Annotated in this window: 45 protein-coding genes and 1 tRNA gene (1 of these 46 only partly in view); 20 read left to right on the forward strand and 26 right to left on the reverse strand. The window is 64.0% G+C overall.

Annotated elements, in window-relative coordinates; genetic code table 11:
* Window position 1 precedes the first annotated feature (1 nt).
* On the reverse strand, window positions 2–775 hold the full coding sequence (locus BT173_RS01055) for an EAL domain-containing protein (RefSeq protein ID WP_072426760.1): 774 nt from the start codon (window positions 773–775) through the stop codon (window positions 2–4).
* A 17-nt stretch (window positions 776–792) separates the two neighbouring features.
* Window positions 793–2,232, reverse strand: coding sequence for a magnesium transporter (gene mgtE, locus BT173_RS01060; protein WP_072426761.1), 1,440 nt, complete (start codon window positions 2,230–2,232; stop codon window positions 793–795).
* Window positions 2,233–2,745: 513 nt separating this feature from the next.
* Here mgtE and gshA point away from each other — a divergent pair.
* The 7 genes from gshA to ptsP all read left to right on the forward strand — a co-directional run bounded on the left by gshA (window position 2,746) and on the right by ptsP (window position 9,064).
* Window positions 2,746–4,044 (forward strand): glutamate--cysteine ligase, encoded by a 1,299-nt coding sequence (gshA, locus tag BT173_RS01065; RefSeq protein WP_072426762.1) that lies wholly within the window; start codon window positions 2,746–2,748, stop codon window positions 4,042–4,044.
* A gap of 63 nt (window positions 4,045–4,107) precedes the next feature.
* The gene (locus BT173_RS01070) at window positions 4,108–4,572 is read left to right on the forward strand and encodes a DUF4399 domain-containing protein (protein WP_072426763.1); all 465 of its coding nucleotides are present in this window, start codon (window positions 4,108–4,110) and stop codon (window positions 4,570–4,572) included.
* A 136-nt stretch (window positions 4,573–4,708) separates the two neighbouring features.
* Entirely contained in the window at window positions 4,709–5,533 is an 825-nt protein-coding gene (locus BT173_RS01075) for an HDOD domain-containing protein (protein WP_072426764.1), read from the forward strand.
* A gap of 57 nt (window positions 5,534–5,590) precedes the next feature.
* Window positions 5,591–6,532 carry a glutathione synthase gene (gshB, locus tag BT173_RS01080; RefSeq protein WP_072426765.1) on the forward strand — a complete coding sequence of 314 codons (942 nt, stop codon included), beginning with the start codon at window positions 5,591–5,593 and terminating at the stop codon, window positions 6,530–6,532.
* A gap of 100 nt (window positions 6,533–6,632) precedes the next feature.
* The gene (locus BT173_RS01085) at window positions 6,633–7,040 is read left to right on the forward strand and encodes a PTS sugar transporter subunit IIA (protein WP_072426766.1); all 408 of its coding nucleotides are present in this window, start codon (window positions 6,633–6,635) and stop codon (window positions 7,038–7,040) included.
* A gap of 8 nt (window positions 7,041–7,048) precedes the next feature.
* Entirely contained in the window at window positions 7,049–7,318 is a 270-nt protein-coding gene (locus tag BT173_RS01090) for an HPr family phosphocarrier protein (protein WP_072426767.1), read from the forward strand.
* Between the two features lie 12 nt (window positions 7,319–7,330).
* Entirely contained in the window at window positions 7,331–9,064 is a 1,734-nt protein-coding gene (gene ptsP / locus BT173_RS01095; RefSeq protein WP_072426768.1) for a phosphoenolpyruvate--protein phosphotransferase, read from the forward strand.
* Between the two features lie 47 nt (window positions 9,065–9,111).
* Here the strand turns inward: ptsP and BT173_RS01100 are convergent, their stop codons facing one another.
* Genes BT173_RS01100 through parE form a run of 3 tightly spaced genes read right to left on the reverse strand, consistent with a single transcriptional unit; the run spans window position 9,112 to window position 12,793 of the window.
* On the reverse strand, window positions 9,112–9,921 hold the full coding sequence (locus tag BT173_RS01100) for a glycosyltransferase family 2 protein (RefSeq protein ID WP_072426769.1): 810 nt from the start codon (window positions 9,919–9,921) through the stop codon (window positions 9,112–9,114).
* 14 nt (window positions 9,922–9,935) lie between these two features.
* On the reverse strand, window positions 9,936–10,820 hold the full coding sequence (locus tag BT173_RS01105) for a glycosyltransferase family protein (RefSeq protein WP_217651374.1): 885 nt from the start codon (window positions 10,818–10,820) through the stop codon (window positions 9,936–9,938).
* On the reverse strand, window positions 10,820–12,793 hold the full coding sequence (gene parE / locus BT173_RS01110; RefSeq protein WP_072426770.1) for a DNA topoisomerase IV subunit B: 1,974 nt from the start codon (window positions 12,791–12,793) through the stop codon (window positions 10,820–10,822). Before parE ends, BT173_RS01105 begins: the two co-directional genes overlap by 1 nt.
* Window positions 12,794–13,467: 674 nt before the next feature.
* Between parE and BT173_RS01115 the strand changes: the two genes are divergently transcribed.
* Window positions 13,468–14,490, forward strand: coding sequence for a substrate-binding domain-containing protein (locus BT173_RS01115; RefSeq protein ID WP_072426771.1), 1,023 nt, complete (start codon window positions 13,468–13,470; stop codon window positions 14,488–14,490).
* 62 nt (window positions 14,491–14,552) lie between these two features.
* Here the strand turns inward: BT173_RS01115 and BT173_RS01120 are convergent, their stop codons facing one another.
* The 5 genes from BT173_RS01120 to BT173_RS01140 form a co-directional block, all read right to left on the reverse strand.
* Complete coding sequence (locus BT173_RS01120) at window positions 14,553–15,671, reverse strand: hypothetical protein (protein WP_139255986.1); 1,119 nt, start codon at window positions 15,669–15,671, stop codon at window positions 14,553–14,555.
* Window positions 15,672–15,843: 172 nt separating this feature from the next.
* On the reverse strand, window positions 15,844–16,722 hold the full coding sequence (locus BT173_RS01125; RefSeq protein ID WP_072426773.1) for a hypothetical protein: 879 nt from the start codon (window positions 16,720–16,722) through the stop codon (window positions 15,844–15,846).
* A 425-nt stretch (window positions 16,723–17,147) separates the two neighbouring features.
* Window positions 17,148–17,223 (reverse strand) — tRNA-Met (locus BT173_RS01130).
* A 59-nt stretch (window positions 17,224–17,282) separates the two neighbouring features.
* On the reverse strand, window positions 17,283–18,083 hold the full coding sequence (locus BT173_RS01135) for a MipA/OmpV family protein (RefSeq protein ID WP_072426774.1): 801 nt from the start codon (window positions 18,081–18,083) through the stop codon (window positions 17,283–17,285).
* A 32-nt stretch (window positions 18,084–18,115) separates the two neighbouring features.
* Window positions 18,116–19,342, reverse strand: coding sequence for a winged helix-turn-helix domain-containing protein (locus tag BT173_RS01140; protein ID WP_072426775.1), 1,227 nt, complete (start codon window positions 19,340–19,342; stop codon window positions 18,116–18,118).
* A gap of 103 nt (window positions 19,343–19,445) precedes the next feature.
* On the opposite strand from BT173_RS01140, the gene BT173_RS01145 reads away from it, so the two are divergent.
* The gene (locus BT173_RS01145) at window positions 19,446–20,003 is read left to right on the forward strand and encodes a YaeQ family protein (RefSeq protein ID WP_072426776.1); all 558 of its coding nucleotides are present in this window, start codon (window positions 19,446–19,448) and stop codon (window positions 20,001–20,003) included.
* Window positions 20,004–20,062: 59 nt separating this feature from the next.
* On the opposite strand, the gene BT173_RS01150 is transcribed toward BT173_RS01145, so the two are convergent.
* Both BT173_RS01150 and BT173_RS01155 read right to left on the reverse strand, forming a co-directional pair.
* Window positions 20,063–20,425, reverse strand: coding sequence for a hypothetical protein (locus tag BT173_RS01150; RefSeq protein ID WP_139255987.1), 363 nt, complete (start codon window positions 20,423–20,425; stop codon window positions 20,063–20,065).
* A 129-nt stretch (window positions 20,426–20,554) separates the two neighbouring features.
* Window positions 20,555–22,360 (reverse strand): aminopeptidase P family protein, encoded by a 1,806-nt coding sequence (locus BT173_RS01155; protein ID WP_072426778.1) that lies wholly within the window; start codon window positions 22,358–22,360, stop codon window positions 20,555–20,557.
* Between the two features lie 224 nt (window positions 22,361–22,584).
* Here BT173_RS01155 and BT173_RS01160 point away from each other — a divergent pair, with 224 nt between their 5' ends.
* The 3 genes from BT173_RS01160 (at window position 22,585) to BT173_RS01170 (ending at window position 27,101) form a co-directional block, all read left to right on the forward strand.
* Complete coding sequence (locus BT173_RS01160; protein ID WP_072426779.1) at window positions 22,585–24,801, forward strand: YgiQ family radical SAM protein; 2,217 nt, start codon at window positions 22,585–22,587, stop codon at window positions 24,799–24,801.
* Between the two features lie 15 nt (window positions 24,802–24,816).
* The gene (locus BT173_RS01165; protein WP_072426780.1) at window positions 24,817–25,011 is read left to right on the forward strand and encodes a SlyX family protein; all 195 of its coding nucleotides are present in this window, start codon (window positions 24,817–24,819) and stop codon (window positions 25,009–25,011) included.
* A 209-nt stretch (window positions 25,012–25,220) separates the two neighbouring features.
* Window positions 25,221–27,101, forward strand: a complete 1,881-nt coding sequence (locus BT173_RS01170) for a methyl-accepting chemotaxis protein (RefSeq protein ID WP_072426781.1) — start codon at window positions 25,221–25,223, stop codon at window positions 27,099–27,101.
* Between the two features lie 77 nt (window positions 27,102–27,178).
* Here the strand turns inward: BT173_RS01170 and BT173_RS01175 are convergent, their stop codons facing one another.
* A complete protein-coding gene (locus BT173_RS01175; RefSeq protein ID WP_072426782.1) occupies window positions 27,179–28,147 on the reverse strand; it encodes a M14 family metallopeptidase in 969 nt (322 codons plus the stop codon).
* Window positions 28,148–28,240: 93 nt separating this feature from the next.
* On the reverse strand, window positions 28,241–29,875 hold the full coding sequence (locus BT173_RS01180; RefSeq protein ID WP_139255988.1) for a glycoside hydrolase family 10-like protein: 1,635 nt from the start codon (window positions 29,873–29,875) through the stop codon (window positions 28,241–28,243).
* A gap of 166 nt (window positions 29,876–30,041) precedes the next feature.
* On the opposite strand from BT173_RS01180, the gene BT173_RS01185 reads away from it, so the two are divergent.
* From BT173_RS01185 to BT173_RS01200, 4 genes are all read left to right on the forward strand, one after another.
* Window positions 30,042–32,837, forward strand: a complete 2,796-nt coding sequence (locus BT173_RS01185) for an FAD-binding and (Fe-S)-binding domain-containing protein (RefSeq protein ID WP_072426784.1) — start codon at window positions 30,042–30,044, stop codon at window positions 32,835–32,837.
* A 251-nt stretch (window positions 32,838–33,088) separates the two neighbouring features.
* The gene (locus BT173_RS01190; RefSeq protein ID WP_072426785.1) at window positions 33,089–34,123 is read left to right on the forward strand and encodes a Glu/Leu/Phe/Val family dehydrogenase; all 1,035 of its coding nucleotides are present in this window, start codon (window positions 33,089–33,091) and stop codon (window positions 34,121–34,123) included.
* Between the two features lie 148 nt (window positions 34,124–34,271).
* Window positions 34,272–34,922: an HAD family hydrolase gene (locus tag BT173_RS01195; RefSeq protein ID WP_072426786.1), complete on the forward strand. Its 651-nt coding sequence runs from the start codon at window positions 34,272–34,274 to the stop codon at window positions 34,920–34,922.
* Between the two features lie 109 nt (window positions 34,923–35,031).
* Window positions 35,032–36,330, forward strand: coding sequence for a sensor domain-containing diguanylate cyclase (locus BT173_RS01200; RefSeq protein WP_072426787.1), 1,299 nt, complete (start codon window positions 35,032–35,034; stop codon window positions 36,328–36,330).
* Window positions 36,331–36,340: 10 nt separating this feature from the next.
* Here BT173_RS01200 and BT173_RS01205 read toward each other — a convergent pair whose 3' ends face one another.
* The 7 genes from BT173_RS01205 to BT173_RS01235 all read right to left on the reverse strand — a co-directional run bounded on the left by BT173_RS01205 (window position 36,341) and on the right by BT173_RS01235 (window position 44,691).
* Window positions 36,341–36,760 carry a hypothetical protein gene (locus BT173_RS01205; protein ID WP_072426788.1) on the reverse strand — a complete coding sequence of 140 codons (420 nt, stop codon included), beginning with the start codon at window positions 36,758–36,760 and terminating at the stop codon, window positions 36,341–36,343.
* 168 nt (window positions 36,761–36,928) lie between these two features.
* The gene (gcvP, locus tag BT173_RS01210) at window positions 36,929–39,796 is read right to left on the reverse strand and encodes an aminomethyl-transferring glycine dehydrogenase (protein WP_072426789.1); all 2,868 of its coding nucleotides are present in this window, start codon (window positions 39,794–39,796) and stop codon (window positions 36,929–36,931) included.
* Between the two features lie 121 nt (window positions 39,797–39,917).
* Window positions 39,918–40,307 (reverse strand): glycine cleavage system protein GcvH, encoded by a 390-nt coding sequence (gene gcvH, locus BT173_RS01215; protein ID WP_072426790.1) that lies wholly within the window; start codon window positions 40,305–40,307, stop codon window positions 39,918–39,920.
* A 127-nt stretch (window positions 40,308–40,434) separates the two neighbouring features.
* Window positions 40,435–40,932, reverse strand: a complete 498-nt coding sequence (locus BT173_RS01220; RefSeq protein WP_072426791.1) for a GNAT family N-acetyltransferase — start codon at window positions 40,930–40,932, stop codon at window positions 40,435–40,437.
* Between the two features lie 78 nt (window positions 40,933–41,010).
* Entirely contained in the window at window positions 41,011–42,108 is a 1,098-nt protein-coding gene (gene gcvT, locus BT173_RS01225; RefSeq protein ID WP_072426792.1) for a glycine cleavage system aminomethyltransferase GcvT, read from the reverse strand.
* Between the two features lie 43 nt (window positions 42,109–42,151).
* Window positions 42,152–42,703, reverse strand: coding sequence for a hypothetical protein (locus BT173_RS01230; RefSeq protein WP_072426793.1), 552 nt, complete (start codon window positions 42,701–42,703; stop codon window positions 42,152–42,154).
* Between the two features lie 20 nt (window positions 42,704–42,723).
* Complete coding sequence (locus tag BT173_RS01235; protein WP_072426794.1) at window positions 42,724–44,691, reverse strand: ribonuclease catalytic domain-containing protein; 1,968 nt, start codon at window positions 44,689–44,691, stop codon at window positions 42,724–42,726.
* A gap of 173 nt (window positions 44,692–44,864) precedes the next feature.
* On the opposite strand from BT173_RS01235, the gene BT173_RS01240 reads away from it, so the two are divergent.
* From BT173_RS01240 to BT173_RS01255, 4 genes are all read left to right on the forward strand, one after another.
* Window positions 44,865–47,039 (forward strand): UvrD-helicase domain-containing protein, encoded by a 2,175-nt coding sequence (locus BT173_RS01240; RefSeq protein ID WP_072426795.1) that lies wholly within the window; start codon window positions 44,865–44,867, stop codon window positions 47,037–47,039.
* Between the two features lie 56 nt (window positions 47,040–47,095).
* Window positions 47,096–48,817, forward strand: coding sequence for a tetratricopeptide repeat-containing response regulator (locus tag BT173_RS01245; RefSeq protein ID WP_084658034.1), 1,722 nt, complete (start codon window positions 47,096–47,098; stop codon window positions 48,815–48,817).
* 163 nt (window positions 48,818–48,980) lie between these two features.
* The gene (locus tag BT173_RS01250) at window positions 48,981–51,629 is read left to right on the forward strand and encodes a cyanophycinase (protein WP_072426796.1); all 2,649 of its coding nucleotides are present in this window, start codon (window positions 48,981–48,983) and stop codon (window positions 51,627–51,629) included.
* Between the two features lie 110 nt (window positions 51,630–51,739).
* Complete coding sequence (locus BT173_RS01255; protein ID WP_072426797.1) at window positions 51,740–52,525, forward strand: substrate-binding periplasmic protein; 786 nt, start codon at window positions 51,740–51,742, stop codon at window positions 52,523–52,525.
* A gap of 36 nt (window positions 52,526–52,561) precedes the next feature.
* On the opposite strand, the gene rng is transcribed toward BT173_RS01255, so the two are convergent.
* The 5 genes from rng to leuS all read right to left on the reverse strand — a co-directional run.
* A complete protein-coding gene (gene rng / locus BT173_RS01260; protein WP_072426798.1) occupies window positions 52,562–54,019 on the reverse strand; it encodes a ribonuclease G in 1,458 nt (485 codons plus the stop codon).
* Window positions 54,020–54,096: 77 nt separating this feature from the next.
* Window positions 54,097–55,110, reverse strand: a complete 1,014-nt coding sequence (gene holA, locus BT173_RS01265) for a DNA polymerase III subunit delta (protein WP_072426799.1) — start codon at window positions 55,108–55,110, stop codon at window positions 54,097–54,099.
* Window positions 55,110–55,625 carry an LPS-assembly lipoprotein LptE gene (locus BT173_RS01270; protein WP_175545526.1) on the reverse strand — a complete coding sequence of 172 codons (516 nt, stop codon included), beginning with the start codon at window positions 55,623–55,625 and terminating at the stop codon, window positions 55,110–55,112. Before BT173_RS01270 ends, holA begins: the two co-directional genes overlap by 1 nt.
* A 107-nt stretch (window positions 55,626–55,732) precedes the next feature.
* Entirely contained in the window at window positions 55,733–56,536 is an 804-nt protein-coding gene (locus tag BT173_RS01275; RefSeq protein WP_072426801.1) for a hypothetical protein, read from the reverse strand.
* 79 nt (window positions 56,537–56,615) lie between these two features.
* A protein-coding gene (gene leuS, locus BT173_RS01280; protein ID WP_072426802.1) for a leucine--tRNA ligase crosses the window boundary here: on the reverse strand, window positions 56,616–57,671 show its 3' end. 1,551 nt of this gene lie beyond the right edge of the window; 1,056 of the gene's 2,607 nt are visible here — the last part of the coding sequence; the start codon falls outside the window, past its right edge; its stop codon occupies window positions 56,616–56,618.

The following is a 57,671-nucleotide window of genomic DNA, read 5'->3' on the forward strand; positions in this document are numbered from 1 at the left end:
TTCACCATGCGCAGCGGGCCTTGGCCACCGAGCGGAACTGCTTGCGGTACAGAAAGCCCTGCACGCAGTCCACACCCAGCGCCTGAGCCAGTTCCAAGTCTTCCTGGCGTTCGATGCCCTCCAGTATGACCCGGCAACCGCATTCCTGCGCAAACGCGATCAGGTGCACGAGCGCGGCGCGGCTCTTGCTGTCGCGCGCACGCGCCAGCCATGAGCGGTCGAACTTGAACCAGTCCACTTCCATCATCACCTCGAGCGAGATCATGGAATTGGGCGCACCGATATCGTCGAGCGCCAGCCGTATGCCGTGGGCGGCGAAGCTGTGCGCGAGCCTTTGCGAGAGATGGGCATCGGACACATCGGAGTTCTCGATGATCTCCACCACAAGACCCGCGCGCTGGCGCAGCAGATTGAGCAGCGGCTCCTCGGGCTCATCCGCCGTCACCGCATAGGCATCGGGGTCAAGATTCACGAACAGCGCTTCATCGGCCGGCGCGTGCTCGAGCTGCAGGCGCTTCATATCGAACTCGACCTGGTAGAGCGAGAGCGGGCTGTGATGCAGGGCATCGAACACCGGCTTGGGCGCCAGCGCCTGGCCATCGGCCGCGTAGAAACGCGCCAGCGCCTCGTAGGCGACGATTTCGCCCGAGCGCAGTTCGACAATCGGCTGGTACTCGACCCCATAGCGCTGCGCACGCATCAGATCGATCAGCACGGTGGGGGCGATGCGTACCGGATGAATGGCGGCTTGGCGGTCGGAAATCGGTGCAAACATGGGCTGGGGCTATCGGCTTACAGCAGGAAGATGGTCGCCAGACCAAGGAAGATGAAGAAACCCATGCTATCGGTGGCCGCGGTCAGGAAGACCGAGGAGCCATAGGCCGGATCGCGGCCGAACTTGCTCATGGTCAGCGGCACGATCAGGCCGACGAAGGCCGCCACCTGCAGATTGAGGATCATGGCCGCCGCCATCACGATGCCCAGATGGACATCGCGATACAGCAGGAAGGCGATAAAACCGAGCACCCCGCCCCAGACCACGCCGTTGAGCAGCGCAATCGCATGCTCCTTGGCGATCAGGCGGCGCGCACTCGAGGCATTGATCTGGCCAAGCGCCAGGCCGCGCACCACCAGGGTGACGGTCTGGGTGCCGGTATTGCCGCCGATGCCAGACACGATGGGCATCAGCGCGGCCAGCGCCACCAGCGCCTCGATCGTGTGCTCGAACGCGCCGATCACCCGGCTGGCCAGGAAGGCAGTGCAGATATTCACCGCCAGCCAGGGCCAGCGGTTCTTGGCCGATTCCCATACGGAGCTGAACAGGTCTTCCTCTTCCTTCAGACCACCGAGGCTCAGCACTTCGGCATCGGTTTCCTCGCGGATCACGTCCACCATCATGTCCACGGTCAGCCGGCCGATCACCTTATTGGTGGAATCGACCACCGGGGCGGAAATCAGGTCGTAGCGCTCGAAGGCCAGCGCGGCCTCGCCGGCATCGTCATCCGGGTTGAAGGACACCACCTCGCGCGCCATGGCGGCGGCCACCTCGAGCTCCGGGTCGCTAACCAGCAGCTTCTTGATCGCCAGCACGCCCTTCAGGCGCTGGTCATTGTCCACCACGAACAGCTTGTCGCAGTGGTGCGGAAGTTCATCGAAGCGGCGCAGATAACGGAGCACCACCTCCAGCGTCACATCGTCGCGGATGGTGACCATATCGAAGTCCATCAGCGAACCGACCTGGTCATCGCCATAGGACAGCGCTGACTGCAGCTCGGCGCGCTCTTCCTCTTCCAGGCCGCCGATCAACGCGTGCATCACATCCTGGGGCAGGTCAGGCGCCAGGTCAGCCAGCTCGTCGGTATCGAGGTGCTCGGCCGCGGCGAGAATTTCCTCGCGGTCCATATCGGCCAGCAGCGACTCACGCACCGCGTCCGACACCTCGAGCAGCACATCGCCCTCGACCTCGGTGTGGATCAGGCCCCAGACCAGCAGGCGGTCCTCGGGTGGCAGCGACTCAAGGATGAAGGCGATATCGGCCGGGTGCTGCTGGGCCAGCTTCTGTTCGAGTTCGACCAGGTTCTGCTTGTGTACCAGCGATTCGACCAGATCATGCTTGGGCATGTCCTGCTTGTGCACGAGGCCCTCGACCAGCTTGTGCCGGGCGAGCAGGCGCTGCACCTGTTGCAGGCTTTCCTGCAGGCTTTCCTTGGGCTTGGGAGCGGCTTGAGTCATGCCGGTACCTCGTGGTGGCGGGGAGATCGGTGCACGGAGGCGTGCCAGCCCGCGTGGACAGCGGGGTTGGCGCGGTGCGAGTTTAGCATGGGCTTGGCTTGAAACCGGCCGCGGGCAACCCTATCTAGGAGCCTGTTCACGATCTTTTCACCCCAGCGCCGGGCCGGGAAAAGGACAGGTACAAGACGGACGACGCCGGTAATAACGGGTTATTGCCAAGGCGTCCAACGCAGTGCATGACCTTTTCCCGGCCCGGCCCTTCGGGTTCCGGGCATTGCCGACAGCGGCCGGCGTTACAAGCCGCTTGCGGTACCCGTACCGCGGCACGGCTTGCGTCTTGCCCGCTGCCGGCACTGCCCGGAACGCTGGGGCGAAAAGATCGTGAACAGGCTCCAAGCGTGTAAGCCGCCATATCGGCTATCCTCTGAGCATCGCCCGCGCCCCTGCCGCGCACCGGCCCACACGGCCCAGCTGCGCCGCGCCCTAGAACCGCCGCACCCGATAGGTTACGCCATGAATGTACCCCGCCTTGCCACCGCCTTGACTGGCCCCCTGCTTGATCTGGAGCGCAAGATGCTTGCCTCGCAGTGCGAAATCGAGGCCTGGTTCCGCAGCCAGTGGCTGGAGCACAGCGTGCCTTTCTATGGCTCGGTCGATCTGCGCAACTCCGGCTACAAGCTGGCGCCGGTGGACATGAATCTGTTCCCGGGCGGCTTCAACAACCTGAACCCCGACTTCACCCCGCTGTGCGTGCAGGCCGTGCAGAGTGCGCTGGAAAAAGTCTGTCCCGATGCACGCCGCCTATTGCTGATTCCGGAAAACCACACCCGCAACCAGTACTACCTGCAGAACGTGGCCGCACTGGCGCGCATCCTTAAGCTGGCCGGACTGAATATCCGTCTCGGTTCGCTAAACCCGGAAATCACCGCCCCGACCACCTTCGAGCTGCCGAATGGCGCGGTGCTGACCCTGGAGCCGATCCAGCGCATCGGCAACCGGGTCGGTTTGCCTGGCTTCGACCCCTGCGTCGTGCTGCTGAACAATGATCTATCGGCTGGCATTCCGGCCATCCTGCGCGATATCGAGCAGAACCTGCTGCCACCGCTGCATGCAGGCTGGTACACGCGGCGCAAGACCAATCACTTCGCCCAGTACGACGGTGTGGCCGAGGAATTCGCCGATCTGCTCGGCATCGACCCCTGGTATATCAACCCCTACTTCGGCCAGGTGCGCGAGCTGGACTTCCAGACCCGCGAGGGCGAGGAGCGCCTGGCGGCCGAAGTCGAGCGCGTGCTGGCGCTGACGGCGGCCAAGTACCGCGATCTGGGCATTGATGCCGCGCCGTATGCGATTGTGAAGGCCGATGCCGGCACCTATGGCATGGGCGTGATGAGCGTGAAGTCGCCTGAGGAGGTGATCGGTCTCAATCGCAAGCAGCGCAACAAGATGGCCGTGGTCAAAGAAGGTCTGGAAGTCAGCGATGTGATCGTGCAGGAAGGCGTACCGACCTTCGAGACCATCGAGGACGCGGTGGCCGAGCCAGTTGTGTACATGATGGATCGCTTCGTGGTGGGTGGTTTCTACCGCGTGCATACCGAGCGCGGCAGCGACGAGAACCTGAATGCGCCGGGCGCCTATTTCAAGCCGCTCGCCTTCGACACGCCGCTGTCCACGCCCGACTGCGATGGTAGCCCCGACTGTGCGCCGAACCGTTTCTACGCTTATGGCGTAGTGGCGCGTCTGGCACTGCTGGCCGCCTCGCGCGAGATCGAGGCCACCGAGCCGGCCAGCAGCGCGGCGCTGGCCATCTGAGCCCGCAGGCCTGAGCAGCACTGGCAGCACCCATAAGAAAACCATCCCTAGGGAGGAAAACCCATGCGCCCACTGCGCCCGCTCTTCGCTTGTCTGCTCGGTCTGCCGCTGCTACTGCAGGCCGCGCCTGCCCCTGGCGACGGCTTCCCCAAGGAGGCGCGTGTCTACTTCATCGGCCTGAAGGACGGCGATGTGTTGCCACCCACCTTCAAGGTCAAGTTCGGTCTGAAGGGCATGGGCGTGCGCAAGGCGAACGAGGACATCTTCGACCGTCGCACCGGCCACCATCACCTGCTGGTCGACCAGGGCATCGTGCCCAAGGGCGACATCATCGTGTTCAGCGAAAAGCATATCCACTATGGCAAGGGCCAGACCGAAGCCACGCTGACCCTGCCGCCCGGCCCGCATGTGCTGACCATGCAGTTTGCCGACGGCGCGCATATCTCCTACGGCCCACAGCTGGCTGCCAGCGTGCGCGTGGTGGTGGAAGCCGCCGCGCCTGCGGCCCAGCCGGCCGGCAAACCCTGACCTGTCGTCGCCCGCCGCTTGGCGTCCGAGGGGGGCCTGCTTCTATGCTTAGGCGGTGTCGCCGCCGCACGGCGAACGCAACCGCCCACTAAGCCTGCGGCCTGTCCGCGCGGCTTGCTAGCCCAGGAGTGATGCCATGACGCTGGAAGAGATTTTCGACAAAGCCGCCGGGCGCCTGCCCATGGTGCCCAAGGTGGTGCAGGAGCTGCTGGCCAGCTTCGAGCGCGCCGATACCAATGTGGACCAGATCGTCGAGCAGGTCTCGCACGATCAGGTGCTGTCGGCCAAGGTGCTGCGCCTGGCCAATAGCAGCCGACTCAGCGCCGGCAAGGCCGTCAGCAATATCGACGATGCGGTGGTCAGGCTGGGTTTCGATCATCTGCGCCTCTTGGTGGTGTCGTCCGGCATGTCGGGCATGCAGGTGGCCAGCCCGAGCTTTGATCGCAAGACCTTCTGGCTGCACAGTTTCAAGACCGGCAACCTGGCCCGCCTGACCGCCAAGCTGGCCGGGCTGGATGGCAATACCGCCTATACCTGCGGCCTACTGCACAATATCGGCGAGCTGCTCATCCATATCGCGGCACCAAATGAGATGGCCAAGATTGACCGCATGGTGGTGGCCGGCACCGACCGCGCCCAGGTGGAAAATATGGTGCTTGGGGTGGACCTGGCCATGGTGGGGGGCGAGCTGGCGCGGCGCTGGCAGTTTCCAGTCGAGATTCAGCGCGCGATTGCCCAGCACCCGAACCCGGCCGCGCACGAGCAGTTTGAACCCTATGCCGGCGTGGTCGCGCTGGCCAATCTGCTGGCCGCCCAGTTCGATGCCGGGCTGAGCGACGCCGAGATTGCCGAAATGCTGCCGGCCAAGCTGCTCGATAAGCTCGGCATCAGCCCCGACAATATGATCAAGGAATTGCCCAAGGCCCGCGCCAGCTGCGATGGCCTGCAGGAATTGCTCTAATCCCTCCCGCGGCGAGGCTGCGCGCCTCGCCCCCGCTCAACCCCAAGCAAAGCCACCATGCATATCGCCTTCCTCGCTGACCCGCTGCATAGCTTCAAGACCTATAAGGATTCCACCTTTGCCATGATGCGCGAGGCCGCCGCGCGCGGGCATGTGCTGCATGCCTTTGAGCAGCGCGATATGCGCGTGTTGGCCGGGCGGGTGCTGGCAGACAGCCGGCGCATCACGCTGACGGGCGACGCCAAGGACTGGTTCAGCGCCGCTCCGGTCGAGACGCGCGAGCTGGCCAGCTTCGATGCGGTGATCATGCGCAAGGACCCGCCCTTTGACAGCGAATACCTGTACGCCACCCATCTGCTCGAACATGCCGAACGCCAGGGTGCGCGCGTGTTCAACAAACCGCGCGCGCTGCGCGATTACAACGAGAAGCTGGCCATCCTGCGCTTCGCGCAGTTCACCACGCCCACCCTGATCAGTAGCCAGGCAGCCGATATCCGGGTCTTTCTGCACGAGCAGGGTGACATCATCCTCAAGCCGCTCGATGGCATGGGCGGCGCCGGCATCTTCCGCCTGCGCCCCGAGGACCCGAATATCGGCGCCATCCTGGAAACCCAGACCCTGCACGGCCAGGTCACCCTGATGGCGCAGCGCTATCTGCCAGCCATCAAGGATGGCGACAAGCGCGTGCTGCTTATTGCCGGCAAGCCGGTTGACTGGTGTCTGGCGCGCATTCCCATGCAGGGCGAGACGCGCGGTAATCTGGCCGCCGGCGGCACTGGCGTGGCGCGCCCGCTCAGTGCGCGCGACCGTGAGATCGCCGAGACGCTGGGGCCGCAGCTGGCCGCGGAAGGACTGTTGCTGGTAGGCCTCGATGTGATCGGCGAGCATCTGACCGAGGTCAATGTCACCAGCCCGACCTGCTTCCAGGAAATCAGCCAGCAAGCGGGCATCAATGTGGCCGGCCTGTTTATCGATGCACTCGAAGCCGCGCTGAGTTAGGAATATATTCCCGCCGATACCGGTTTACGCGCTGCACAAGGACAGATTACGCAGGCCTGACTGTTAGAATCGCCAGCAACGCTGTCTCTTGAGTTCGATCATGGTTGGAATCCTGCTTCTTACGCATTATGGCCTGGGCGAAAGCTTGGCCGAGTGTGCGGCGCATGTGCTGAGCCGCCCGCTGCCCCAGCTACGCTATCTGCCCGTGTACCGCCAGGACGACCCCGACGAAGTGCTGGAGCGCGCGCGCGCCATGTTGCGCGAGATCGACACCGGCCATGGTGTGCTGGTGCTATCGGATATCTACGGCGGCACGCCATCGAATATCGCGTATCGGCTGATCGAACCAGGCCGCGTGGAAGCCGTGGCCGGCATCAACCTGCCCATGCTGGTGCGCAGCCTCAACTACTCGCACGAAGCGCTGGAGGTGGTGGTCAGCAAGGCTGTTACCGGTGGGCTGGAAGGCGTGATGTATATGCTGCCACCCAGCACAAACCCGATTGGATAAGGACCGTCATGCAACAGCAAGAAGTCGAAATCATCAATAAGCTGGGCCTGCATGCACGGGCCTCCAGCAAGCTGACCCAGCTGGCCAGTCGCTTCCAGTGCGAAGTCTGGCTCAGCCGCAATGGCAAGCGCGTCAATGCCAAGTCCATCATGGGCGTGATGATGCTGGCCGCCGCCAAGGGGAGCCGCATCAGCATCGAAACCAATGGCGCCGATGAGGCCGCCGCCCTGGCCGCGATCGTCGAGCTGATCGCCAATCGTTTTGACGAGTCGGAATAAAAGGTCCGCGCCATGACCATTACCCTGCACGGCATCGGCATTGGCGGCGGCATCGCCATCGGCCGCGCCCATCTGGTCAGCCACACCGATCTGGAAGTCGCGCACTACGAGATCACCGAGGCGGAAGTGCCGGGCGAAATTGCCCGCTTCGATGCGGCCGTGCGTGCCACCCGCAAGGAGCTGGAGCTGCTGTGGGGCAGTATTCCCGAGAATGCGCCCACCGAGCTGGGCGCCTTCCTCAGCCTGCATGTGATGCTGCTCAACGATCACACCATTGCCCGCGAGCCGCGCGACATCATCACCGAGCAGCGCTGCAATGCCGAGTGGGCGCTCAAGCTGCAGCAGGACCGCCTGCTCGAGCAGTTCGATGTGATCGAGGAAGAATACCTGCGCGAGCGGCGCACCGACGTGATCCAGGTGGTCGAGCGCGTGTTCAAGGCCCTGGCCGGGCAGGGCGGTGGCCAGTATGTGCCGCCGGACGACAGCCGCGAACGCATCCTGATCGCGCATGATCTGAGCCCGGCCGATATGGTCTTGTTCAAGGAGGCGCAGTTCGCTGCCTTCCTGACTGATGTGGGTGGCCCGACCTCGCATACCGCCATCCTGGCGCGCAGTCTGAACATCCCCTCGGTGCTGGCCCTGCACAATGCACGCCAGCTAATCCGCGAGGACGAAACCCTGATCGTGGACGGCACGGCCGGCGTCGCCATCATCGACCCGAGCGAGACCATCCTCACCGAGTACCGCAAGCGCCAGGCCAGCCATGTGGCCGATCGCAAGCGCCTGCAGCGGTTGAAGACCACGGCCGCCACCACGATAGATGGCTCCAGCATCACGCTGCTGGCCAATATCGAAACCCCGGGCGACCTCGAGCAGGTGCGTGCCAATGGCGCGAGTGGCATCGGCCTGTATCGCTCCGAATTTCTCTTCCTCGGCCGCGACGACCTGCCCGACGAGGACGAGCAGTACGAGGCCTACAAGCAGGTGGTGGAAGGTATGAAGGGCCTGCCGGTCACCATACGCACGGTGGATCTGGGGCGCGACAAGATGCCCAAATGGGCTGACGAGGAAGCGCAGTCCGCGCCCAACCCAGCCCTGGGCCTGACCGGTGTGCGTCTGTGCCTGGCCGAACCGATTCTATTCCGCACCCAGCTGCGCGCGCTGCTGCGTGCCGGCGCGCACGGCAAGCTCAAGCTGCTGGTGCCGATGCTGGCCAGCGTATCGGAAGTGAACCAGGTGCTGTTCCACGTGGAGCAGGCCAAGGAAAGCCTGCGTGAAGATGGCCTGCCTTTCGGAGCCGACGTGGAAGTGGGCGGCATGATCGAAGTACCGGGCGCGGCGCTGACCATTACCCACTTTCTCGAACGCCTCGACTTTGTCTCGATCGGCACCAATGACCTGATCCAGTACACGCTGGCCGTGGACCGTGGCGATGACTCGGTCAGCCATCTGTACGACCCCTTCCACCCGGCCGTGCTGCACCTGATCGCCCATGTGATCCGCTCGGCCGACCGCATGGGCGTGCCGGTATCGGTGTGCGGCGAAATGGCCGGCGATGTGCGCCTGACCCGCCTGCTGCTGGCCCTGGGCCTGCGCAGTTTCTCCATGCACCCGGCACAGATGCTGAACGTGAAGCAGGTGATCCTGAAAAGCGACCTCAAGCGCCTAAGCCCGCTGGCCGAGGAAATCAGCCTGGCACCCGATGCGGATCGGGTGCGCGAATTACTGCTCAGCGCAGGCGAGTAGATCGCAAAAAAAGCCGGTATCTCACCGGCTTTTTTTGTGCGTGCGAATCAGTTGTACAACCACTGGCCTTTGCTGCGTTCCATATGCAGGGTTTGCTGATAGCGCGCCAGCTCCGCATCACGCCAAGCTCGCTGGCGACTACGCCGCGCATGCTGGAAGCGCTTGCGCTGCAACCAGTTGAAACCAAGCTTGCTGTACACGTAACGGTGATGGCCAAGCTCCTTGACGTTCTGTTCCTGCTTGAGTGCCTTTTGGGTGATGGAACCGAAATGATGGAGCAGTGCGGCGCCAACCGTACCGACCCGAATACCCGCGCGCGTGCAGCGCACCAGATATTCCATGTCCTCAGCACCGGCCAGCTGCCGGTCGGTATCGGGAAAGCCCACGCGCAAGAACACATCGCGATGCACGATGAAGCACACCCCGTGGAACCAGCCTTCCCGCACCACTTCGGCCATCTTGCTCAGATAGTCGGCAGTGAATCCGGCATGCGGGTAATCAAGCTCGCCTTCGACCATCGCCGGACTGACCACGGCCAAACCCAGTTGCTCGGCACGCGCGATGCTAGCCGCAATGGCATTGTGCTCGACCACGATATCGTTATTGAGCAGCACTACCCACTCGGCCTCACTGAGCAGTGCGCCCTGGGTCCAGGCGCCACCGCAGCCAAGGTTGACCGGGTTACGCAGTGAGGGAATTTCAGGGTGGCTAGCTAGGTAGGACGGTGTCTCGTCGCTACTGCCATTGTCGATTACCAGCAGGGTCTCGGCGGGCACGCCCTGGGCCAATAGGGACTCGATACACTGGCGCGTGTAGTGAAGCTGGTTCAGCACGGGGATAACGATGCGATATTTCATGATGCCCTTCCGGCTCAGTCCACCAGGACGTAGTGCTTCTTGGTCAGATCCCGGCCCAGCCAGCGCTCCAGCACCATCATGCGGCGGTGGCGGCGTTCACGTTTGCTCAGCTGGTAGCTCGGGTCGGGCGTGAAGCTCGCTTCAGCGTAGTCCTTCAGCCATTGCTGCACGCCGGCCGGATGGCGGCCCTTGAACGGTTGCAGGATGCTGGCGTCGATCTGGTTGTAACGATGCGGCTTGGCCTCATGCTTCCAGTATTTGGAAACCTGGCGGTTCTTCTCATTCATCTTTTCGGCCGAACGCACATGGCCGTAGTGATAGAGCGGGCAGCCAGCCAGTGCAGCGCGTGGGTAGCGGCCACGCTTATTCTTGTCCATCACCACCCAGAACAGGCCATCGGGCGCCCAGCTGCGGATGGTATTGCGGATCACGCGCGGGGCGCGCCGGTACCAGGCCGGGCTTTGTGCGACAAGGTCAGGGCAGCCGTAGAAATGCAGGTAATCGAAGGCCAGTGCCTCAACTTCAGGGTTGTGCAGATGCTTTTCCATCGCAGCACGAATCTTGGGCGCGTCGTCCTCGTGGATGATCTCGTCACCCTCGAGGTAGAAGGCCCAATCGCCGCTGCAATTGAACTGGGCAATCATCTTCTGCTGGGCGTAGACATAACCGCGGTCGGTCATCTTCTCGTTCCAGGTGGTGTCGATGATGCGGATACGTGGGTCGCCAATGCCCTCCACCAGGGCACGAGTATTGTCCTCGCCCTGGCCAAGCGCCACGATCACTTCATCGCACACCAGCAGCAGACTCTTCAGGCTTTCCACGAAGGGGTAGCCGAGCACCTCACCATTACGCAGGAAGGTGAAGCCGCTGACTTTCATGGCGGTCTGGGTCTCGCTCATCAGATATCTCCCTCGGCCAGATTGCCGTTTTCTTCCAGCCAGGCGCGCCGGCTGCTTGCTTCGCCCTTGCCCATCAGCATGGTCATGATGCGGCGCGTATCGTCCTCAATCGCGTCGAAGTCGATCTGCAGCGTGCGGCGCGTGTCGGGGTTCATGGTGGTTTCAAACAGCTGCTCGGCATTCATTTCACCCAGACCCTTGAAGCGGCTGATGCTCCAACTACCTTCGCGCACCTTTTCCAGGCGCAGCTTGTCCAGGATCGCCTCCTGCTCGCCATCGTCAAGCGCATAGAACTTGCGTGGTGGCTTGCTCTTGCCGCTGCCGGGCACATCGATACGGTAAAGCGGCGGCTGGGCGATGTGGATGTGGCCGTTCTTCACCAACTGTGGGAAATGGCGGCAGAACAGGGTCAGCAGCAGCACCTGGATGTGCGAGCCGTCCACATCGGCGTCGGACATGATCAGGATCTTGCCGTAGCGCAGGCCACTGAGGTCGGCCGGGCCGTCGAGCTTGTGTGGGTCGACCCCGATGGCCACAGCGATATCGTGGATCTCGTTATTGCCAAACAGCTCGCCCTGGTCGACTTCCCAGCTATTGAGCACCTTGCCGCGCAGCGGCAGGATGGCCTGGAAGTCCTTATCGCGGCCCTGCTTGGCGCTGCCGCCGGCCGAGTCGCCCTCGACCAGGAACAGCTCGCGCCGGCTCACGTCGTCGCTGGTGCAATCGGTCAGCTTGCCCGGTAGCACGGCCACGCCGCTGCTCTTTTTCTTCACCACCGTCTTGGCCGCCTTCATGCGGCTTTGCGCTTGGCGGATGGCTAGCTCGGCCAACTTCTTGCCGTAGTCGAGATGCTCGTTCAGCCACAGCTCGAAAGGATCGCGCACCTGGGTGGACACCAGGCGCAGCGCATCGCGGCTCGACAGCCGCTCCTTGGTCTGGCCCTGGAATTGCGGATCAAGCACCTTGGCGCTGAGCACGAAGCTGGCGCGGGCGAACAGGTCTTCCGGCAGCAGTTTGACGCCCTTGGGCAAGAGATTGTGCAGATCGATAAAGCTCTTCACCGCATTGAACACGCCGTCGCGCAGGCCGGTTTCATGCGTGCCGCCCGAAGGTGTCGGAATCAGGTTCACATAGGATTCGCGCGCGATGCCGCCTTCCTCGGTCCAGGTAATCACCCAAGCTGCCCCCTCACCCTTGGAAAAGCTGTCGCTCTCCTCGCTGATATAGCGCTCACCGCGGAACAGCGGCACGATCAGCTCGGCATCCACCAGCTGCTCGCTCAGATAACCAGCCAGACCATCCGGATAGGTCCAGGTCTGCACATCGCGGCTGCCATCCTTCTTCTCCACCGTCAGGCTGACCGAGATGCCAGGTAGCAGCACGGCCTTGGAACGCAGGATATGGGTGAGCTCGCCCATGGGGATATGCGGCGAATCGAAGTACTTGGGGTCGGGCCAGCAGCGCACCGTGGTGCCGGTATTCTTCTTGCCCACTTCCTTGAGCTGCACCAGCGGCTCGATCACGAAACCATCGCCGAAGGCCAGCGCATGCTCGGCGCCATCGCGCTTCACGCGCACTTCCAGGCGGGTGGACAGCGCATTGGTCACGCTCACGCCCACACCGTGCAGGCCGCCCGAGAAGCTATAGGCGCCGCCATCTTTCTTATTGAACTTACCTCCGGCGTGTAGCTGGGTGAACACCACCTCGACCGTGGGGACACCCATTTCCGGGTGGATGCCCACCGGAATGCCGCGGCCGTCATCGGCCACGCTGATCGAGCCGTCCTGATAGACCACCACATCGATCTGCTTCGCATTGCCGGCCAAGGCTTCGTCGGCGGCGTTATCGATGACTTCCTGAACGATATGAAGCGGATTTTCGGTGCGGGTGTACATGCCTGGCCGGTGCTTCACCGGTTCCAGGCCCTTGAGCACCTTGACGGAGGATTCGTCGTATTGCGGGGCGGTGGCCATCTTAGGTATTTCCTTGCTGCAGATGGCGCGGAGTCTAGAGGGCTGCCGGGTAGGGGGCAAGCCAGCTAGTCGGCGGCAGGCGCGCGCCGGTCCGCATCACCGGTACAGAGGCCAAGTCGGGCAGGGAAATTTATGGAGAAAGTGATTTTTGTAGTTTACATACCAAAGCGGTTTGGATTACGATCCAAACCGCTTTGGTTAGATAGCTACGTTTTGGGCTGTACTTGTCCTTCCTTTCGGGCCAGCGGGCGGCAGATTTTCAGCTCACATATCTCGGCCCTGATCGGCACCATAGCCAATCTGAAATAAAGCTAAGTTATTGTTTACAGGTAGTTTCGCCATGCAAGCATGGTGAGTCACCTAGCGCAGGTGTTGGTGCAACTGTCCTGGCTCAGGGCCGCGCAGCTGCCTGATCGGCACTTCGTAGTAAAGTTTCTGGAAGTCGACGCAAACGGCTTCCGCGGGTTCACTCCTCTCTGGCGCGGTTCGCTGGCTGGTTCACCTCAGCTCGCTCCGCGCCTATTTTTTTGCATCGATGCGACGTGCCCCGCCAGCGAACGTGACCCGGGCAGGGCTCCCGCGGTTTAATAGCGCCTCCTAGCACCGTCTTGCAAAGACCCGGAGCAGCTAAACGGGCGACACGGCTGTCCTTCCCCGCACGCCAAGAAACCGCGATGGATCTGAAAGCACTTTCCGCCAGCCTCAACCTCTCCATGACCACGGTCAGCCGCGCGCTGAATGGTTACTCCGATGTCAGTGAAAAGACCCGCCAGCGCGTGATCGAAGCGGCACGCACGCTCGGCTATCAACCGAACTCGGTCGCGCGCAATCTGGCCCTCGGCCGCGCCAACGCCATCGGTATCGTCTACCCGCTCGAAGCCGGCGATGTGGCCGATCCGCGCTTTCTGGAAGTGGTGAGTGGGATTACCGAGGGCCTCGCGCCGGCCAATATCGATCTGCTGATCGCCTCGGCCAGCCATAAGGGCGAGCTGGACAGCTATGACCGCATGATCCATAGCCGCCGCGTCGATGGCTTTATCGTCGCGCGCACCCTGGTTCAGGACGAACGTATCGACTACCTGCGCCAGGCCGGCGTGCCCTTCCTCGCCTATGGCCGCACGGCGAAGAGCGACGACTATCCGTGGTTCGACTTCGATAATGAGGCGGGCAGCGTGCTGGCGGTGGAAAGGCTGGTCCGGCTCGGCCATCGCCATATCGCCTATATCCACGCCTCACTGCATTACAACTTCGCGCATCAGCGCCACGCTGGCTATCTGCGTGGCATGCACGATGCCGGTATTGCGCCACAGACCGACTGGCTGCTGCAGGCCGGCCTGGCGCGCTGCAGCGGCTATGCCGCGATGGAGCAGCTGCTGGCCCGCCCGGTCTTGCCTACCGCCGTCATCGTGGACAACAACCTGGCCGGGGTGGGCGCCGTCCAGGCACTGATCGACCGCGGCATCGTAATGGGGCGCGATATCTCGGTCATCGTCTATGACGGCATCCCACCCGACACCCTGCTGATGGGGCGACAGATCACCTCCATCATCCAGCCCACCCAACAGCGTACCGGCGAGCGCATGGCCACGCTGATCCAGCAGGTGATCGCCAATGCCATGCCGTTGAGCGAGCTGCAGATGCTCTGCCAGCCCGAGCTGCTGCCCGGCGATACGGACGGCCCCTGCCCACGGCACTAGCCCATAAAAAAAGTCGGCGCATGCGTTCCCGCATGCGCCGGCTTTCCTTTCGATACGCCATCTCAGGAACTGGCGGCGCTACAACGCCCAGCGGCCGCGTCTTCGGCCGAGCAAAGCGCCTTGCCCTGCAGCAGATCCACATGCTGCTGAGCCTCATCCACGTCCTTGCCGTATTCCTTTAGATAGCGCTCGCGCTCCTCGCTCGTCCACTCCGCACTGGAAAACACCCCCGGCGCATAGCGCTTGCTGGTGTACACGCGCCCGACCAGGCGTGGCAGCATGGCGCGATCAGGCGTCACATTTTCCTTGAGCAGGAAAGCATCCACATCGCGCAGGCTGAGCGGAAAGGCCGGCGCCTCATCACGGATCAGCTTACCGAACAGGCTGAGCTTGATGGCCTGCTTACCCACTGGCAGCAGATCATTGAAGCTGAGCAAGGCGAAGGGTTTGCCATTCGCATCGTCCAGGCGCGCACTGACCAGATAACGACCCGGCTGGCGCACCTCGGCCTGCAGATAGAAATTCAGCGAGCCGGCTTCCACCGTATCCACGATCTGCCCAGTCCAGCTGGCCGGTGGCTCGGCGGTATAGAAGATGTCGAACACATGAAAGCCATCGCGCTCGCCCACCCGGTAGTGCACCTCCAAGCGGATCGGCCCATCGAAGCTGCTGAATACCGACATGCTGGGCACCAGTAGCGCCGACAGCATGCCATCCGCGGCCGTCATATCGCCGGCCACGCCCTTGTCGGCAAAGCTGAGCGGCATCTGCGGCAGGGGGCCGCGCACCGCGCTACCGGGCAGGCCTTGGGCAGTGGCACGCATCACCTGCAGCGGCAGTACTGCGCCATTCGCATCGCGCGCCTGCAGACTGAAGCTGACGGTTTCGCCACCCGCCACAAACACGCGGCTTTGCGCCGTGCGCAGCAGTACGGTCGGGTCAACTTCGCCGCTCGCGCTATGCAGCGCACGTTCTTCTTCTATGGGGCGATTCGGATAGGTCTGGTCGGCATGCTCGGCAATCGGGCGCGACTCATGCGGATAGCGCGTACCAGCCTGATAGCTGGCCAGGGTAGTGCGCGCACGTTCGAGGCGTTCCTGCCACAGCGCCAACTGCCGGGCGCGCTCGGCCGGGTCGAGCATTGGACTGGCCGGTGCAGCCTGGGCGGCCAGCATTTGCATGCCAGCGTGCATCGAGGCGGGTGTTGTCGCGGCAGTGCTGGCACTAGAGGCGGCGGCAGCCTGTGCATCCGGCCACCACCACCAGCCCAGCCCGGCGATCAAGAGGCCCGCACAGGCCAATAACAGCACTGTGCGGGCCGCGCCCCTTCCCCGAGCGCGGTGCGGCGCGGGTTTAGCGCGCATTGTTCACCATATCGCTACGCACCACCGAGATGATGCCGCCCCAGTTGCCATTCGCGTAATGGTTGTAGCTCTCGTTGTCGTCACGGAACTTGACCGAGTGGTAGCTCCATTTGGTGCGACCGCCTTCGTTGGCCGCCGTACCCAAGGTCAGGTCATTGCACCACCAGTCAGACGGATTGCAGAAGCCGGCACCCGAACTACCCGACACGCCGCCGGTGGAGTGATAGGCCACAGCCTCATCGTCCTGCCCGGGCAAGATGCCCGAGTAGACGGTGCCTGCCGCGCCGGCATACATATAGAACCAGATATTGCGCGTGGCATTATGGTTGTAGAGCGCACGGGCCGTAGTGGTCTTCAGGTCCTGCACCAGTGGCTCGGAGGTAGTCCAAGAGCCGACATCGGACAGCTCCGAACCGCCAGCCGCACCCGAGGCCACACTCACCCACTTGATATTCCAACCCACCTGAGTGCCAGCCCCGCTGGCGCTACACACGCCGGCCGAATTCGGCGTCGGCGTCTTCTTGGTGCGGGTCGAGCCGCCGTAGTTGGCCAGCGTGTAACCCATCATTAGGTCACCGGCGCTATGCGCGGCGATATAGCACCAGTTATCGCCGGTACAGAAGCAATCGAGCGCCTCGCGCACCAGGTGGTTCTGGTCGGCAATACGGCTGCGGCCATCCCAGTTAACCGCCTTCTTGTTCACGCCAGCCGCAGTGCTGGCCGGGCCCCAGTAGGTGAAGCTGTCGTAATTACCGATCTGCCCGCCGCCGGTGCGGCCATTGATCCAGAGCGTGTAATTAGTCGCGCTGGCGAAGACGCCCACGCTCAAGGCAAACAGTACAAAAACACCACGGCAGATGCGCAACATTGCTGACCTCTCCTGATTGATTGCTTGTACACAAGGCAGGGAGCAGTGGTCATCGGCGCAAGCAGGGTAGGGCCTGGCCTGACCGGCTCGCCCGGAGATGTCCAGGCGACCATGGCGATCCCCCTTCCATCGCCCATGCAGCCGATTCCCGAGCGTCTTGTCATTCACCAAACTGGTGCGAAAAGGCAATCTGGCCGCCCGCCGCATGGTAGAGCAATTGATCTAGATCGCAAGCCTAGCAATCGCTTGAAAGGCCAATGTTGCGCTATCGCCAGTGCACCATGCTGGGGCCGATGGGATAGCTCGGGCGTGAGGGAGGGCTTGGGAGAAAGGCGCGAAAAAGCCGGGAGGGCAGGCAGCGGTGCGCAAGCGAAAGCGGAATAGAGAAAGCCCCTGATCATTTGCATGAATCAGGGGCTTGTATCTGGTTGCGGGAACAGGACTCGAACCTGTGACCTTCGGGTTATGAGCCCGACGAGCTGCCAACTGCTCCATCCCGCGACTGAGAAAAAGATTATGTCTTACTTATCTGTACCGGTCAAGCAATTTGACGGAAAAGTTTACAGGCCGGTGCCACGGTAGAAACGCCAGGCCAGCGCGATACCGCCGCTGAGCGTAGTTTTCTGTTTGAGCAAGGGACTGGCGGCAAAACGGGCCCCGTCCAGTTGATCGGCGCGCAGGAACACGCCCAGCCAGTAGTCACCAATCTCGCGGCTCGCGCTGAAAGTCGTTTGCAGGCCGGCGTAACCGGAATGGGCTTGATAAGCCGGTCGATCAGGGCGGGCGAATTCCGCGTCCACGCCATAGAAGTATTCATGTTGCTTGCGGCTGCCGACCAGGGCGCCGCCCGACCAGGCCAGGCGCCAAACTTCATCCTCGCCGGCGCGCCATTCAGCCGCGAGCTTGGGATTGAGCACGGTGCCGATATAGCGCGTGCGCCAGTCGTCCACCACGAAGGCGGCGCGCAGTGGCAGCACCAAGTCCCAGCGCACGGCGGCATCCTGCGCGTTCAATCGATACTTGAGCGAGGGCCCGGCTTCCAGCGTGGGCGACAGGCGCGGCATGCCCGCGCGCGCCGCATTGTCCTTGCTATGGCTGGGCGGAGTGATATTCAGGCTCAGGTCGAGTTCGGCGCGCTCGCTATCGAACAGCTTGCCGCGCAAGCCCGCGCGCGAGATCTCGATCTTGTCGCTACGGTAGCTGATATAGGGCACCGGCAATAGATAACTGCGCTGCTCATCGCTGCCGCGGTAATCGGGCAGGCTGATGGCGGACAGGCCGATACCCAAGTCGAGCTGGCTAGGTTCGGCCAAGGCGGCCGTGCTAAGCAATAGGGCAAGAAGCGGAATACGCAGTGTCATGCAGGCCTACCGAACAATAGGGAAGGGCGATGCTAGGCGCTCGTCAGCGCGCTGGCTAGCCCTGCCGGAGCGTCCACTACACGCAACTGCGGCGTGCCATGCCAGTCGGCGCAGCGCTGCAAGGCGCTGTGCAGATCGGCAAGCAAGCGCTGGCTCACGCGTACGCCGGGTTCCAGGAACAGTGCCTTCACCTCGAACACGCCTTGCTGACGGTGCGCCTTCGCATCCAGGCGCCCCACCAGCTTGCCGCGCGACAGGATGGGCAGCACGAAGTAGCCGTACTTGCGCTTCGGAGCTGGGGTATAGCACTCGATGCGGTAATCGAAATCGAATAGCTCGCTGGCGCGCTGGCGATCCCATACCACTGGGTCGAACGGCGACAGCAGCGTGGTCACGGTGGATTGCAGTCGTCCGGCCTCAGCCGCCACCAGCAAAGGCTGTAGATCCTTATCTATATACGCATCATGCTGCCAGCCCTCGATGCGCACCGGCAGCAACTCGCCCGCATCGGCCAGGGCATGCAGCATGGCCTGGTATTTACCGCGCTTGAGGCGGTAGTAATCGCCCACCCAGGCGGCTTTCACCACCCCGAGGGCGCGGCAGCTGCGCCTGACCATCTCGCGCTGGGCGGCTTCCGGGCTGGGCGTATCGCGCGCATCGTTCCAACCTTGCGGGTAGTGCTTGGCCAGCACGTTTTCCGCCAGGTCGTAGACGCGCTGAAAGTTGCGCCGCTCGCTGACCATTAGTTCGCCCACGGTGAACAGCACCTCTAGATGGCGCTTTTCCGGCTTCCAATCCCACCAGCCATTGCCCTTGCCGCCCTGGCGCTCGAAGTCGGCCGAGCGAACCGGGCCACGCTGGCGGATGTGCGCTTTAAGGGCGGCAATCTCCGTTGCGTGCTGCTCCAGCCAGCGCGCGGAGAACTTCCAACCCATGCCGGCCGGGTCAAGCATGCGGTGGCGCAAGAGGCCGTAGTCCTCGCTCGGCACGAAGCAGGCTTCATGCGCCCAGTATTCGTAGAGTTTGCCCTCGGCCAGCAGCTGCTCAAGCCAGGCCATGTCGAAGGCACCCAGGCGGCTGAACAACACGAAGTAGGGACTGCGGTTAACCACCGAAATGGTATCGATCTGCAATAGCGCCATGCGCTGGATGGCAGCCAATACGTCGGGCTTGCTGGCCTTGCGGCGCGGCGGCTTGAGCAGGCCCTGGGCGGCCAGATGCAGATTGCGTGCGGCGCTGAGCGGCAGATGCAAGGTCATGGCGCGGGCAGGCGATGAATGGGAAGCCGGCAGTGTAAGCGAAAGCCAGCGGGCGAGTAGAATGGCGCCCTTCGCAAGCACCCGCCCCACAGAAAGCCCCGCCATGGCCCTGAGCGCCACCATCTATAAAGCCGATCTGAGCGTGTCCGATATGGACCGCGGCTACTACGCTGCCCACAATCTGACCATCGCCTGTCACCCCTCCGAGACCACCGAGCGCATGATGCTGCGCCTGTTGGCCTTTGCCATCTATGCCAGCGAGGGGCTGAAATTCACCCGCGGCATCAGCAGCGAAGACGAGCCGGATATCTGGGAACACCATGACCATGGCGATGTGAAGCTGTGGATAGAGCTGGGCCTGCCCGATGAGCGCCGCCTGCGCCAGGCCTGCGGCAAGGCCGACCAGGTGGTGCTGTTCGCCTATGGCGGCCGCGCGCTGCCGGTCTGGTGGAAGACCCATGCCGGCGTGCTGCGCAAGCTGGACAAGCTGACCGTACTCAGCGTGCCGGAAGCCACCCTGGCGGCGCTCGATGCCATGGCCGCGCGCAGCATGCAGCTGAGCTGCACGATACAGGACGGGGTGATCTGGCTGGCCGACGGCAGCCACAACCTGGAAATCCAGGTCGAAACCCTGCAGCGCGATGGCAAGCAAGCGCCGTAAAGCAGCAAACAAAAAGGCACCCCAGGGTGCCTTTTGTTTTGCTTACGGCGTGCTGCGCTTCAGTCGATTTCGATGCAGCCGGCCACCATGCAGACAGCCACGAACTGCTTGGGCTGGCTGCAGAAAACCTGGTAGGTCTCTTCGCTACCCTGCTTATCGATGATCCACGCACCATCGCCCTGGCAACCAGCGGCGCGCGCCATACCCATCACCTCATAAGACCAGCTGCCCTGCTTGAGCTGGCTGAAGTCGCGCGGCTTGGCAATCGCGCGTGAGGGAATCTGATCGAGCGATGCATCGTCCTGCTTGGCCAAGGCCGCCAGCACCACATTCGCACCCGCGGCGGGGGCGTCATTGCCCTGGGCAAGGGCGGGCAAGGCAAACACGGCGGATAGAACGATGGCAAGCAGCGAGCGGGACATGGTGGTCATCAATGGAAAGGCGGCAGGGGCACAAATATGACATAAGAATACCCTGACCTCCAAGCGCCGCCGGGCAAAAAAATACCGCCCAGCCGGGATGCGGCTGGGCGGCATATTGACGACACTGGCTCAGATGGCGGCCGTGCGTGCTTCCAGCCAGCGCAGTGCTTCGCCCTGCACCAGCGGGGCCAAACGTGCGCGCACCATGGCGTGGTAATCATTCAGCCAGGCCAGCTCATCCGCACGCAGCAAATCCCGCGCAATGCAGCGGGTATCGATCGGGCACAGGGTCAGGGTTTCGAACTTAAGGAACTCACCGAACTCGTTCTGCTCGGCCGCCACATTCAGCACCAGGTTCTCGATACGCACTCCCCACTGGCCGGGACGGTAAATACCCGGCTCGTTCGAGGTGATCATGCCCGGCTCCATCGCGGTATGCGGCTCGGGCATGGCGCCCGGGGAAATCGACTGCGGACCTTCATGCACGTTCAGGAAGTAACCGACACCGTGACCGGTGCCATGGCCGTAATCAACACCCCCGGCCCAGATCGGCGCACGGGCCAGCGCATCCAGACGCGGCGAAGCCAGGCCGCGCGGGAAGTGCGCCATCGATAGGGCGATCATGCCCTTCAGCACCAGGGTGAAATCGCGCTTTTCCGCCGCCGACAAGGTGCCGACCGGCACCACGCGGGTGATATCAGTCGTGCCGCCCAGATACTGGCCGCCCGAATCGATCAGCAGGAGGCCATCGCCTTCGATGACCGCATGCGCATCTTCCGTGGCGCGGTAGTGTGGCATGGCGCCATTGGCCTTGAAGCCGGCAATGGTGGCAAAGCTCGGCGACACAAAGCCAGGGCGGCGCGCCCGCGCGGCGCAGATCTGCTCGTCGATGGTTAGCTCGGTGATGCGCTCGCCGCTGGCCAGCGCGCCTTCCAGCCAGCTGAAGAACTCGCAGAGCGCGGCGCCGTCCTGCTCCATGGCGGCGCGCACATGGGCGACCTCGGCCGCACTCTTGCGCGACTTGGCAAAGGTGGACGGGTTGATCGCCTCGATCACCGTCACCCCCTCGGCCACGGCCTGGCGCAGTCCGAGCGTGATGCGACGCGGATCAAGCAGCAGGCTGCTGCCCTTGGGCAGGGCCGCCAGTGCCATTGGGGCGGCGCTGTAGTCGGCCAGCTGCACGCCATCGCGCGCCAGGGTGGCGGCCAGGTCAGCCGGCACCTTGCCCTCTGCCAGGAACAGGGTGGCTGTCTCCAGTCCCACCAGGGCATGGGCGATGAAGACCGGGTTGTAGTTGACGTCGCTGCCGCGCAGATTGAACAGCCAGGCCAGGTCGTCCACGGTGGAAATAAAGTGCTGCTGCGCGCCCTTGGCACGCATTTCGGTACGCAACCAGGCCAGCCGATCGGCGCGGCTTTGCGTGGCATGCGGCGGCAGGTGTTCATAGATGCTGGCGCTGGGCAGGCCAGGGCGCTCGGTCCAGACCTGTTCGAGCAGATCGATATCGGTACGCAGGGTCACGCCATTCGCGCGCAGCGCGGCTTCCAGTGCACGCCCGGTGGCCAGACCCAGTACCGCGCCGTCCACGCCCACGCTGCCACCGGCACGGACATTCGCCGCCAACCAATCGATATGCTGGGTGCCGCTGACGGTCGGAATCTTGACCAGCTCAATGCCGCTGCCGGCCAGCTCAGCCTCGGCCTGCACCCAGTAACGGCTATCGGCCCACAGGCCGGCGAAGTCGGCCGTCACCACCAGGGTGCCCACCGAGCCATGAAAGCCGGACAGCCAGCGTCGCCCTTGCCAGCGGCCGGGCAGGTATTCGGACAGATGCGGGTCGGCCGACGGCACCAGATAGGCGGCCAGGCCTTGCTGGGCCATGGCCTCACGTAAGGCGGCGATACGGGCGGGAATGGGCGAGGCGAGGCGGTCCATGGCGGTTTTCCTGGCTGATTGAGGCCGGCGGGCCGGTAAGCCCGCCAAGCGGATTGAGCGTGCCGGTAGGCAGACGCGCAGTATAAAGAAAAGCGCCTGCGCTGCCTGCCACCGCATGGTCATGGCGATGGCAAACCGATGCTATCCCCCTGAAAATCAAGCCAATTTTGTCCAAGACGCGCATTTCTGCGAAAATGCCCGATTCGCTCAGCAGATCGCAGTCCATGTCCAGCCTCGCCCCACCATCGATTTCCCAGTTGCTACCCGGTATTGCCGCGCGCAAACCGGCGCCCTTCCTGCCCATGAGCCGCCAGGAAATGGCCCAGCTCGGCTGGGACGAATGCGATGTGATCCTGGTCACGGGTGACTGCTATATCGACCACCCGAGCTTCGGCATGGCCCTGATCGGCCGCGCCTTGGAAGCGCAGGGCCTGCGCGTGGGCATCATCGCCCAGCCCGATTGGCAGAGCGCCGAGGCCTTCAAGGCCCTGGGCAAACCACGGCTGTTCTTTGGCGTGACGGCCGGCAATATGGATTCGATGATCAACCGCTACACGGCCGACAAGAAGCCGCGTTCGGATGACGCCTATACCCCACATGGCGCAGCCGGCAAACGCCCCGACCGCGCGGTCACCATCTATTCACAGCGCTGCCGCGAGGCCTTCCCTGGCGTGCAGATCATGGTTGGCGGCATCGAGGCCAGCCTGCGCCGCATCGCCCAGTACGATTACTGGAGCGACACGGTGCGCCAGTCGGCGCTCATCTATAGCAAGGCCGACATCCTGCTGTTCGGCAATGCCGAACGCGCGCTGGTGGAAGTGGCGCAGCGCGCGATGGCCGGCGAGCGGCTGAAGGATATGCGTGATATCCGCGGCACCGCCTTTATCGTTAACCGCGGCTGGCGCCCGGACGAGGGCTGGAGCGAAGAGGACTCATCCACCGTCGATACCCCGGGCCGCGTCGATGCGCATATCGACCCGTATGCGATGGAGCCGGAGGCACCCAAGCAAGTCAACACGCCTGCCCTGCCCGAGGGCACGCTGCCGGTGCGCCTGATCAGCAAGGCCGAGCGCCTGCGCGCCAAGCTCGAGGCGCGCGGCAAGACGGTGATCCGCATTCCGTCCTATGAGATGGTGGCGCACGACCCGGTGCTGTATGCGCATGCGAGTCGCGTGCTGCATCTGGAATCCAACCCCGGCAATGCGCGCGCGCTGGTGCAGCAGCATGGCGAGCGCGATGTGTGGATCAATCCGCCGCCGATTCCGCTCACCACCCCGGAAATGGACTGGGTGTTCGGCCTCTATTACGCGCGCAATCCGCACCCGGCCTATGGCGACGCGCATATCCCGGCCTGGGAGATGATCAAGCATTCGATCAATATCATGCGCGGCTGCTTTGGCGGCTGTACCTTCTGCTCGATCACCGAGCACGAGGGCCGCATCATCCAGAGCCGCTCGGAAGAATCCATCCTCAAGGAAATCGAGGAGATCCGCGACAAGACGCGTGGCTTCAAGGGCCATATCACCGACCTCGGTGGCCCTACCGCGAATATGTACCGGCTGGCCTGCAAGGACCCGAAGATTGAGTCGGCCTGCCGCAAGCTCAGCTGCGTCTATCCGGGCATCTGCGAAAACCTCAATACTGACCACAGCAGCCTGATCCAGCTCTACCGCAAGGCACGGGCGATCCCTGGCGTGAAGAAGATCACCATCGGCTCGGGCCTGCGTTACGACATCGCGGTGCGCTCGCCAGAATACATCAAGGAACTGGTCACTCATCATGTGAGCGGCTATCTGAAGATCGCGCCCGAGCACACCGAAGAGAATGTGCTGTCCAAGATGATGAAGCCGGGCGTCGATACCTTCGAGGCCTTCCGCAAGCTGTTCGACCGCTTCTCCAAGCAGGCCGGCAAGCAGCAATACCTGATTCCCTACTTCATCGCCGCCCACCCGGGCACCACCGATGAAGACATGCTTAACCTGGCCATCTGGCTGAAGGCCAATAACTTCCGCCCCGATCAGGTGCAGGCGTTCACCCCCACGCCGATGGCCATGGCCACCACCATGTGGCATACGCGGCGTAATCCGCTCAAGAAGGTTAGCCGCAGCTCGGAGATCGTCGATAACGTGCGCGATGCCTACCGGCGCAAGCTGCACAAGGCCTTCCTGCGCTATCACGACCCCAAGCACTGGCCAATTCTGCGCGAGGCGCTGGTAGCCATGGGCCGGCAAGACCTGATCGGCGGCGCTGCCCACTGCCTGGTGCCGCATCCGACCGCCGAGGAACGCCGCCAGCAGGCCGCGCCCGGCAATGCGCGTGGCGGCGGCGGTCCCGGCTCAGTCGGCCGCATCGCCACGCCCGCCAGCCCGCGCAAGCCGAATCTGCGCGGCGGCAAGGGCGGCCCGATCAAGGGTGGGGCCGGCAAGCCGAGGGGGCGCTAATACATGGAGAACACAATGGAAGCCCGACTGACCGAACTGGAAATCCGTCTCGCCTTGCAGGATGACCTGCTCGATGAGCTGAACAAGGTGGTGGCCCGCCAGCAGCAGCAGCTGGAGTGGCTGGCGCAGGAAATGCGCAGCGTGACCGAGCGCATGCAGGATGGCTTTAAGCCAGTTGGCGCACAGCACGAGATTCCACCGCACTATTGAGCCCACCCAGCCCATGGCCGCCCATTGTGGCGGCCTTTTCTTCGCTCTAAATATTAGTTAATCATCATATTCATCGCTGACTGGCAAGTCGGTGAATCCGGGCTGGGCTTGCCGCGCTGCGCTTGCTATACCTGCATCTGATCGCCGGCTCTGTGCCGGCGTTTGCAGTGGCGCAGCCGCGTGCACTGCGCCTTGTCTGGAGCATTTCTATGAGTTTGAAACAGCGTTTGCTGCTTTTCGTGGCCCTGCTGGTCGGTATCTCGATCGCGGTCTTGTCGGCACTGGCCTATGGCCGCATGCGCACCGAGCTGGTGGCCAGCGCGGAAAACGAGATCAAGTCGGCCGTGTATGGCAATAACGAGGCGCTGGCGCGCTGGATTTCCCAGCACCTCGACGCGGTGGACGCGGTGGCGCAGCGCCTGCCCGGCCTGGCCGAACCGACCCCCTTCCTGATCACCGGCAAGGATGCCGGCCGCTTCGAGCAGGTATTCGCCGGCTATGCCGACAAGCGCATGCTCTACAACCTGGCCGACAAGAAGCCGGCCGACGGTTACGACCCGACCGCACGCCCCTGGTACAAGAAAGCCAGCGAGCTGCGCAAGCCGGTGCTGACCGACCCGTATATCTCGTCCTCAACCAAGAAGCTGGCAGTGACCTTTGCCAGTCCGATTCTGGAGGGCGGCAATCTGGCCGGTGTGGTGGGAGGTGATATCTCCCTGGATGAAGTGCTGGCCGTGGTGAAGGGCATACAGCTGCGCGCTGAGGGCTATGCCTTCGTGGCCACGCGCGATGGCAAGATTGTTGCCCACCCGGCCGCGGACAGCGCACTGAAGCCGGTGGGCGAGGTGATGCCGGGCCTGGATGCCAGCCTGCTGAGCGCCGATGCCAGCGGCGAAGTGCTGCGCGAAGTGGAGATCGGCGGCCAGGCCAAGTTCGTCACCGCCACCCCGATCAAGGGCACCGACTGGGTACTGGGCACGGTCATCGACCGTAAGGCCATGCTGGCACCGCTGCAATCGCTGCTCTTCGTGCTGGTCGGCACCGGCGTGGCGATTGGCGTGCTCGCCATTCTGCTTGCCAATCTGGCCCTGTCGCGCCTCCTGGTCGGCCTGGTGCGCCTGCGCGATGCGCTGCTGGAAATCGCCGGTGGTGCGGGCGATCTGACCCGCAGCATCGCCGTGGGCAGCCAGGATGAAATCGGCCTGACCGCCAGCGCCTTCAACCGCTTCGTGGGCAGTCTGCGCGAGATGTTCATCGGCGTGCGCGACAAGGCCCATGCGCTGAGTGGCGATATCGACAGCCTGCACGAGGTGACCCAGCGCATCTCGAGCGAATCGACGCGCCAGGCCGATATCTCCAGCGCCACCGCCGCCACCATCGAGCAGATCACCGTCAGCATCAACCATATCGCCGAAAACGCACGCGACGCGGAGCGCATGGCCAACGATGCCGGCGGGGTGGCCAGCCGCTCGGCCAGCGCGGTGGAAAGCCTGGCCGGCGATATCGATGGCATTTCGCGCGCGGTGGGCAAGCTCGCCAGCACGCTCGACTCGCTCGGCGCGCGCTCGACCCAGATCACCGCCATCATCGGCGTGATCAAGGACATTGCCGACCAGACCAATCTGCTCGCTCTGAATGCCGCCATCGAGGCCGCGCGCGCCGGCGAGCAGGGGCGCGGCTTCGCCGTGGTGGCCGACGAGGTCCGCAAGCTGGCCGAACGCACCACGCGTGCCACGGCCGAGATCGGCGAGCTGATCTCCAGCACCGATGGCGAGATCCAGTCGGCGCTGGCCGATATGTCGGCCACCCAGGGCTCAGTCAGCGATGGCGTGGGCGCCTCGCAGGCGGTGGCTCAGGAAATGGGCGGCATCCAGACCGAGATGGACAAGGTGGTGAATAGCATCCGCTATATCGCCGATGCCACGCGCGAGCAGTCGGCCGCCACCAATGAGATGGCCAAGGTGGCTGAAAACATGAACCGCATGTCGATGGAAACCGATGCCGCCATCCAGGGCGCCTCGGCCACCGTGGCCGAGCTGAACGACCTGGCCAGCGGCCTGCAGGCCCTGGTGGCGCGCTTCAAGCTGTAAATACGGCGCCAGCAGGTAAAAAGTCGCTTCCTCGGAAGCGGCTTTTTCATGCACGGCGCACCAGGCCATATATTTACTCAGGCACGGAAGCGGTCGGTGGCACGCGCGAGGTAAAACCATTCGTGGCCGGGTAGGGCCTTGCTGTTCGGAAATAGGATGTAGCCATCGCATTCGGCCACCAGCACCTCGCCATTCGCACGCCGGCCGATGATGTCACCGGCCTTGAGTACATCGAAGCTGGCCCAGGTGCGGCTGAAGCTGTCTTCTGCATCCAAGCGGTCGATCACCTCGTAGATATGCAGCGCTTCCACACTTTCGGCCGCGGCGGGCGGCGCCACCTCGCTGCTGATGCCCAGATGGGCCAGGGTGTTGTGGATGGCGCGGTAGGCGACCTCGGGGCCTTGCGGATCATCGTGCTGACCGCATTCGAGCGTGATCGCATAACCGCCCTGGGCACGCATGTATTCGGTGGTGCCCACGCCATAGCGCGCATCGGCACTCAGGCGCTCGGCGCGCGAGGCGCTGGCCGGCATGCGCGCCAGGCGCACTTCCACACCATGTGCATAGGTGCTCAGCCAACCATCCACCAGGCGGCCCACGCCCAGGCGCACGGCCAGTGCTTCCTCCTCATGGGCAAACTTGAACGGTTCGAGCGGGCCGTCGTTATTCAGCGGGCCGACCATGGCAAAGGGCTGGCCGGGCGACTGGAAGGAGTGCAGATCGAGCAGCACATCGTGCTGGGCCAGCAGTGGGCACAGCCAGTTGGCGATCAGGTCCTCGAACTCGTGTGGCTCCTCGGTCGGGCACAGATTGCGGTTCAGATTGCGGTCACCCGCGCGCTGCTGCTTTTCATAGGCCAGCGGATTGGTGATCGGCACAAAGGTCACGCTGCCGCAGGCCAGCTGTAGGGCGCCGCTGTCCAGCTCGGCCATCACCCGCTCTATGCCGCGCGTACCGGCCAGCTCATTGCCATGCACGGCGCCCAGCACGATCAGGCGCGGGCCGGTTTGGGGGCTGGTGTAGGTGAGGGATTTGAAGGGCTTCATGAGGGCGCGGCCGGCAGAATGAAAACGGGCCGAATGATACTGCGCTTTGCCGCCCTGTCGCAGTCCGATGGGCAGATTCCCGGCCCAGTCGGTTTATTGATGCGCAACGGTCGTACTGGCGGCCGCTTGCGGCTGCCAGTACACCGGCTCGCTGAGCTGCCCGAGACGATTCTGCACCTGCACAGCCAGCGCCTGGGCGGCGGCGCCCTTGTCATGGCCCGGCAGCGGCATGCTGAGCTGTGTACCGCCATGCAGCGTCAGCTGCCAGCCCTCGGCCTGCAAGGTCCACAGGGCCAGGCGGGCCGCCTCTGGTCCAGCTTGCACCTGCAGCTGCCCACCATCCTGCACCAGCTGCGCGGCCGGCGGCCTGTTCTGACCGAGCCAGGGGTAGCTGGGCAGCAGCGCCGGCTGGGCATAGCTGTGGCGTAGCTGCTCTTCCAGGCCGCGCGCGCCCTGCATCAGCGTGCGCATGCTGAAATGCAGCTGGCCGCTCTGGCCCACGCTGGCACGACTACTGGCGATCTGGCGGCCTATCTCCATGGCCGACCATTCGCCCGCCTCGACCCGCGCGGTATTCAGGCCCGGCCACACATGCCGGCCAAGCGGATTGGCGCGCTGCCAGCTGGCCAGCAGCACGGCGAAAGCCTGGCGCGGCTGGCCCACGGGCCAGTACAGCTGCGGCGCCAAATAATCGACCCAGCCCTGGGCCAGCCAGTGCTCGGCATCGGCATACAGCTGGTCATACTGGCTGAAGCCGACGATGCCAGCTGGGCGCAGCTCGGGCCGACCGATGCCGAAGGGGCTGATGCCGAACTTCACCCAGGGTTTTTCGGCGCGCACCAGCGCATGGGTGGCCGCCACCAGGCGATTCACATTGTCGCGCCGCCAATCAGCACGGCTCAGCCTGCCGCCGCCGGCCTGGTAGCGCTGCCAGCTCGGGCCGTCCGGGAAGTCGAGCAGCGTGCCGCGCTTGCCAGCCTTGCCCGGGGCAGGAATCGGGTAGGGGTAGAAGTAATCGTCGATCTGGATGCCGTCGATATCGTAGCGGCGCAGCACATCGGCCATCACCGCCAGCGCGCGCTCGGCCGCGCCCGCCTCGCCCGGGTCCATCCAGTAGTAATCGCCATACTCGCGCACCCAGCCGGGCTGGCTGCGCAGCACATGCTGCTCGGACAGTGGATAGCTGATGCGCCGGTGCCAGGCGCGGTAGGGGTTGAACCAGGCATGCAGCTCCAGACCGCGTGCATGCGCCTCGGCAATCCACAGCGCCAGCGGGTCGTAATCGGCCGGGGCACCTGGGGTGGGCTGGCCCTGCTTGCCGGTCAGATAGGCCGACCAGGGCTCGAGCGCGGAGCGGTAGAGCGCATCGGCGCTCGGGCGCACCTGCAGCACGATGGCGTTCAGACCCAGCTGCACGGCGCGGTCAAGGATGGCGCACAGCTCGGTCTGCTGCTGCGCCATGCTCAGGCCGGGCTTGGACGGCCAGTCCAGATTGGCCACGGTAGCCACCCAGGCGGCACGGAATTCCTGGTGCGGCTGGGGCAGGGCGGGTAGGGATGGGACAGGCTGAGGCGTCGGACCAAGAGACGGCGCGGCGGGTGGTGGGAAGGGTGGGGCTGCGGCTGGCGTAGAACCGCTCGGCGGGGTAGGCGGCGTTGCGCAGCCGGCCAGCTCAGCAAAGGCCAGGCCCAGGGCACTAGCCAGCAAACGACGACGCGATACCACCATGCAAACCCCCAGCCACCCCATTGGCCGACATGCGCCAGCCCAGACCCGTGCATCTTGCCGGCTTTTGCCGGCTTTGGCGTGGCTTTCCTGCACGGCGACTTATCCCTACTGCCGCCAGGGTCGGCTTTGGGCTAGGCTGTCAGCAGCTTTTTTGCGCGAGTCTCTCATGAGCACAGCCCACCAGCGTTTCTGCCAGGCCCTGCAAGGGCAGCTGCCCGCCCAGCGCATCATCACCGACCCCATGCTGCGCCTGGCGCTGGGTACCGATGCAAGCTTCTACCGGCTGATTCCGGAGGTGGTGCTGCGGGTGGAAAGCGAGGCCGAGGTGCAGACGGTGCTGGCCGCCGCTCGGGCCGAACAGGTCGGACTGACCTTCCGCGCTGCCGGCACCAGCCTGTCCGGCCAGGCGATCAGCGATAGCGTACTGGTGCTGCTCGGCGATGGCTGGGGCGGCCACCAGATTCTGCGCGAGGGCGCCGAGATTCGCCTGCAGCCCGGCGTCATCGGCCAGCAGGCCAATGACTGGCTGCGGCCCTACGGGCGCAAGATCGGTCCCGACCCGGCCTCGATCGCCAGCTGCAAGATAGGCGGCATTGCGGCCAACAACGCCAGCGGCATGTGCTGCGGCACGCGCGACAACAGCTACCACACGCTGGCCGGCCTGCGCGTGATCCTGGCCGATGGCAGCGTGCTGGACACGACCGACGCCGCTTCCGTGGCCGCCTTCCGCCAGCAGCAAGCTGGCTTGCTGGCTGGCCTGCGTGCGCTGGCGGACGAGGTGCACGCCCAGCCGGCGCTGGCCGAGCGCATCCGCCACAAATACCGGCTGAAGAACACGACCGGCTATGGCCTGAATGCGCTGCTCGATTTCGATGACCCGATCGATATGCTCAGCCATCTGTTGATCGGCTCGGAAGGCACGCTGGGTTTTCTGGCCCGCGTGGATTATCGCACCGTGCCCGAGCACCCGCACAAGGCCTCGGCCCTGCTGCTGTTCGACACGCTGGCTGCCTGCTGCCATACCGTCAGCGCGCTGGCCAACGCCCCGGTCAGCGCCGTGGAGCTGATGGATGCAAAGAGCCTGGCCGCCGTGGCCGACAAGCTGCCCGAGCTGCTGGGCGAGCGCGCCTATGCGGCCGGCCTGCTGGTCGAAGTGCGCGCACCAAGCGCCGCCCTGTTGGCCGAGCAGATCGCCGCGGTCGAACAGACACTGGCCGCCTTCCCACTCGCACGCCATACCGGCTTCAGCAGCGAGGCCAGCGACTACGAGCCGTGGTGGGCGGTGCGCAAGGGCCTGTTCCCGGCCGTGGGTGCGGTGCGCACGCTGGGCAGCACGGTGGTGATCGAGGACGTGACCTTCCCGGTCGACAAGCTGGCCGAGGGCGTGGCTGGCCTGCAGGGCCTGTTCGCGCGCTTTGGCTATGCCGAGGCCCTGCTGTTCGGCCATGCGCTGGCGGGCAATCTGCATATTGTGTTTGCGCCGCGCTTCGATGCGCCGGCCGAGGTCGAACGCTACCGCGCGCTGATGGACGCGCTGGTGCAGCTGGTGGCGGTGGAGTTTGGCGGCGCGCTGAAGGGCGAACATGGCACCGGGCGCAATATGGCGCCCTTTGTCGCTACCGAATGGGGGGCGGATGGCTATGCGATCATGCAGCGCATCAAGGCCCTGCTCGACCCCAAGGGCATCCTCAACCCCGGCGTGCTGCTGAATGCCGACCCGGACATCCACCTCAAGCACCTGAAGCCGATGCCGGCCGCCAACCCGCTGGTGGATAAATGTATTGAATGCGGCTTTTGCGAAGCGGCCTGTCCCGCGCATGGCTACACGCTCAGCCCACGCCAGCGCATCGTGGTCTGGCGCCAGCTGCAGGCCTGGCGCAACGACCCCCAGCAGGCCAAGGAACGCACGCGCTGGCTCGCCCAGTATCGTCAGCGCGGCATCGCCAGCTGCGCCGCTACCGGTATGTGCGCAAGCCGCTGTCCGGTGGGCATCGATACCGGCGCACTGATGCAGGCGCTGCGCGGACCAAGCCGTGCACCGCTGCTGGCCAGCCAGCTCGCCCAGCAATACCGGCTGGTTAGCGCCGGCGCCAGGCTGGGTCTGCACGGCTGGCAGTGGGCAGGTCGTCTGCTGGGCCGCGCACGCCTAGCGCGTCTGAACCAGGCCGCGCACCGACGCTGGCCCACAATTCCGCTGCTGCCGATCACGCTGTCGCCGGCGCAGCCGCTCAAGCTCAGTCCCGTGCCAGGCGGCGAGCCGGTAGTGGTATTTCCCAGCTGCCCAAACCGGGTGTTGGCCGGCAGCGATGGGCAGCACAGCGAGCTGGCCGCCACCTTGCGCGTGCTGACCCGCGCCGGCTTCAGCCCGCGCCTGCCCGAGCAGTATGCGGGCCTGTGCTGCGGCCAGCCCTTTGCTTCCAAGAACGCCCATGTGGCGGCCGATGCGGCATTAGCGCGTAGCAACGCCGCCCTGCTGGCCGCCAGCGAGCAGGGCCGCCTGCCCATTTATCTGGATAACGGCCCGTGCGGCCTGCGCCTGATCGCGGCACAGCAGGCCGGCCAGCTCGACGCGCGCCTGCAGCTGCATGCGGCGCCCAGCTTTCTCTACCGCCAGGTGCTGCCGCGCCTGGCGCTGCGCAAAACCGCCCGCCTGGCCCTGCATGTACCGTGCAGCATCAGCAAGCAGGGCGGGGCTGGCGAGCTGCGCGCGCTGGCGGGTGCGCTGGCCGAACAGGTGGTCGAAAGCGGCGTGGCCTGCTGCGGCTTTGCTGGCGACAAGGGCCTCAGCCAGCCCGAGCTGAACCAGCATGCGCTGCGCGAGGTGGCCGCGCGCCAACAGGGCTGCAGCGGTGGCATCTCGGCCAGCCGTACCTGCCAGATCGGTCTGAGCACGCATGCCGGCCTCGTCTATGACGGAGTCGAAGTCTGGCTGGACCGGCTGAGTGCGCCGAACCTGAGCTAGGCCACGTCGGCACACGCTTGTTGCAAGCTCGGCAGCATTCCTCACGCCTCGGCGCGAACTCGGCCGCTCGGCTAGCCATGGCGGTTTCTCCGCATTACGATGCCGGCCCAAGCAGCTACACAATGGTTGCCCATGCTTGGCAAGTCGCCTACCGGCTGGCTTGCCTGACCACGTAACGCGAATATCTGCGGAAAGCCGACCCAGCCCATCACCCCGGGCCAGCGGGTGCCGACCGCGCGGAGCCACAAGCCATGACCGCCTTCGTTTTCAACGAACCCAATTTCGACGCCCACGAGCAAGTGGTGTTCGTCTCCGAGCCGAAATCCGGCCTGAAAGCCATCATCGCCGTACACAACACTCATCTGGGCCCCGCCATGGGCGGCTGCCGGATGTGGAACTACGCCAGCGAAGCCGAGGCGGTGACCGATGTGCTGCGTCTGTCGCGCGGCATGACCTACAAGAACGCCGTGGCCGGCCTGCCGATTGGCGGCGGCAAGAGCGTGATCATCGGCAATCCGAAGACCGACAAGACCCCGGCCCTGTTCGAAGCGCTGGGCGAGGCGCTCGAGCGCCTGGGCGGCCGCTATGTGACGGCCGAAGACGTGGGCACCAGCCCGGCCGATATGGCCCATGTGGCGCAGAAGACCAGCTTCGTGGCGGGCCTCGGGGCCAGCGGCGATCCTTCCCCGTTCACCGCCCTCGGCTGCTTTGTTGGCGCGCAGGCGGCGGTCAAGCACCAGCTCAAGCGTGATTCCATGGAAGGCCTGATCGTGGCACTGCAGGGCCTTGGCCATGTCGGCTACGACTATGCACGCCGCCTGCATGCCGCCGGCGCCAAGCTGGTGGTGGCCGATATCGACCAGGCCGCACTGGAGCGCGCGCGCCGCGAGCTGGGCGCCGAGGTGGTGCCGGTCGACTCGATCTATGACGTACAGGCCGATATCTACGCACCCTGCGCCCTGGGTGCCACGCTGAACCCGAACACCCTGGGCCGCCTGAAGGCCAAGATCGTGGCCGGCGCGGCCAATAATCAGCTGGCCACCGCCGATATCGGCGAGGCACTGCGCCAGAAGGGCATCCTGTATGCGCCGGACTTCGTGATCAACGCCGGCGGCATCATCAAGGTCTGCTACGAATACCTGAGCAAGCCGGAAGCCGATGTGGAAGCCCATGTGCGCCAGATCGGCGACACGCTGGCCGAGGTGTTTGCGCGCGCCGAACGCGAAGGTCTGCCCACCAGCGTGGTGGCCGACCGGGTGGCCGAGCAGCGCTTCAAGCCCGCCTGAAACCGGCACGGTTTCATGTGAAACAGCCCGGCCATTTGGTCGGGCTGTTTGCTTTGGCGGCGCCGCTACGGAAAACCACTAGGCTTTGTAGTTGTCGGCCCGGAAACTACCCATAACAATGCCTCTACACAGAATAAGAGGCCACCCCATGGACTTCCCCTTCAAGGCCGTGCTGTTCGATATGGACGGCACGATTACCGACACCACCCCGCTGCATGACGCGGCCTGGGACGACTTCGCGCGTGCGCACACCGGCCAGGGCCTGAACCCTGGCGATCCGCGCCTGGTGCCGGGCCGTACCATCGACGTGGTGCGGGCCATCCTGGGCCGGCAGGTACAGGGTGCCGAGGCGCAGCGCCTGCACGACGACAAGGAGCAGCGCTTCCATACCCTGGCGCGCGGCAAGCTGAACACCCTGCCTGGCTTCGCCCGCTACCGGCGCTGGCTGCGCATGCGGCATATCCCGGTCGCGCTGGTCACCAATGCGCCGCGCATCAATATCGATTTCACCCTGCACGAGCTGCAGCTCGAATACGGCTTCGACCTGATCCTGGGCGCCGAGGATACCGAGCGCGGCAAGCCGCATCCCGATCCGTTTCTGGAGGCCTGCAGGCGCCTGAAGGTGGCACCGCAGGATGCACTGGTACATGAGGATTCGGCGCTCGGCATTGCTGCCGGTGTGGCGGCCGGCTGCAAGGTGGCCGCCATCCTGACCGGCATCAGCCCGGCCGCCGCTCGCTCGGCCGGCGCACGCTGGTCGGCTGACAACTTCGAACAGTGGCTGGCACAGATCAACTAGCCACGCGAGGGGCGGGCCAGGCCTTGGCCCGCCCCGTTTATCGGCCGCCATCCTGTGCTGAGCGACGCGCACACTATGCTGGAAAGCGTTCGCTCCAGACCTGTGCGCCATGATCGAGCCTCCCCTCCCTGCCGAGCTGTTGACCGAGCTGGCCAGCATGCGCGGTCTGCTGGATGAGATCGGTGCCTATATCTTCACCAAGGATCTGCACGGCCGTTACACCTATGCGAACCGCTATGTGTTGGCCCTGTTCGGCACCACGCTGGAACAGACCCTGGGGCGGGATGACCGTGAGTTCTTCGATCAGGCTCGTTCGGCCGAGCTATGGGACAACGACAGACGGGTGCTCGAGCAGGGCGAGACCATAGAGCGTGAAGAGATCAACTATCTGAAGGACAGCGGCGAGCAGCGCATTTACTGGTCGGTGAAGAAACCGGTGCGCAACGCGGCCGGGGAGATTGTTGGCATGTGCGGCATCTCCACCGACATCACCGAACGCAAGCGCCTGGCCGCCAAGCTGGACGAGCAGCGCCAGCTCCTGGAAACCATCCTCAACCATATCGGCGCCTACATCTATATGAAGGATCGCCAGCGGCGCTTTCTGTATGTGAACCCAATGGTGGCGCACCTGCTGGGCCGTCCGCCCGAAGCCATCATGGGCCGCTACGATGTGGAACTGATGGCCAAGGCCGATGCCGAGCTCTTGTCGCGCCTGGATGACAAGGTATTCCGCACCGGGCGCATGCAGGCTGGCGAGGAGAGCTTTCCCGACCAGCATGGCAAGCTGCGCCACTACTGGTCGATCAAGGTGCCGCTACCCTCGGCCAGCGGCAAGCCCGAGCAACTGATCGGTTTCTCGTCCGATATCACCGAGCTGCACGATCTGAAGGAACAGCTGCAACAGCTATCGATGACCGACAGCCTGACCGGCCTGTTCAACCGCCGCCATTTCTTCGCGCTGGCCGAGAAGGAAGTGGCGCGCACGCGCCGCCACAAGCTGGCACTGGCGCTGATGATCATCGATATCGATCACTTCAAGCGGGTCAACGACCAGTACGGTCATCCGGTCGGCGACTGCGTGCTGCGCGAAGTCGGCCAGATCATGCAGTCCATGGTGCGCCAGGAGGACACGCTGGCCAGGGTGGGTGGCGAGGAGTTCGCTATCCTGCTGCCCAGCACCCAGGCCGCCGATGCCCATGCGCTGGCCGAGCGGCTGCGCGAGCAGATTGGCGCGGCAACGCTGGCCGCCTGCATGGGCACTGCGCTCAGCGTCACGGTCAGCATTGGTCTCGCGCATCTGCAAGCGGCCGATACACGCTTCGACAGCCTGTATACGCGCGCCGACCAGATGCTGTACCAGGCCAAGCACGGAGGCCGCGACCGGCTGTGCGCCGAACCTGGGCTTTAGCCAGCCCGCTTCAGGCCACAGCCTTCACGCAGGCGCGGTACTTGGCATCCTCGTCCTCGAACACTTCCTCACCGCCGTGCGCATAGGCCAGGTTCAGCGCCACGCTGGCTTGCTCAAGCCGACCGAGCTCATACTCGGCCTGTCCAAGACGCAGCTGCACGAAGGCATTGTCCGCGCCTTCCGGACATTCGACTGCCGTCGCCAGCGCCTGCTGGGCGCGTTCCATATCGCCCATCAGGAAGCAGGCATCACCGATGGCGGTCAGCACCCAGGTGCTGGCCTCCCAGCGGCTCAGGTCGGACGGCAAGAGCGCGCGGGCTTCCTCGTATTTGAGCAGGGCGGCATCGAACTTGCCCTTGTCGAACAGCTTGTCTCCCTCATCCAGCAAGGCCTGGATGGGTTCGTGCAGGATGGCGGGTAGGGCGGTCATAGATACTCCGGAACAGGGTGGGGCGAGCGGCTGCGGCAGACCCACATACTGCCAGCAAGCGCGCTAGCTGTGGCGATCCGCAAGCTGGCTCAGGATGGGCGTGGTGGAAGAAAAGCAAAACCCGGCCGCAGCCGGGTTTCGCACAACAGCGCGGCCGCCAAGGGCGGCTTAGCTGTAAGCCTCGATGCTCGGGCAGGAGCAGACCACATTGCGGTCGCCATAGGCGTCGTCAATGCGGCCCACGCTCGGCCAGAACTTGTTATCGCGCACCCAGGTCAGCGGGTAGGCGGCTTCTTCGCGGCTGTACGGACGCTCCCACTGGCCGATCACCGCGAACTGAGTGTGCGGGGCATGGCGTAGCGGGTTGTTATCCGCAGGCCAGACACCTGCGCCGACCTTGCTGATCTCGGCACGGATGCTGTGCATGGCTTCGATAAAGCGGTCGAGTTCGGCCTTGGACTCAGACTCGGTCGGCTCGATCATGAAAGTGCCCGGCACCGGGAAGCTCATGGTCGGAGCGTGGAAGCCATAGTCCATCAGTCGCTTGGCGATATCGACCTCGGTAACGCCGGTCTCAGCCTTGAGCGGACGCAGATCGATGATGCACTCATGCGCCACGCGGCCGTTCTTGCCCGTGTACAGCACCGGGTAGTCGGCGCTCAGCAGCTTGGCCATATAGTTGGCGTTCAGCAGGGCGGTCTGGGTAGCCTTCTTCAGACCATTGCCACCCATCATGCGGATATACATCCAGCTGATGACCAGGATGGACGCAGAGCCGAACGGTGCGGCCGACACGGCCGACTGACCGCGGTGCGGGCCGTCCACCGGCGCGACCACATGGTTGGCCATATACGGCGCCAGGTGGGCCTTCAAGCCGATCGGGCCCATGCCGGGGCCGCCGCCGCCGTGCGGAATGCAGAAGGTCTTGTGCAGATTCATATGCGACACGTCGGCACCGATCTCGGCCGGCTTCACCAGCGCCACCAGGGCGTTCAGGTTGGCGCCGTCCATATACACCTGGCCGCCATGGCTGTGGATTACGTCGCAGATCTCGCGGATCGCTTCCTCGAACACCCCGTGGGTGGACGGGTAGGTAATCATCAGGCAGGACAGATTCTTCGAATGCTGTTCGGCCTTGGCCTTCAGATCGGCCACATTCACATTGCCGTTCTCGTCGCAGGCCACCACCACCACCTGCATCGACATCATCTGCGCGGTAGCCGGGTTGGTACCGTGGGCCGATTGCGGGATCAGGCAGATATTGCGATGCCCTTCGCCGCGTGCCTCGTGATAACGGCGGATGGCCAACAGACCGGCGTACTCGCCCTGCGCGCCGGAGTTCGGCTGCATGCAAATCTCGTCAAAGCCGGTGATCGCCTTCAGCTGCTCGGACAGGCCCTCGATCAGCTCGAGGTAGCCGCGGGTCTGGGTGCTCGGGGCAAACGGGTGGATGCTGCCGAACTCGGGCCAGGTCACCGGAATCATCTCGGCGGTGGCATTGAGCTTCATGGTGCAGGAGCCGAGCGAGATCATCGAGTGATCGAGCGCCAGATCCTTGTTCTGCAGCTTCTTCAGGAAGCGCAGCATCTCGGTTTCGGTGTGGTGGGCATTGAACACCGGGTGGCTCAGGATCGCATCCTGGCGCAGCAGCTCGGGGGCCAGGCGGGTCACGCGGTCCTGGTCGAGCAGGTCCACGTCTAGCGCCTTGGCGGCGTCACCGACCAGCGCGGTCCACAGTGCCTTCACATCGTCGCGCGACGCGGTTTCGCCAAAGCTCACGCCGAGCTGGCTGCTCGACACATGACGCAGGTTGTAGCCGGCGGCCAGAGCGGCCTCGTAGGCAGCATGGGTCTTGGCGCCGAGGTCAATCACCACGGTGTCGAAGAAGTGGCGGGTCTGCACGCTGACGCCGACGCGCTTCAGGCCTTCGGCGAAGATGGCGGTCAGGCGGTGGATGCGGTCGGCGATGCGCTTCAGGCCCACCGGGCCGTGGTAGACCGCGTAGAAGCCGGCCATATTGGCCAGCAGCGCCTGCGAGGTGCAGATATTCGAATTGGCCTTTTCGCGGCGGATGTGCTGCTCGCGGGTTTGCAAGGCCATGCGCAGGGCAGGGTTGCCGGCGCTATCGACCGACACGCCGATGATGCGGCCGGGCACCGAACGCTTGTACTCGTCCTTGGTGGCGAAGTAGGCGGCGTGCGGGCCACCAAAGCCCATCGGGATACCAAAGCGCTGCAGCGAGCCAAAGGCCACATCAGCACCCAGCGCAGCTGGTGACTTCAGCACTACCAGGGCCATCGGGTCGGTGGCCAAGGCAGTCAGGCCGCCCATGGCCTTGATGGCGGCAATCGCGCCTTCCAGCTCGGCGATCTCGCCATTCACATTCGGGTATTGGAACAGCGCGCCGAACACTTCGTGATCCTTGGCTTCCGCGGCGGTGCCGTAGATCAGCTCCCAGCCAAAGGCCTGAGCGCGCGTCTTCATCACGTCGATGGTCTGCGGCAGCGCATCGCGATCGACGAAGAAGCGATTGGACTTGCTCTTGGAGACGCGGCGCGCCATGGCCATCGCTTCTGCAGCGGCGGTCGCCTCATCCAGCAGCGAGGCATTGGCCAGCTCCAGGCCGGTCAGGTCCAGCACCACCTGCTGGAAGTTCAACAGGGCCTGCAGACGGCCTTGCGAGATCTCGGCCTGGTAGGGCGTGTAGGCGGTGTACCAGCCGGGGTTTTCCATCACATTGCGCAGAATCACCTTCGGGGTGATGGTCTCGCTATAACCCATGCCAATGAAAGAACGGGCGATCACATTCTTGTTGGCGATACGGCGCAGCTCGGCCAGCGCCGCTTCCTCGGTTACCGCGTCGGGCAGTGCCACCGGGCTGCCGCCCAGGATGGTGGCCGGCAGGGTGTCCTTCACCAGCTCGTCCAGCGACGCGGAGCCCACCGTCGCCAGCATGCTGGCGATCTCGGCCTCGTCGGGGCCGATATGGCGGTGGATGAATTCGTTGTGATTTTCAAGTGAGGACAGCGGCGTCATGGTATGACCCTTCAGCAATGACCGCCTGGCAGCTTGGCTCAGCGGTGGACTCAGAAACGACAAACCGGCCGCTTATGGCGGCCGGTGAGGAAGCAAGGCTCTCTGCAGGAGAGCCGGGAAATCAGGCGCCGATTTCCTTGGCGTAAGCGGCGGCGTCCATCAGGCCGTCCAGCACGCTGGCATCGGCGGGCTTGATCTTGAAGAACCAGCCTGCGCCATAGGGATCGCTGTTCACGGTATCGGGCGCATCGGCCAGCGCTTCGTTCACGGCGATGATTTCACCAGCAATCGGCGCATACACATCGGAAGCGGACTTCACCGATTCCACCACGCCGGCGCCCGCATCGGCGGCCAGCACATCGCCCACGCTCGGCACTTCCACATACACCACATCACCGAGCAGGCTCTGTGCATGATCGGTAATACCCACGGTCACGCTGCCGTCGGCTTCAAGGCGCAGCCACTCGTGGCTGGCAACGTACTTCAGATCGCTGGGGATGTTGGTGCTCATGGTTATCTCGTCATGTGTCGGCCCGGTAAGGCCGGATTATTCGGTGGACCAGCTACTTCCTGATGAGAAGCCTAGCCAGGAAGAATTGGCGCGGATTCTATCAAAACTGTAGGGGGTTCCGCTGCTGTTACAAGCACTTGTCTTGATGAAGCACCGCTGCTGCGAGCTCACCGGCCTTCTGCGTTGGCAATAAGCTGCTCGTGGGTGAGCCGTCATAGAGTCGGTTCCAATCGAGACGGGCCAAGGTATCCGGGTAAGCAGAAAAGCCGAGTCGCTGGTAAAAGCCCTGCACCTCAACATCCGCCACCAGCATCACCCGCCAAACCGGCAGCTTTGCCTGCAGACGGCCCATGATCTCGCGTCCCAGACCCTGGCTTTGGTAGTCAGGGTGTACCGCTACGTCGTAGATCACGGCGTGGTATTCGCCATCGCTGATCGCCCTAGCAACGCCGATGAGACGATCTTTCTCAAAGACATAGCAGACAGCGGTGCTAGCCAGGAAAGCACGCCTCAGCTTATCGCCCTGACGCCCTGCAAGGCCGGCCTGTGCAAACAAGGCTTCCAGTTCAGTCCAATCCACACCCTCGTGGTGATCCTGAAAATGAAGATCGGCAGACGGCGCCACTATCAAACTCCAAACCCAAACGGCTTGCTCAAAGCGATCCGCAGGCCTGCACAGACAAGCCTGCGGACACGGTCGAACTTACTCGAACACCTTCTTGCCATTGCGTACGAAGGGCATTTTCACCACGCGGGCCGGTTGCAGGGTGCCGCGCACATCGACTTCCACGGCATCGCCCACCTTGACTGCCAGCGGCACGCGCGCCATGGCAATCGAGACCTGCAGGCTGGGCGAGAAAGTGCCCGAGGTAATTTCGCCATCGCCGGCGGCCGTCACCACGCGCATATGGCCGCGCAGCACGCCCTTGCCTTCGTAAACCAGGCCCACTTGCTTGAGCAGGGTGGCGCCGGCGGCGCGCTGGGCCTTTTCGGCCTCCAGCTTGGCGCGGCCGATGAAGTCGCGCCCGGCCGGCTCCCAAGCAATAGTCCAGCCCATGCCGGCGGCGAGGGGCGACACGGCGTCGTCCATTTCATTGCCGTACAGATTCATGCCGGCTTCCAAGCGCAGCGTGTCGCGCGCGCCCAAACCGGCCGGGGCCACGCCCGCGGCCAGCAGCGCATTCCAGAATGCAATCGCCTCGCCAGCCGGCATGGAGATTTCCAGGCCGTCTTCGCCGGTGTAACCGGTGCGGGCAAAGAACCAGTCGCCCAGCGGCAGGCCCTGGAACACCTGCAGACCGTCGATCAGCGCGGCGGCCTCAGGTTTGGCAGCCTTGGCCTTGGCAATCGCGTTCGGGCCTTGCACGGCAATCATGGCCAGGTCGCGGCGCGGCGTCAGTTCCACGTGGAACTCGGCGGCCACCGGGGCCATCCAGGCCAGGTCCTTGGCCGTGGTGCCAGCATTGACCACCACGCGGTAGCCCCAGCTGGTGCGGTAGACGATCAGGTCGTCAATCACGCCGCCTTCCGGGTTGTACATGCCCGAGTAAAGCGCCTTGCCCTCGAAGCCGAGCTTGGCCACATCGTTGCCGATCAGCTTCTGGAAGAAGGCGGTCGCGCCCTCGCCACGCACGTCCACCGCGGTCATGTGCGACACATCGAACATGCCGGCATCGGTACGCACCGCCTCGTGTTCCTTGATTTGCGAACCGTAGTTGATCGGCATTTCCCAGCCGGCAAAGTCAACGATCTTGCCGTTGGCAGCCAGATGAGCATCGAACAGGGGAGTACGTTGGGACATGGGGCGCTTCCTTGTGAGAAACAAACGATGGGTTTGACGCAGCTTATGACTGCGCCGGTTTATAGACGAAACAGCCATCCAACAGGTATTCGCCCGCATTGACCCGGCCATCGGCCTCGATGCGGTCGAAGGGAACGGTGCGGCCGTCGACGATGATATGCGCCGGAATCGGCTTGTCGGCATAGCGGCCGATCACCTCATCGGCGCGCGGATAGTCAACCGGGGCCGGCTTGGCTTCCGCGGGCGCCGGCTGCTTGGCCACCTCGGCCAGCGCCGCCTCATGGGCCGCCGCTTCGGCCGGGTGCACCGCCAGCGTGCGCAAATAGAGCTTGAACAGGAATAGCGGCAGCACCACGCGGCGCACGCGCTTTTCATTGTCGATCACGCAGGCCACGCCGAACTGGGTATGGCAGGCCGGGCAATGCGCGGTGGCCGCCATGGCCAGATGGTCATCCAGCAAGCGGGCTATGCCATGCATATGGCGCGCATGCAGCATCTGGCCGCATTTCACGCAGGGCTTGGAGAACTGTTTGACCACGCTGCCATTCTTGAAACGTACGGGCAGGAAGTGATCGATTCGATTGGTGGGACGCATGCTGAAACTCGATACAGGAATCAGGCCACGGCTGGGGCGGGTGGTGCATCGCCCTCGGCCACGGCAACTTCCGCCTCCAACTCGGCTGCCTCAAGCAGCTCTTCTTCCTCGTCCACCACGGCCGTCGGCTCGCCCGCTTCCAGCAGACGACATTCGAGCGCCAGGTCGAGGTAATCGGTACGGATCAGCTGCAGCTTGAGCGGCGTACCACGCGCCAGCTCAGGCAGGCCGGCAATGCGCAGCATCAGGGGCAGGCCGTCGAAGCGCACCAGGTCTTCCTTGACCACGGTGGCCTGGGCCTCTTGCACACCCTGCTGCTCCAGCCAGCGCAAGCACCAGTAACGCTCCATACGGCCCTGGAATTCGGCATAGGCGTTATAGGTGGTGTCGAAATCACGCAGGGCGGCGAACAGCATCGGATCGCGCTGCGCATAGCGCGGCGGCTCGCCACTGAGCATAGCCAAGAGCTGCTGCTGGTTGATGAAGTCGGCCGCGCGGCGCAGCGGCGAGGACGCCCAGCTGTATTGCGCCACCCCCAGGCCCACATGGGGCGAGGGCGTGGTAGTCATCTTGACCCGGCCCATGGCCTGGGCGCGGTAGATGGCCGGAATGCGCGCATCGGCCAGCTGCTTGCCCCAGGTCGAGTTGCACAGAATCATCAGCTCGGCCACCAGCTTGTCCATCGGGCTGCCGCGCTTGCGCGGGTAGATGCGCACGCGCCTGACGCCGGCCGCATCGGGCTCGATGGCGAAGCTGTAATCAGGCCGCTCGACGCGATTCGGATCGTGCTTGCCGCGCGCCTTTTCCAGCGCAATGGCAAAGCGGTGCAGATACAGCAGCTCGGTCTTCCACGGGTAGTCGGGGCCGCCATCGGGCAGGGCCACGGTTTCCTCGTTGAACACCGGGTCCAGATCGTGATGACGCAAATTGGCGGCGATATGCACGCGATCAAGGCGGCTTTCCGAGGCCACGATCTCGAACTCGGGCGTCACCGTCACATACAGGCTGACCGCCGGGCAATCGCGCCCCTCGGCCAGGGTGAAGGACTCCACCACTGCATCGGGCAGCATGGTGATCTTGTCACCCGGGAAGTACACGGTAGAAAGGCGTGCCAGCACCACGTTTTCCATGGTCGAACCAGCCGCCACGCCGAGCGTCGGCGCGGCAATATGGATGCCGACGCGGGTATTGCCATCGGCCAGCGGGGTGACCGACAGCGCATCATCGATCTCGGTGGTGGCGGCGTCATCAATGGAAAAGGCGCGCACGCCCGCATCGGGCAGATCAGTCGGTGCAGGCGGTAGCTCGATGGCGGGGAAGCCGGTGCCCTTGGGGAAGTATTCTGCCAGGAAACCGTCGAGCAGCCAGGCTTCCACATCCGGGATCGCCCCGCAGCTGTCCAAGAGGCGCAAGGGTGACTTCTGCGCGGCATCAGCGGCGGCGGCCAGCGCCTTCCATTCGATGGTGTTCTTGTCCGGGCGATGCAGCAGGGTCTTGATATGGCTCTTTAGCGCCTCGGGCACGCGACCGGCCAGCAGCTCAGCCTGCCACTCGGCCATCAGGGCCGCCTCGCGTGCCTTCTTCTCCTGGCCGGCCTTGGCCGCGCGCAGGTTCTCTTCCGGGGCGGCCTTGTAGCGGCCTTTACCCTTGCGATAGAAGTACATCGGATTGCCATGCAGGCGCATGACCATGGCGGCCTGCTCAAGCGTGCTCGGGCTGGCGCTGAAGTATTCGCGCGCCAGGTCGAGGAAGCCGAACTCCTCGCCGCCCGCCACTTCCCAGATGAAATCCAGGTCCAGTTCCTCGGCCAGTGCAGCGGCCTGGGGCATGAAATCGGCCAGCGCGATCTTGTCAAAGCGGATGCGCACATCCTGGGCCTTGATCTTGCTGCGCTTACCGCGGGCGTCTTCCACCTGCAGGGTGGCGTCGGTCTCGCTCATGATGGCGGCAACCTTGAAGTCGCCGCTTTCTTCGTAAAAGACGTTCATGCTTGGCCGCCCGGTGGGGCGGTCACTAGGGTGGGGGAGGCGGCGGATTATACCGGAGCGGACCGCTGCCAGCCGCGCCGACTGTCATGCTGGTGCGGGGCAGGCTTTAGGCGGGTCGATGTCGCCCATCCGGGCTAAAATCGCCCATCGCTTGCAACCGGCCTTGCCCACCCATGTCGTCTTCCCTGCTGTCTGGCCTGAATCCCGAACAACTGGCCGCCGTCACCCTGCCCGCCGTCCCGGCCCTGATCCTGGCCGGCGCCGGTTCGGGCAAGACGCGCGTGCTGACCACCCGCATCGTCTGGCTGCTGTCCACCGGCCAGGTCAGCCAGCACGGCATCCTGGCGGTGACCTTTACCAATAAGGCCGCCAAGGAAATGCTGACCCGGGTATCGGCCCAGCTGCCCATCAATGCGCGCAGTCTGTGGATAGGCACCTTCCACGGCCTATGTAACCGCATGCTGCGCCTGCACTGGCGCGATGCCGGCCTGCCGGAAGCCTTTCAGATCATGGATACCGCCGACCAGCTGTCGGCCATCAAGCGCCTTTTGAAGGCCTTGAATATCGATGATGAGAAATACCCGCCGCGCGAGCTGATGTACTACATCAATGCGAACAAGGAGGAAGGGCGCCGCCCGGCCGAGGTGGAAGCCTGGGATCAGCATTCGCAGCAGATGAAGCAACTGTACGACGAATACGAGCGCCAGTGCCGGCGCGAGGGCGTGGTCGACTTTGCCGAGCTGCTGCTGCGCTGTTACGAGCTGTTGCGCGATAACGCCGCGCTGCGCAGCCATTACCACGCGCGCTTCCGCTACATCCTGGTGGACGAGTTCCAAGACACCAACCGCCTGCAGTACAAATGGCTGAAGCTGCTGGCCGGCAAGGGCGACCCGCTCGACCGTCTGCTGGGCAAGCAGCCGGCTGCCACCGCATCCGATGAAGCCGCCGCCGTGTTCGCCGTGGGTGACGACGACCAGAGCATCTACGCGTTCCGCGGCGCGAACGTGGGCAATATGGCCGACTTCCAGCGCGACTTCGCGGTGGAAACGGTGATCAAGCTCGAACAGAACTACCGCTCGCACGGCAATATCCTCGACGCCGCCAATGCACTGATCGCGCATAACCGCGGCCGGCTGGGCAAGAATCTGTGGACCTCGGAAAGCGCGGGAGACCCGATCCGCGTGTACGAGGCAGCCTCCGATTTCGAGGAAGCCAGCTTCGTGGTGGACGAGGTGCGCAATCTGCAGCGCGAGGGCACACCGCTGGCCGATATGGCCGTGCTGTACCGCTCCAATGCCCAGTCGCGTGTGATCGAACATGCGCTGTTCCAGGCCGGCCTGCCGTATCGCGTCTATGGCGGCCTGCGCTTCTTCGAACGCCAGGAAATCAAGCACGCGTTGGCCTATCTGCGCCTGATCGCCAACCCCGACGACGACAATGCGCTGCTGCGCGTGATCAACTTCCCGGTGCGCGGCATTGGCAACCGCACGCTGGAAATCCTTGGGGAAAGCGCGCGCGGCAGCGGCACCAGCATCTGGCAGGCTGCCTGCTCGGGCGGGGCGGGGCGCAGCGCGGCGGCGGTGGCGCGCTTCGTGCAGCTGATCGAGGGCATGCGCGCCCAGCAAGATGGGCTGCAACTGGCCGAGCTGGTGCAGCTGGCCATCGAGCAAAGCGGCCTGATCGAACACTACCGGAATGAAAAGGAAGGTCAGGAGCGGCTGGAGAACCTGGACCAGCTGATCTCAGCTGCCGCGGTGTTCGTGCAGGAGAACGAGAACGATGTGAATGCCTTTCTCGCCCATGCCTCGCTGGAGGCGGGCGACCACGAGGCTGCGCCAGGTCAGGATGCGCTGCAGCTGATGAGCGTGCATGCGTCCAAGGGCCTGGAGTTCCACGCGGTGTTCCTGACTGGCATCGAGGAAGGCCTGTTCCCGCACGACAATAGCCTGAACTCGCCCGAGGGCCTGGAGGAGGAGCGCCGGCTCGCCTATGTGGCGATTACCCGCGCACGGCGCAAGCTGTATCTGAGCCTCGCGCAAAGCCGCATGCTGCATGGCCAGACGCGCTTCTCGATTGCCTCGCGCTTCCTGAGCGAAATCCCCGAGGACCTGCTCAAATGGCTGAACCGCGGCTATGCGCCGTCAGCCATGCCAGCGCGCAAGATCGAGAAGGCCGCACCCGAACACGGCCTGCGCGTCGGTTGCACGGTCGAACACGCCAAGTTCGGCCAGGGCGTGGTGGTCGATTACGATGGCACCGGGCCCGGTGCAAATGTGCAGGTCAACTTCGGTGCCGCTGGCCTGAAGTGGCTTGCGCTCGAGTATGCCAAGCTTAAACTGGTGCAATAAGCAGCCTAGCCGCGCGCCCAGCGTGCATTCCGCCCGCCCGTGCAAAGGAGCATCAGATGAACCCGGCCAATTCGCCCCTATTCAGCGCCCGCGCTGCCCGCGCCGGCGGTGACGACGACGCGGCAGCCGGCCTGCAGCGCGCCTATGCCAATCAGGGCATGGAAATCGATTACGGCAGCAAGCGCTTCCTGGTCATCGACGCGGTACAGGAAATGCGCTCGGCCATGAATGCCACGCTATCCAGCTTCGGCGTGACCAAGATCGAGTATGCGCACCGCGCCACCGAGGCCATTGGCGTCATCAAGCGCGGCAACCACGATGTGATCCTGTGCGATTACGACCTCGGCAATGGCTATGATGGCCTGCACCTGCTAGAGGAGCTGAAGCTGCGTAATCTGATCAAGCCCTCGGCCATCTTCATGGTGGTGACCGGCGAGCGACGTGCGCGCATGGTGATCTCGGCCGCCGAGCTGGCGCCCGATGATTACCTGCTCAAGCCGTTTACCGGCGAGGAGCTCAAACAGCGCCTCGACCGCATCTATGGCAAGAAGATGGCCTTCGAGGACCTCGACGCGGCCATGCTCAATGAGGACTACTTCAAGGCGCTGGCCGAGTGCAATGAACGCATCGCCGCCAAGGATCCCTTCCTGCTCGACTTCCTCAAGCTCAAGGGCAAGATCGCGCTGACCATCGGCGACCACGGCATGGCGCGCGATACCTACCAGACCGTGCTGAATGCGCGCGATGTGCCCTGGGCCAAGATGGGCCTGGCCAAGGCGCTGTTCCACCTCAAGGACTACAGCACGGCGCGGCAGATGTTCGAGGCGCTGCTGGCCGAGAACAACCGTGTCATGGAAGCCTATGACTGGCTGGCCAAGATCCACCAGGCCGAGCACGAGCATGTGGAAGCCCAGGGCATGCTGCAACGCGCGGTGGAATTGTCAGCCGCCAATGTGTCGCGCCAGAAGAAACTCGGTGAAGTGGCGATGCGCAATGGCGACTTCGACACCGCGGTGAAGTCGTTCCAGCAGACCATCAATGTGGCCAAGTTCTCGTTCTGGCGCGATGCCGGTGATTACTCCTCGCTGGCCAAGGCCCACCTGGGCAAGGGTGATGTGATGGAGGCGGCCAAGGTGGCGGCCGATGTACGGCGCGAGTTCCGCTATGACCAAAAGGCCGAGATGCTGGCCACCGTGGTAGAGACTCAGGTGGCGATCAAGCAGGGCAATGAAAGCCGGGCCCAGCAGCTCTTGAACAAGGCCAAGCAGCAGTTCGCCGGCGTGGCCAACGAGGTGCCCGACAACTACGCGCTCGAGCTGGCCGAGGCCTGCTACCGGCTGGGTGAGGATGCGGCCGGCGGCGAGATCGTGCAGAAGGTGCTGCGCAACCATCACGAAGACGCGGCGGTGCTCGAGCGGGTGTCGAATCTGTATTCGGCGGTGGACCGCGCCGATCTTGGCCAGGCAATGATAGAAGAGACCGCGCGCGCCATTGTCGGCATCAATAACGAAGCCGTGCGCATGGCCCAGTCGGGCGATATCCAGGGCGCCGTGCAGAAGTTCATCCAGGCGGTGGAGGAAATGCCCGCCAATGTGCAGGTGATGCTGAACGCGGTAAACGCCATGCTGGCCTATGTCACGCGCAATGGCTGGCACCAGGAATACATGGAGACCGCCCAGCTCTACCTCGACAAGGTGAAGTCGCTCGAACCCGCCAGCGTCAAATACCTGAAGCTGCGCGATGCCTACAACACCGCGCGGCGCCGCTTCCGCACCTGATTCGAGGGCGCCCCGCCGGACGCGTTCAGCCGCGTTGAGGGGCGTCCGGTCACTTCAGGCAAAAATCCTGTCGCATTGCTGAAATCCCTAATCGCGCTTGCTCCGCACACTGCACCCAAGACCAGCCTGGTCGGGATGTTGTTCATAACAAGGAGCAAGACAAATGCAGTTCACAAAATCCACCCTGGCCTGGCTGGTTGGCGCAGCCATGCTGGCCGCTTGCGGCAGCGATGAAGACGAGCAACCCATCCTGACCGGCCGCCTGCTGGATGCGGAAGTGGCCGGCGTGAGCTGGCGCAGCAGCAGTGGCTTGAGCGGCGTGACCAATGCCGGCGGTGAATTCAACTTCCGCCCTGGCGATACCGTCAGCTTTCAGATCGGCGGCATCACCCTCGGTAGCGCAAGCGGCGCCGCGACGCTGACACCGAAAGACCTGCTGGCTGCCAGCAGCCACACCGATCCGCTGGTCTTGAAGCTGGTGCAGCTCTTGACCACGCTGGACCAGGACGGCAATGCCGCGAACGGCATCACCATCAGCGCAGCCACGCGCAGCGCGCTGGCCAGTGCCGCCACCTTCAGTGCCAGCGCCGATGCCATTCTGGCCGATGTGGTCAGCAAGCTGGCAGCCCGTCAGCTCGACACCAGCAATACCGCGCTGATCAGCGCAGAGGACGCCGAAGCCCATTATCTGGGCAGTCTGGCGCGTGCCGAATCGCTGCAGATATTGGCGGGCATGTCGGTGCAATCGCTCCTGATTGGCGGCGGCGGCAAGAACTGCTCCTCGTGGAGCAAGAGCAATTGCCTGGGCAGCGGCAGCCGTGCTGAAGTCTGGGCCAATATCCTCGCCAAGGATCCCGCCATGGCCGGCCTGAGCGAAGCGGATATCCAGGACCCGGATTTTGACGCCAGCAAGGTGAGCTTCAGCTACAGCGTCACCCAGGCCAAGGTCGATGCGATTCTGGCCAATCCCCATCTGTCTGCCGATGCCAAGAGCCGCTTCACGACCACCCTGAACGACATGCTGAGCAAGGGCACACTGGCCCAGCCGGGCGCCTGGCCATTCAATGTGTTTGCCGACGGCAATGCCTTCTACAGCAATGCCAGCGACAACGATTTCTTTGGCTGGCGCGATACGCTGGATAACGGCGTGAGCTTCGACCTGACAGCTGACAATGTCGCCAAGCTGCGCGAGGTGGCGTTCGAGAATGCCGATCACAAGGCACAGATCATCCTGATCAGCGACTATCTGAGCAAAACCCTGCAGCCGAACAGCGGCCTGAGCAGCGCTCAGCTACGCGACGCGGTGAAGGCCACCAAGCTGGATGCAGAGGGCAAGGTGGCCATTGCCCTGACCGATGGTCTAAACCCGATGGATCTCGCCATCCTGCGCGAAGGTCTGGTGGTACCTAGCGCCCTCAGCCCACGTCGTTATGAGCTGCGCAGCACCGCCTTCCTGGCCAACCAGGCCAGCCGTGACATCTATGAGCAATTCGTGGCTGCGGCACGCGCCGTGGCCGGCAAGAAGCCCAAGGTGGTGGTGGTCACCGCCTCGGCGGAAAACCCGTTCTGGGATGCCGACATCAATAGCTACGCGCTCAAGAGCGCCGGTGCCGAGGTGAAATGGCTGCCGATTTCCGGCGGCTTGCGCAGCGCGTTGGATGCCGGCAAGTGCGATGAAGCCAGCCTGCGCTACACCAGCTACGCCAATACCGGCTCTTATGGCGGCATCTACCACCAGCATCTGGTCTTCCCCGATCTGGCCAAGCTGCAAAGCGACTACTGCGCCAATCCGGCCAGCCTGTATACCGCGCTGGAAGAAGCCGATGGCATCTACTTCAGCGGCGGCGATCAGGCCCGTCACTTGGAAAGCCTGCTCAGCCGCGACAGCCAGGGCAAGCTCACCGTTGCCAGCCCGGAACTGCAAAAGCTGCGGGCACGCTTTGCCGCCGGCAAGCTGGTGGTATCCGGCACCAGCGCAGGCGCTGCGGTACAAGGCGGTGGTCTGAGCGGCGACAAGACCATCCCGATGCTGGGCGGTGGCGACAGCTATAACGCGCTCAAACACGGCTTTGCCCAAGGCACAGGCCCGACACCGGATGATGCCGGCACCACCGCCATCCGCTATGCCGAGGGCGGTTTGGGCTTCTTTGGCCATGGCATCGTGGATACCCACTTCTCCATCCGCACCCGTGAAGGCCGTCTGGTGCGGCTGGCCAAGGACAGTGGCGTACGTTACGGCTTTGGCCTGGATGAAAACACCGCGCTGGCCACGAGTCAGGTGAAGGCTGGCAAGGTAAGCATGACCGTGCTAGGTGCAGGCGGCGTGTATATCGCAGACGTGAAGCATGCCAGCGCCAGCGTTAACGGCGCAGGCAGCTATGCCATCAGCGGGGTGCGCACCCACTACCTGACCCAGGGCGACAAGGCGGTACTGGATGTGGACAGCGGCGAGCTGAGCATTACCCTGCACCCCGCCAAGCGCGCCATGGCCATCGTGGCCAATGCTGTGGCCCCAAGCAATGACACGGTGTTCGAATACGGCAGCAGCAGCTACCTGACCCTGGCTACCGCCTTGGCGAGCAGCGGTGCCAGCCAGGCGCTGGGCAATACCAGCGCCAGCGCAGGTCAAGCCAGCCCGGTCTACCAGGCGCGCCTGTACCGCAGCAATGACACCCAGATGGTCAGGGCCGGCGCCCAGGTGGCCTACAGCAACCTGATGCTGGACATTGCCCCGCAAGCCCTCATCCAGGCTAGCAAGAAGCCGCGTACTGCGGCACGCCTCAGGGAGGGAGGTCGCAGCAGCCGCGACTAAGCCGTTTTGGTCGTGTTGCAGCAAGCCCCGCCACGCGGCGGGGCTTTTTTATGCCTAAGCTCAACAAACGTGCAGACTGACTGATAGCAGCACTACTTGCGAGGAAATCCGTGCGCCTGTTGCAAACCACCCTGCGCATCACGCTGATCACCCTGTTGCTATTCGCTACGGCACAGGCCGGGGAACGGCTGCGCATCGCCACCGGCGAGCTGCCGCCCTATGCGACCGAGGCGCGCGCCGATAAGGGCATTGCGCTGAGCATCGTGCGGCGCGCCTTCGAGCTGGCCGGTTACCAAGTCGAGTATGTGTTCATGCCCTGGAACCGTACGCTGGAAGAAAGCCGCGGTGGGCGCTGGGACGGCACCGCCTACTGGGGCTACAAGGCCGAGCGCGAGAAGGATTTCTGGCTCAGCGACAATGTGCTGACCGAGCAGTGGGTGTTCCTGTATCGCCAGCCGCTCAAATTCGACTGGCGCGAGATGGCCGACCTCAAACCCTGGCGGGTGGCGGCGATACGCAACTACACCTACACGCCGGAATTCCATGCCCTGGTCGAGCGCGGTGTACTGAATGTGGACTGGACGCCCGACGACCTGGCCGCGCTGAAGAAGCTGCTGGCGCGCCGTGTCGATGTGGTGCCGATCGAGCGCAACGTGGCGTGTGATCTGCTCAGCCACCATTTCAAGGCCAGCCAGACTGCCAGCCTGCGTGTGCATCCGCAGCTGATGACCCCCAACTTCACCACCCATCTGATGCTGCCACGCAGCCTGGCGCAAAGCGCCGAGCGCATGGCCGCCTTCAACCGCGGACTGGCCCAGCTGCGCCGCTCGGGCGAATACGGTCGCCTGCTCAACCAGGTGAGCTGCCCGGCCGGCTTTGTACCGGCCGCGGGCTAGCGCCGCTGCACCCGCCAGCAGACAGGTGAGCCGGCCCTAGACCAGGATCACATCGTACTGCTCCTGGGTGTAAGCGCTTTCCACCTGCAGGGAAATCGGCTTGCCGATGAAGTCGGCCAGCATGGCCAGATTCGCGCTTTCCTCGTCGAGAAACATATCGATGACGGTCTGGCTGGCCAGAATCCGGTATTCCTTGGCATTGAACTGGCGCGCCTCGCGCAGGATCTCGCGCAGGATTTCATAGCAGGCGGTTTGCGCAGTCTTGATCTCGCCGCGCCCCTGGCAGACCGGGCAGGGTTCGCACAGAATGTGGGCAAGACTCTCACGCGTGCGCTTGCGCGTAATTTCCACGAGGCCCAGCGAGGTGAAACCGGATACCGTCACCTTGGTGCGGTCCTTGCTCATCGCCTTGTGCAGCTCGTGCAGCACCTGCTCGCGGTGCTCGGCATTATCCATATCGATGAAGTCGACGATGATGATGCCGCCCAGATTGCGCAGGCGCAGTTGGCGCGCAATCACCTGGGTCGCTTCCAGATTGGTCTTGAAGATCGTGTCGTCGAACGAGCGGGTACCCACGAAGCCGCCGGTATTCACATCGATGGTAGTCATCGCCTCGGTCTGGTCGATGATCAGATAGCCGCCGAATTTCAGATTCACCCGGCGCGCCAGCGCGCGCTCGATCTCGGCCTCCACGCCATGCATCTCGAACACCGGCCGTTCGCCCAGATAGTGCTCAAGCCGTGGCGCGACATTGGTCACGAAGGCCTCGGCGAACTCGCTCATCTTCTGGAAGGTTTCACGTGAATCGACCACCACCTTCTGGGTCTCGTCGCGCACGATATCGCGCAGCACGCGCATGGCCAGATTCAGGTCCTGATAGAGCATGGACTTGGGCGGCAGGGTCTTGGCTTTTTGCTTGAGGTCGGCCCAGATCAGGCTCAGGTATTCCACGTCGGCACGCAGCTCGTCTTCCGAGGCATGCTCGGCCGAGGTGCGGATGATGTAGCCGCCGTGCTCGTCCCCGGGTGGCAGCATCTTCAAGAGGCGCTCGCGCAGGTGTTCGCGCCCCACACCGTGCTCGATGCGCTGGCTGACACCGATATGGTGTTCCTGGGGCAGGAAGACCAGGAAGCGCCCGGCAATGCTGATCTGCGTGGACAGGCGTGCGCCCTTGGTGCCAATCGGGTCCTTGATCACCTGCACCATCACGCTCTGGCCTTCGTACATCAGCCTTTCAATGCGCTGCGGCTCGCTCGGGTGCTGGCGCTGCTCGATCACATCGGCAATATGCAGAAAGGCCGCGCGTTCGAGACCGATCTCGATAAAGGCCGACTGCATGCCCGGCAGCACGCGTTTGACCACGCCCAGATAGACATTGCCAACAATGCCGCGCTGAGCAGTACGCTCGATATGCAGTTCCTGGACGACGCCCTCTTCAGTCACCGCCACCCGCGTTTCCTGCGGGGTGACGTTGATCAGGATATGTTCTTTCATGCGCTTGTTCCGAAAATGTGTACCGCAGCACACGCCTCCCCGCATGTGCTGAGGTACAAAATTTCAGGCCCGCCCGGCTAGCGCCCCTGCGGCATCAGCCGCATGCCAAGCTTGAGCAACTCTTCCCAGGCATCGCCTTGCCCCACGCCCTTGATGATGCGATCGATCTCGGCCGCGTGGGCCAGGGCGGCTTTCAGCTGGCTGGCTTTCAGGCGGTCCAGCGCCTGTGGGTAGCGCTTCTGCTTATCGCCCCAGACGCGGTTCTCGCGGTACAGCTGCTGCAGATTAGCGCCATTGGCACGCCCAAGGCCGACTTTTAAAAGCGCGCGCACCTCGTCGGCCAGCGCCCACAGCACCAGCACCGGTGCTTCGCCCTCACCCTGCAAACCGGCCAGCATGCGCGCCAGACGGCCGGCATCCCCGGCGATCAGCGCCTCACCCAGGCCCCACACATCGTAGCGTGCCACATTGGCCACCGCCGCCTGCAGATCATCCAGGCTCAGCTCACCCGCCGGGTGCAGCAACGACAGCTTGTCGATTTCCTGCTTAGCCGCCAGCAGATTGCCCTCAACACGGGCAACCAGATACTCCATCGCCTCGCTGCTCAGGCGCTGCTGCTGACGCTGCAGGCGTTCGGCAATCCAGCCGGGCAGGGCATCGCGGTTTATGGCTGGGCAGGCAATCACCGCACCGGCGTTCTCCAGCGCGGTGAACCACTTGGACGATAGCTGCGGCTTGTCGAGCTTGGGCAATTGCACCAACAGCACATTGTCGCTCGGTGCGCTGGCGGCATAGCTCTGCAGGGCCTCCCCACCTTCGCTGCCCGGCTTGCCATTCGGCACGCGCAGCTCGATCAGTTTTTGTTCGGCAAATAGCGAGATGGCCTGGCCGGAGGCGGCCAGTTCAGCCCATTTGAAGCCCGATTCGACCGTCAGCACCTGGCGTTCGGCAAAACCCTGCTGGCGCGCGGCATCGCGAATGGCCTGCGCGGCTTCCAGCGCCACCAGCGCCTCTTCGCCGTGCACGACATAGATGGGCAGCAGACGCGCTTTGTTCAGATGGGCGGCCAGCTCGGCCGGGCGCAGCTGCATTATTTGCCCGGCACCGGCGTGGCCGGCGCCGCTTGCGGCTTGAGCGCGGCGAGGCGACGGATGATCTGCTGGGCAGCATCGTGATGCATATCGCGTAGCAAGGCCTTTTCCTCGGCCGCCTTGCCCAGCACATTGCTCTCGTCAAACGAGTAATCACGGCGCAGGGTCAGCTCGGTCGGTGCTATCCAGTCACGACCGGACTGGCTCAGGTGGAAACGCGCGCGGTAGACGAGCTGGTATTCAACCACCCGGCCCGACTTGTTCACGGTCAGGATCTGCTTGTCCACCGACTCACTGTCCACCACCAGGCTGGCTTCGGCCGCATTGGCCGGCAGCAGGGTCAGATCGGGGCGCAACGAGAGCTGGCGCTGCAAAGCCTCGCCCAAGCCGGTCAGGGGCGCCTGCAGATGCAGGCTGGCAAAGGCCAGCGGCGTGCTCTGCCCCATGCCGCGCAGATGAAAACCGCAGGCGGAGAGCAGACTGACAAGGCTGAGCATTACAAGGCGAAAGCGCATGGGACCCATCTATTCAGAACAGCGTGACAAAAGGGCATTGCCCAGACCGGGCCGAGTATAGGCAGTCGGGCCGGTCAAGGCGATATGGGCTTGTGCTGAGGCCCGCATCAGCAGGACAGCAGCCCAGCAATGCAGGGCGTGTTTTTCCAGCCGTGCAGCAGATGATCTTCGCGCTGCAGCGTGCGCATCAACAAGGCGAACGCGGCAAAGCGGCGCTGCTGCTGTAGCTCGTGCTGCGCCCGGGGCCAAAGCGTGCCGCCGTCCTGTAACCAGTCCATGCAGCCTTGCAGACTGCCCTGCTCGGTATATAGGCACCAGCCCATGTCCACCGGCAAGCGGCTCGCCTGCCCGGCATCAAGCAGCACATCGCGCTGGCCGCGCAACTGCCAGGTGTGCGATTGGCCCGCATACTGCCAGTGCAGCTGCTCGGGTTGCTGGTAATCAAAGCGGAAACGTTCCTGAGCGCCGCCTTGCTGGCTGGTGCAGATCAGCTCGGCACGCAGGAACTGCGCCGCACCCTGGCGGTTCAGCATGGCATAGCTGCGCTCTTGCCGCTGCTCGCAGTCCCAGTTACTGAGCAAACCGCCGGGCTGGCGCAGGGCCAGTTGAAACTGCCAGCGCTTTTCATCCCGCCCCTGCTCGATCTGGATAGACGATGACTGGCCAGACCCGATCTGCACACCACTGTGCAGGCCCGCCACACTGGGCTTGTCGAGCTGACGCACCGTCAGCTGGTAGTCACAGGCCGCCAGCTGCAAGTCACCGTTCTGGTCTGAGGCCGTGAAGCTGGCCGGACAGGTAAGCAACGTGGCCTGCACCTCGACGGGCAGTCGCAGGCTGATGGTTTGGACGCTCTGGCAGGCGGACAGCAGCATGAGGGCCAGCAGGGCTGAGCACAGCTTGAGAGGCATGGGACGCGGTCCTGATCGGCACAGGCTGGAAAAACACGGTCGGCCGCGTCGCAACGCGGCCGACATTGCCAAGGGCGGCTTACACCACTAGGTTCACCAGACGACCCGGCACCACCACCACCTTCTTCGGCGTCTGGCCTTCCAGGTACTTCTGCACATTGGCATTGGCGAGGGCAAACGCTTCGATGGCGGCGCGGTCGGCGCTGGCCGGCACTTCAATCTCGCCGCGCAGCTTGCCGTTCACCTGCACCATCAGCTTGATCTCGTCCTGGGCCAGGGCCGCAGCCAGCGGCTCGGGCCAGGCCGTGTCGATGATCTCGCCTTCGAAGCCACATTCGGTCCATAGCACATGGCAGATATGCGGCGCGACCGGATAGAGCGCGCGCAGCAGGATGCCCAGGCCCTCGCGCAGCACGGCCACGTTATCGCCCTTGTAGCCGTCCAGCGCGTTCAAGAGCTTCATCGCGCCCGACACCACGGTGTTGTACTGCAGGCGCTCGTAGTCGGCATTGATCTGCTTGAGCGTGCTGTGGATGTCGAAGCGCAAGGCCTTGGCATCCTTGTCCAGCTCGGCCACCGCGCCAGCCGCCTTGATGGCCTCGGCGTGCTTGTGACCGAAGCCCCATAGGCGACGCAGATAACGCGACGCGCCTTCCACACCGCTGTCCGACCACGAAGCGCTCTGCTCGGGTGGGGCGGCGAACATGGTGAACAGGCGGGCGGTATCGGCGCCGAAGCGGGCGATGATGTCCTTCGGTTCGACCACATTATTCTTGGACTTGGACATCTTCTCGATGCCGCCCATGATCACTGGCTGGCCATCGGCCTTCAGGATGGCCGATACCGGACGACCCTTGTCGTCGTGCGCAACTTCTACCTCGTTCGGGTAGAACCAGATCTTCTTGCCGCTCGCTTCTTCGCGGTAGAACGATTCGTTCAGCAGCATGCCCTGGGTGAACAGCGCCTTGAACGGCTCGTCGATCTGCACGAGGCCAAGGTCACGCATGGCCTTGGTCCAGAAGCGCGCGTACAGGAGGTGCAGCACGGCGTGTTCGATACCGCCGATATACTGGTCCATGCCGCCGGCCATCCAGTAATCATTGCGTGCATCGACCATATCGCTCGCGTCAGGGCA

This window comes from Chitinimonas taiwanensis DSM 18899 (assembly GCF_900119825.1).
GTDB lineage: Bacteria > Pseudomonadota > Gammaproteobacteria > Burkholderiales > Chitinimonadaceae > Chitinimonas > Chitinimonas taiwanensis.

Coding starts and splice junctions, on each gene's coding strand:
- BT173_RS01055 (WP_072426760.1), bottom strand. CDS start 775: ATGTTTGCACCGATTTCCGACCGCCAAGCCGCCATTCATCCGGTACGC.
- mgtE (WP_072426761.1), bottom strand. CDS start 2,232: ATGACTCAAGCCGCTCCCAAGCCCAAGGAAAGCCTGCAGGAAAGCCTG.
- gshA (WP_072426762.1), top strand. CDS start 2,746: ATGAATGTACCCCGCCTTGCCACCGCCTTGACTGGCCCCCTGCTTGAT.
- BT173_RS01070 (WP_072426763.1), top strand. CDS start 4,108: ATGCGCCCACTGCGCCCGCTCTTCGCTTGTCTGCTCGGTCTGCCGCTG.
- BT173_RS01075 (WP_072426764.1), top strand. CDS start 4,709: ATGACGCTGGAAGAGATTTTCGACAAAGCCGCCGGGCGCCTGCCCATG.
- gshB (WP_072426765.1), top strand. CDS start 5,591: ATGCATATCGCCTTCCTCGCTGACCCGCTGCATAGCTTCAAGACCTAT.
- BT173_RS01085 (WP_072426766.1), top strand. CDS start 6,633: ATGGTTGGAATCCTGCTTCTTACGCATTATGGCCTGGGCGAAAGCTTG.
- BT173_RS01090 (WP_072426767.1), top strand. CDS start 7,049: ATGCAACAGCAAGAAGTCGAAATCATCAATAAGCTGGGCCTGCATGCA.
- ptsP (WP_072426768.1), top strand. CDS start 7,331: ATGACCATTACCCTGCACGGCATCGGCATTGGCGGCGGCATCGCCATC.
- BT173_RS01100 (WP_072426769.1), bottom strand. CDS start 9,921: ATGAAATATCGCATCGTTATCCCCGTGCTGAACCAGCTTCACTACACG.
- BT173_RS01105 (WP_217651374.1), bottom strand. CDS start 10,820: ATGAGCGAGACCCAGACCGCCATGAAAGTCAGCGGCTTCACCTTCCTG.
- parE (WP_072426770.1), bottom strand. CDS start 12,793: ATGGCCACCGCCCCGCAATACGACGAATCCTCCGTCAAGGTGCTCAAG.
- BT173_RS01115 (WP_072426771.1), top strand. CDS start 13,468: ATGGATCTGAAAGCACTTTCCGCCAGCCTCAACCTCTCCATGACCACG.
- BT173_RS01120 (WP_139255986.1), bottom strand. CDS start 15,671: ATGCAAATGCTGGCCGCCCAGGCTGCACCGGCCAGTCCAATGCTCGAC.
- BT173_RS01125 (WP_072426773.1), bottom strand. CDS start 16,722: ATGTTGCGCATCTGCCGTGGTGTTTTTGTACTGTTTGCCTTGAGCGTG.
- BT173_RS01135 (WP_072426774.1), bottom strand. CDS start 18,083: ATGACACTGCGTATTCCGCTTCTTGCCCTATTGCTTAGCACGGCCGCC.
- BT173_RS01140 (WP_072426775.1), bottom strand. CDS start 19,342: ATGACCTTGCATCTGCCGCTCAGCGCCGCACGCAATCTGCATCTGGCC.
- BT173_RS01145 (WP_072426776.1), top strand. CDS start 19,446: ATGGCCCTGAGCGCCACCATCTATAAAGCCGATCTGAGCGTGTCCGAT.
- BT173_RS01150 (WP_139255987.1), bottom strand. CDS start 20,425: ATGTCCCGCTCGCTGCTTGCCATCGTTCTATCCGCCGTGTTTGCCTTG.
- BT173_RS01155 (WP_072426778.1), bottom strand. CDS start 22,360: ATGGACCGCCTCGCCTCGCCCATTCCCGCCCGTATCGCCGCCTTACGT.
- BT173_RS01160 (WP_072426779.1), top strand. CDS start 22,585: ATGTCCAGCCTCGCCCCACCATCGATTTCCCAGTTGCTACCCGGTATT.
- BT173_RS01165 (WP_072426780.1), top strand. CDS start 24,817: ATGGAAGCCCGACTGACCGAACTGGAAATCCGTCTCGCCTTGCAGGAT.
- BT173_RS01170 (WP_072426781.1), top strand. CDS start 25,221: ATGAGTTTGAAACAGCGTTTGCTGCTTTTCGTGGCCCTGCTGGTCGGT.
- BT173_RS01175 (WP_072426782.1), bottom strand. CDS start 28,147: ATGAAGCCCTTCAAATCCCTCACCTACACCAGCCCCCAAACCGGCCCG.
- BT173_RS01180 (WP_139255988.1), bottom strand. CDS start 29,875: ATGGTGGTATCGCGTCGTCGTTTGCTGGCTAGTGCCCTGGGCCTGGCC.
- BT173_RS01185 (WP_072426784.1), top strand. CDS start 30,042: ATGAGCACAGCCCACCAGCGTTTCTGCCAGGCCCTGCAAGGGCAGCTG.
- BT173_RS01190 (WP_072426785.1), top strand. CDS start 33,089: ATGACCGCCTTCGTTTTCAACGAACCCAATTTCGACGCCCACGAGCAA.
- BT173_RS01195 (WP_072426786.1), top strand. CDS start 34,272: ATGGACTTCCCCTTCAAGGCCGTGCTGTTCGATATGGACGGCACGATT.
- BT173_RS01200 (WP_072426787.1), top strand. CDS start 35,032: ATGATCGAGCCTCCCCTCCCTGCCGAGCTGTTGACCGAGCTGGCCAGC.
- BT173_RS01205 (WP_072426788.1), bottom strand. CDS start 36,760: ATGACCGCCCTACCCGCCATCCTGCACGAACCCATCCAGGCCTTGCTG.
- gcvP (WP_072426789.1), bottom strand. CDS start 39,796: ATGACGCCGCTGTCCTCACTTGAAAATCACAACGAATTCATCCACCGC.
- gcvH (WP_072426790.1), bottom strand. CDS start 40,307: ATGAGCACCAACATCCCCAGCGATCTGAAGTACGTTGCCAGCCACGAG.
- gcvT (WP_072426792.1), bottom strand. CDS start 42,108: ATGTCCCAACGTACTCCCCTGTTCGATGCTCATCTGGCTGCCAACGGC.
- BT173_RS01230 (WP_072426793.1), bottom strand. CDS start 42,703: ATGCGTCCCACCAATCGAATCGATCACTTCCTGCCCGTACGTTTCAAG.
- BT173_RS01235 (WP_072426794.1), bottom strand. CDS start 44,691: ATGAACGTCTTTTACGAAGAAAGCGGCGACTTCAAGGTTGCCGCCATC.
- BT173_RS01240 (WP_072426795.1), top strand. CDS start 44,865: ATGTCGTCTTCCCTGCTGTCTGGCCTGAATCCCGAACAACTGGCCGCC.
- BT173_RS01245 (WP_084658034.1), top strand. CDS start 47,096: ATGAACCCGGCCAATTCGCCCCTATTCAGCGCCCGCGCTGCCCGCGCC.
- BT173_RS01250 (WP_072426796.1), top strand. CDS start 48,981: ATGCAGTTCACAAAATCCACCCTGGCCTGGCTGGTTGGCGCAGCCATG.
- rng (WP_072426798.1), bottom strand. CDS start 54,019: ATGAAAGAACATATCCTGATCAACGTCACCCCGCAGGAAACGCGGGTG.
- holA (WP_072426799.1), bottom strand. CDS start 55,110: ATGCAGCTGCGCCCGGCCGAGCTGGCCGCCCATCTGAACAAAGCGCGT.
- BT173_RS01270 (WP_175545526.1), bottom strand. CDS start 55,625: ATGCGCTTTCGCCTTGTAATGCTCAGCCTTGTCAGTCTGCTCTCCGCC.
- BT173_RS01275 (WP_072426801.1), bottom strand. CDS start 56,536: ATGCCTCTCAAGCTGTGCTCAGCCCTGCTGGCCCTCATGCTGCTGTCC.